General features: G+C 72.0%; 53 protein-coding genes (2 of these 53 only partly in view). 27 read left to right on the top strand and 26 right to left on the bottom strand.

All coding sequences use genetic code 11. The annotated features are described in order from the left end of the window. Together hemG and hemQ are read left to right on the top strand one after the other, a co-directional pair. Positions 1–131 carry the final stretch of a protoporphyrinogen oxidase gene (gene hemG, locus ACIPK3_RS13675; RefSeq protein WP_402569235.1) on the top strand. It extends 1366 nt beyond the left edge of the window, so the window shows 131 of its 1497 coding nt (coding positions 1367–1497); the start codon falls outside the window, past its left edge; its stop codon occupies positions 129–131. A gap of 4 nt (positions 132–135) precedes the next feature. Further along, the gene (hemQ, locus tag ACIPK3_RS13670) at positions 136–867 is read left to right on the top strand and encodes a hydrogen peroxide-dependent heme synthase (RefSeq protein ID WP_402569232.1); all 732 of its coding nucleotides are present in this window, start codon (positions 136–138) and stop codon (positions 865–867) included. Here the strand turns inward: hemQ and ACIPK3_RS13665 are convergent. The 8 genes from ACIPK3_RS13665 to zapE all read right to left on the bottom strand — a co-directional run bounded on the left by ACIPK3_RS13665 (position 864) and on the right by zapE (position 8051). Then, entirely contained in the window at positions 864–1715 is an 852-nt protein-coding gene (locus tag ACIPK3_RS13665) for a TIGR04222 domain-containing membrane protein (protein ID WP_402569230.1), read from the bottom strand. The genes hemQ and ACIPK3_RS13665 overlap by 4 nt on opposite strands. A gap of 96 nt (positions 1716–1811) precedes the next feature. After that, complete coding sequence (locus ACIPK3_RS13660) at positions 1812–2582, bottom strand: DUF4142 domain-containing protein (protein WP_402569228.1); 771 nt, start codon at positions 2580–2582, stop codon at positions 1812–1814. 107 nt (positions 2583–2689) lie between these two features. After that, a complete protein-coding gene (locus ACIPK3_RS13655) occupies positions 2690–3994 on the bottom strand; it encodes a DUF692 domain-containing protein (protein WP_402569227.1) in 1305 nt (434 codons plus the stop codon). A gap of 106 nt (positions 3995–4100) precedes the next feature. Further along, positions 4101–4823, bottom strand: coding sequence for an aminoacyl-tRNA hydrolase (locus tag ACIPK3_RS13650; RefSeq protein ID WP_402569225.1), 723 nt, complete (start codon positions 4821–4823; stop codon positions 4101–4103). A 40-nt stretch (positions 4824–4863) separates the two neighbouring features. Continuing rightward, the gene (locus ACIPK3_RS13645; protein WP_402569223.1) at positions 4864–5046 is read right to left on the bottom strand and encodes a hypothetical protein; all 183 of its coding nucleotides are present in this window, start codon (positions 5044–5046) and stop codon (positions 4864–4866) included. A gap of 18 nt (positions 5047–5064) precedes the next feature. Next, positions 5065–5919: a polysaccharide deacetylase family protein gene (locus ACIPK3_RS13640; protein ID WP_402569221.1), complete on the bottom strand. Its 855-nt coding sequence runs from the start codon at positions 5917–5919 to the stop codon at positions 5065–5067. A 63-nt stretch (positions 5920–5982) separates the two neighbouring features. Continuing rightward, positions 5983–6816, bottom strand: coding sequence for a slipin family protein (locus tag ACIPK3_RS13635; protein WP_402569219.1), 834 nt, complete (start codon positions 6814–6816; stop codon positions 5983–5985). Between the two features lie 86 nt (positions 6817–6902). Beyond that, a complete protein-coding gene (gene zapE / locus ACIPK3_RS13630) occupies positions 6903–8051 on the bottom strand; it encodes a cell division protein ZapE (protein WP_402569217.1) in 1149 nt (382 codons plus the stop codon). Between the two features lie 50 nt (positions 8052–8101). Between zapE and ACIPK3_RS13625 the strand changes: the two genes are divergently transcribed. The 5 genes from ACIPK3_RS13625 (at position 8102) to ACIPK3_RS13605 (ending at position 12818) form a co-directional block, all read left to right on the top strand. After that, positions 8102–8935, top strand: a complete 834-nt coding sequence (locus tag ACIPK3_RS13625) for a pyrimidine reductase family protein (protein WP_402569213.1) — start codon at positions 8102–8104, stop codon at positions 8933–8935. A 164-nt stretch (positions 8936–9099) separates the two neighbouring features. Then, positions 9100–9573 (top strand): indole-3-glycerol phosphate synthase, encoded by a 474-nt coding sequence (locus ACIPK3_RS13620; protein ID WP_402569211.1) that lies wholly within the window; start codon positions 9100–9102, stop codon positions 9571–9573. A gap of 115 nt (positions 9574–9688) precedes the next feature. Next, complete coding sequence (murC, locus tag ACIPK3_RS13615; protein WP_402569209.1) at positions 9689–11080, top strand: UDP-N-acetylmuramate--L-alanine ligase; 1392 nt, start codon at positions 9689–9691, stop codon at positions 11078–11080. A 14-nt stretch (positions 11081–11094) separates the two neighbouring features. Next, the gene (gene msrB, locus ACIPK3_RS13610) at positions 11095–11502 is read left to right on the top strand and encodes a peptide-methionine (R)-S-oxide reductase MsrB (protein ID WP_402569208.1); all 408 of its coding nucleotides are present in this window, start codon (positions 11095–11097) and stop codon (positions 11500–11502) included. Positions 11503–11645: 143 nt separating this feature from the next. Then, positions 11646–12818, top strand: a complete 1173-nt coding sequence (locus ACIPK3_RS13605; protein WP_402569207.1) for a PP2C family protein-serine/threonine phosphatase — start codon at positions 11646–11648, stop codon at positions 12816–12818. 16 nt (positions 12819–12834) lie between these two features. Here the strand turns inward: ACIPK3_RS13605 and ACIPK3_RS13600 are convergent, their stop codons facing one another. Together ACIPK3_RS13600 and ACIPK3_RS13595 are read right to left on the bottom strand one after the other, a co-directional pair. After that, entirely contained in the window at positions 12835–14268 is a 1434-nt protein-coding gene (locus ACIPK3_RS13600; RefSeq protein ID WP_402569205.1) for a sensor histidine kinase, read from the bottom strand. Continuing rightward, positions 14265–14969, bottom strand: a complete 705-nt coding sequence (locus tag ACIPK3_RS13595) for a response regulator transcription factor (protein ID WP_402569203.1) — start codon at positions 14967–14969, stop codon at positions 14265–14267. Before ACIPK3_RS13595 ends, ACIPK3_RS13600 begins: the two co-directional genes overlap by 4 nt. A 151-nt stretch (positions 14970–15120) precedes the next feature. On the opposite strand from ACIPK3_RS13595, the gene ACIPK3_RS13590 reads away from it, so the two are divergent. The 7 genes from ACIPK3_RS13590 to ACIPK3_RS13560 all read left to right on the top strand — a co-directional run bounded on the left by ACIPK3_RS13590 (position 15121) and on the right by ACIPK3_RS13560 (position 21398). Beyond that, complete coding sequence (locus ACIPK3_RS13590) at positions 15121–16464, top strand: ferric reductase-like transmembrane domain-containing protein (RefSeq protein WP_402569201.1); 1344 nt, start codon at positions 15121–15123, stop codon at positions 16462–16464. Positions 16465–16477: 13 nt separating this feature from the next. Next, the gene (locus ACIPK3_RS13585; RefSeq protein ID WP_402569199.1) at positions 16478–16888 is read left to right on the top strand and encodes an FMN-binding protein; all 411 of its coding nucleotides are present in this window, start codon (positions 16478–16480) and stop codon (positions 16886–16888) included. Between the two features lie 2 nt (positions 16889–16890). Beyond that, entirely contained in the window at positions 16891–17619 is a 729-nt protein-coding gene (locus tag ACIPK3_RS13580) for an FAD:protein FMN transferase (protein ID WP_402569441.1), read from the top strand. Between the two features lie 139 nt (positions 17620–17758). After that, positions 17759–18952: an ABC transporter ATP-binding protein gene (locus tag ACIPK3_RS13575; RefSeq protein WP_402569197.1), complete on the top strand. Its 1194-nt coding sequence runs from the start codon at positions 17759–17761 to the stop codon at positions 18950–18952. Further along, positions 18949–19599 (top strand): ABC transporter permease, encoded by a 651-nt coding sequence (locus ACIPK3_RS13570; protein WP_402569195.1) that lies wholly within the window; start codon positions 18949–18951, stop codon positions 19597–19599. The genes ACIPK3_RS13575 and ACIPK3_RS13570 overlap by 4 nt, the downstream gene beginning before the upstream one ends. Beyond that, positions 19596–20264, top strand: coding sequence for an ABC transporter permease (locus tag ACIPK3_RS13565; RefSeq protein WP_402569193.1), 669 nt, complete (start codon positions 19596–19598; stop codon positions 20262–20264). Before ACIPK3_RS13570 ends, ACIPK3_RS13565 begins: the two co-directional genes overlap by 4 nt. Positions 20265–20444: 180 nt before the next feature. Beyond that, positions 20445–21398, top strand: coding sequence for an ABC transporter substrate-binding protein (locus tag ACIPK3_RS13560; protein WP_402569191.1), 954 nt, complete (start codon positions 20445–20447; stop codon positions 21396–21398). Between the two features lie 50 nt (positions 21399–21448). Here the strand turns inward: ACIPK3_RS13560 and ACIPK3_RS13555 are convergent, their stop codons facing one another. Continuing rightward, complete coding sequence (locus ACIPK3_RS13555) at positions 21449–21883, bottom strand: DUF6114 domain-containing protein (protein WP_402569189.1); 435 nt, start codon at positions 21881–21883, stop codon at positions 21449–21451. Beyond that, complete coding sequence (locus ACIPK3_RS13550; RefSeq protein WP_402569187.1) at positions 21883–22512, bottom strand: DUF6230 family protein; 630 nt, start codon at positions 22510–22512, stop codon at positions 21883–21885. Before ACIPK3_RS13550 ends, ACIPK3_RS13555 begins: the two co-directional genes overlap by 1 nt. Before the next feature lie 328 nt (positions 22513–22840). Here ACIPK3_RS13550 and ACIPK3_RS13545 point away from each other — a divergent pair, with 328 nt between their 5' ends. Then, the gene (locus ACIPK3_RS13545) at positions 22841–23491 is read left to right on the top strand and encodes a Tat pathway signal sequence domain protein (protein ID WP_402569185.1); all 651 of its coding nucleotides are present in this window, start codon (positions 22841–22843) and stop codon (positions 23489–23491) included. Positions 23492–23509: 18 nt separating this feature from the next. Here the strand turns inward: ACIPK3_RS13545 and ACIPK3_RS13540 are convergent, their stop codons facing one another. Continuing rightward, complete coding sequence (locus tag ACIPK3_RS13540) at positions 23510–24472, bottom strand: lytic polysaccharide monooxygenase (RefSeq protein ID WP_402569183.1); 963 nt, start codon at positions 24470–24472, stop codon at positions 23510–23512. Between the two features lie 437 nt (positions 24473–24909). Between ACIPK3_RS13540 and ACIPK3_RS13535 the strand changes: the two genes are divergently transcribed. Together ACIPK3_RS13535 and ACIPK3_RS13530 are read left to right on the top strand one after the other, a co-directional pair. Next, positions 24910–25557 (top strand): ScbR family autoregulator-binding transcription factor, encoded by a 648-nt coding sequence (locus ACIPK3_RS13535; protein ID WP_402569181.1) that lies wholly within the window; start codon positions 24910–24912, stop codon positions 25555–25557. Between the two features lie 22 nt (positions 25558–25579). Continuing rightward, a complete protein-coding gene (locus ACIPK3_RS13530) occupies positions 25580–26776 on the top strand; it encodes a damage-control phosphatase ARMT1 family protein (RefSeq protein WP_402569179.1) in 1197 nt (398 codons plus the stop codon). Here the strand turns inward: ACIPK3_RS13530 and ACIPK3_RS13525 are convergent. Together ACIPK3_RS13525 and ACIPK3_RS13520 are read right to left on the bottom strand one after the other, a co-directional pair. Further along, positions 26748–28010, bottom strand: coding sequence for a cytochrome P450 (locus tag ACIPK3_RS13525; protein ID WP_402569177.1), 1263 nt, complete (start codon positions 28008–28010; stop codon positions 26748–26750). The genes ACIPK3_RS13530 and ACIPK3_RS13525 overlap by 29 nt on opposite strands. Next, positions 28007–28789 carry an alpha/beta fold hydrolase gene (locus tag ACIPK3_RS13520; RefSeq protein ID WP_402569175.1) on the bottom strand — a complete coding sequence of 261 codons (783 nt, stop codon included), beginning with the start codon at positions 28787–28789 and terminating at the stop codon, positions 28007–28009. The genes ACIPK3_RS13525 and ACIPK3_RS13520 overlap by 4 nt, the downstream gene beginning before the upstream one ends. A 168-nt stretch (positions 28790–28957) precedes the next feature. Between ACIPK3_RS13520 and cyc2 the strand changes: the two genes are divergently transcribed. From cyc2 to ACIPK3_RS13505, 3 genes are all read left to right on the top strand, one after another. Beyond that, a complete protein-coding gene (gene cyc2, locus ACIPK3_RS13515; RefSeq protein WP_402569173.1) occupies positions 28958–31114 on the top strand; it encodes a germacradienol/geosmin synthase Cyc2 in 2157 nt (718 codons plus the stop codon). Positions 31115–31367: 253 nt separating this feature from the next. Beyond that, positions 31368–32495 carry a M24 family metallopeptidase gene (locus ACIPK3_RS13510; RefSeq protein ID WP_402569171.1) on the top strand — a complete coding sequence of 376 codons (1128 nt, stop codon included), beginning with the start codon at positions 31368–31370 and terminating at the stop codon, positions 32493–32495. A gap of 52 nt (positions 32496–32547) precedes the next feature. Next, a complete protein-coding gene (locus tag ACIPK3_RS13505) occupies positions 32548–33474 on the top strand; it encodes a phosphotransferase family protein (RefSeq protein ID WP_402569169.1) in 927 nt (308 codons plus the stop codon). A 31-nt stretch (positions 33475–33505) separates the two neighbouring features. On the opposite strand, the gene treZ is transcribed toward ACIPK3_RS13505, so the two are convergent. Further along, positions 33506–35251 carry a malto-oligosyltrehalose trehalohydrolase gene (gene treZ, locus ACIPK3_RS13500; protein ID WP_402569167.1) on the bottom strand — a complete coding sequence of 582 codons (1746 nt, stop codon included), beginning with the start codon at positions 35249–35251 and terminating at the stop codon, positions 33506–33508. 175 nt (positions 35252–35426) lie between these two features. Here treZ and ACIPK3_RS13495 point away from each other — a divergent pair, with 175 nt between their 5' ends. Further along, on the top strand, positions 35427–35981 hold the full coding sequence (locus tag ACIPK3_RS13495) for an FHA domain-containing protein (protein ID WP_402569165.1): 555 nt from the start codon (positions 35427–35429) through the stop codon (positions 35979–35981). Between the two features lie 87 nt (positions 35982–36068). Beyond that, on the top strand, positions 36069–36518 hold the full coding sequence (locus ACIPK3_RS13490) for an SSI family serine proteinase inhibitor (RefSeq protein WP_402569163.1): 450 nt from the start codon (positions 36069–36071) through the stop codon (positions 36516–36518). A 48-nt stretch (positions 36519–36566) separates the two neighbouring features. Here ACIPK3_RS13490 and ACIPK3_RS13485 read toward each other — a convergent pair whose 3' ends face one another. From ACIPK3_RS13485 to glgX, 3 genes are all read right to left on the bottom strand, one after another. Further along, complete coding sequence (locus tag ACIPK3_RS13485; protein WP_402569162.1) at positions 36567–37817, bottom strand: M14 family zinc carboxypeptidase; 1251 nt, start codon at positions 37815–37817, stop codon at positions 36567–36569. A 143-nt stretch (positions 37818–37960) separates the two neighbouring features. Beyond that, complete coding sequence (gene treY, locus ACIPK3_RS13480; RefSeq protein ID WP_402569160.1) at positions 37961–40309, bottom strand: malto-oligosyltrehalose synthase; 2349 nt, start codon at positions 40307–40309, stop codon at positions 37961–37963. A 253-nt stretch (positions 40310–40562) separates the two neighbouring features. Continuing rightward, positions 40563–42680 carry a glycogen debranching protein GlgX gene (glgX, locus tag ACIPK3_RS13475; protein ID WP_402569158.1) on the bottom strand — a complete coding sequence of 706 codons (2118 nt, stop codon included), beginning with the start codon at positions 42678–42680 and terminating at the stop codon, positions 40563–40565. Between the two features lie 210 nt (positions 42681–42890). On the opposite strand from glgX, the gene ACIPK3_RS13470 reads away from it, so the two are divergent. From ACIPK3_RS13470 to ACIPK3_RS13455, 4 genes are all read left to right on the top strand, one after another. Next, a complete protein-coding gene (locus ACIPK3_RS13470) occupies positions 42891–43697 on the top strand; it encodes a Tat pathway signal sequence domain protein (protein ID WP_402569156.1) in 807 nt (268 codons plus the stop codon). A gap of 62 nt (positions 43698–43759) precedes the next feature. Next, positions 43760–45079, top strand: a complete 1320-nt coding sequence (locus ACIPK3_RS13465) for a copper amine oxidase (protein WP_402569154.1) — start codon at positions 43760–43762, stop codon at positions 45077–45079. 112 nt (positions 45080–45191) lie between these two features. Then, on the top strand, positions 45192–46439 hold the full coding sequence (locus tag ACIPK3_RS13460; protein WP_402569152.1) for an SAV2148 family HEPN domain-containing protein: 1248 nt from the start codon (positions 45192–45194) through the stop codon (positions 46437–46439). 101 nt (positions 46440–46540) lie between these two features. Then, on the top strand, positions 46541–47266 hold the full coding sequence (locus tag ACIPK3_RS13455) for a 3'-5' exonuclease (RefSeq protein WP_402569150.1): 726 nt from the start codon (positions 46541–46543) through the stop codon (positions 47264–47266). Positions 47267–47342: 76 nt separating this feature from the next. On the opposite strand, the gene ACIPK3_RS13450 is transcribed toward ACIPK3_RS13455, so the two are convergent. Then, entirely contained in the window at positions 47343–48206 is an 864-nt protein-coding gene (locus ACIPK3_RS13450; protein ID WP_402569148.1) for a phosphotransferase, read from the bottom strand. Between the two features lie 145 nt (positions 48207–48351). Continuing rightward, the gene (locus ACIPK3_RS13445) at positions 48352–50607 is read right to left on the bottom strand and encodes an MMPL family transporter (RefSeq protein WP_402569146.1); all 2256 of its coding nucleotides are present in this window, start codon (positions 50605–50607) and stop codon (positions 48352–48354) included. A gap of 364 nt (positions 50608–50971) precedes the next feature. On the opposite strand from ACIPK3_RS13445, the gene ACIPK3_RS13440 reads away from it, so the two are divergent. Further along, the gene (locus ACIPK3_RS13440; RefSeq protein ID WP_402569144.1) at positions 50972–51523 is read left to right on the top strand and encodes a DUF1697 domain-containing protein; all 552 of its coding nucleotides are present in this window, start codon (positions 50972–50974) and stop codon (positions 51521–51523) included. 323 nt (positions 51524–51846) lie between these two features. Here the strand turns inward: ACIPK3_RS13440 and ACIPK3_RS13435 are convergent, their stop codons facing one another. The 5 genes from ACIPK3_RS13435 to ACIPK3_RS13415 form a co-directional block, all read right to left on the bottom strand. Further along, positions 51847–52584 (bottom strand): sirohydrochlorin chelatase, encoded by a 738-nt coding sequence (locus ACIPK3_RS13435; protein ID WP_402569142.1) that lies wholly within the window; start codon positions 52582–52584, stop codon positions 51847–51849. Between the two features lie 5 nt (positions 52585–52589). Further along, positions 52590–53474, bottom strand: a complete 885-nt coding sequence (locus ACIPK3_RS13430; protein WP_402569140.1) for an ABC transporter permease — start codon at positions 53472–53474, stop codon at positions 52590–52592. Next, positions 53461–54246, bottom strand: a complete 786-nt coding sequence (locus ACIPK3_RS13425) for an ABC transporter ATP-binding protein (RefSeq protein ID WP_402569138.1) — start codon at positions 54244–54246, stop codon at positions 53461–53463. Before ACIPK3_RS13425 ends, ACIPK3_RS13430 begins: the two co-directional genes overlap by 14 nt. A gap of 34 nt (positions 54247–54280) precedes the next feature. Beyond that, positions 54281–55402, bottom strand: a complete 1122-nt coding sequence (locus tag ACIPK3_RS13420) for an aliphatic sulfonate ABC transporter substrate-binding protein (RefSeq protein WP_402569136.1) — start codon at positions 55400–55402, stop codon at positions 54281–54283. 241 nt (positions 55403–55643) lie between these two features. Then, on the bottom strand, positions 55644–56485 hold the 3' portion of the coding sequence (locus ACIPK3_RS13415; protein ID WP_402569134.1) for a sulfate adenylyltransferase subunit 1. The gene runs 490 nt beyond the window's last position; the window shows 842 of its 1332 coding nt (coding positions 491–1332); its start codon lies beyond the right edge, outside the window — the gene reads right to left on this strand; the stop codon is at positions 55644–55646.

Raw genomic sequence — 56485 nt, 5'->3', positions numbered from 1 at the left:
ACGGCGTCGGCATCCCGGCCTGTGTCGCGAGCGCGCACGCCGCCGTGGATCAGCTGGACGGTGATTCGCGCGCGGTGCGGGAGCTGTCCGCGAACCCGGTGCAGAGCCTGCACGGCGGAGCGGGAGAATAGCGTCATGAACGACGAAGCCTCCACCACCGAGCCCGGCAGGACCCCCAACCGGGGCAAGCTGGCCAAGGACCTCAACGACGTCATCCGGTACACCCTGTGGTCGGTCTTCCGCCTGAAGGACGTGCTGCCGGAGGACCGCGCCGGTTACGCCGACGAGGTCGAGGAGCTGTTCGACCAGCTCGCCGCCAAGGGCGTGACCGTCCGCGGCACGTACGACGTGTCCGGTCTGCGCGCCGACGCCGACGTCATGATCTGGTGGCACGCCGAGACCAGTGACCAGCTCCAGGAGGCGTACAACCTCTTCCGCCGCACCCGGCTGGGCCGCGCGCTGGAGCCGGTCTGGTCGAACATGGCACTGCATCGCCCGGCCGAGTTCAACCGCTCGCACATCCCGGCCTTCCTCGCCGACGAGACTCCTCGCAACTACGTCAGCGTCTACCCGTTCGTGCGCTCGTACGACTGGTATCTGCTGCCCGAGGAGGACCGCCGCCGCATGCTCGCCGACCACGGCAAGATGGCTCGCGGCTACCCCGACGTGCGCGCCAACACGGTCGCCTCGTTCTCCCTCGGCGACTACGAGTGGCTCCTCGCCTTCGAGGCGGACGAGCTGTACCGCATCGTGGACCTGATGCGTCATCTGCGTGCCTCCGAGGCCCGTATGCACGTCCGCGAGGAAGTCCCGTTCTACACGGGCCGCCGCAAGAGCGTGTCCGAACTGGTGTCGGGGCTCGCCTAAGGCTGCTGCTGCCAGGGCTGGTCACGGTGGGCGAACGCCGCGCGGAGTTCCGGTTCGCCGATCGCGCGGATCCCGCGTACGGCGACGGAGGTGAGGTAGGTGCGGTCGTCCCCGGCGCCGTTCCCGGCGCCACCGCCCGCGCCGCCCACGGCAGCACCGCCCGCGCCGTCCACGGCGCCGTTCGCGCGCCGGGGCAGCGCGCCGAGCAGCCGCTGCCCGGCGGGGGAGGCCCACGGCGAGTAGGGGTGCGCCTCGACGCGTGCGAGGGCGAGGCAGCCCAGGGTCAGGGCGAGCGGCAGCGCGAACCAGCAGGCGACCAGGTCGCGCGGCATCCCGGTCTCGGCGGGCAGCAGCAGCGCCAGGGCGGCGAGCGCGACGACACCGAGCGCGGCGGCCCTGACCTGGCGCACTCCGGCCGCGACGGGGCTACGGGCCCCGTCGGGCACCGCGAGCCCCGCCCGCACCAGGCCGTCCGCCAGAGTGCGCACGGCGTCGGCGCTCGCGGCCGCGGACCGCACCGGCTCGATCCGGGACTGGCCCTGTGGGCCTATCGCCCCTATGACGGACCGTTCGATGTCGTCCCGGCCTCTCGGGTCCACGACGGTCGCCCAGCCGGTGTGCGCGAGCAGCAGCCGGCGCTGGCGTGCCATCGAGACCAGGGTGAGATCCGCGACCCGCGAGGGGCCGCCCGACAGGAAGGCCGCCTCGTACAGCGTCAGGTCGCGCCCCCGGACGGAGGTCGCGTCCTGAGTGGCGACAGCCGCCGCGTGTACGGCGGCCAGGCACAGCCGGGTGCACGCGGTACCGGCAACGGCCCAGGCCAGAAGCAGGAGTAGGACCCAGAACATGACGTGTTTCTATGCCAGTGGCCTGGTGAGCGCCATGTCATTTTCGCCATCCGGACAGAGTGTGGCCGGTATGTGACGTTCCGGATGGTTCGCGGATCAGGGAGTACCCGTCGGCTCCGGGCTGGAGGCGGCCGGTGGGAGCGTCCAGGTGGCCGTCGGCGCGGGGGTCACCGGGACCGCCTGGGCGGGGTCGACGGACGGCGGGACGGGGACGGCGGGACTGCTCGTGGCGGCGAGGTCCCGCGCCAGGGAGGCGAAGTCCACATAGCCGGTGGCCTCCAGCACCCTGATGTGGTCCAGGACGGTGGTGTTGGCGTCGTCGGCGAGGCCACGCACCAGGGAGTTCTGGGTACCCGCCCTGACCTGGGCGACCACGGAGAACACCCGTCCGTGGGCCAGCCGCACGATGTTGGCGAACTCGCGGTCGAAGTCCGGCCCGCTCGCCGCGCGCAGGGTGGCGAGCCACTCCTGCTGCTGCTCGTTGGGCTCGTTGGGCACGGGCAGCCCGAGCCGGCTGGCCACGGTGCGGTCGTGCGCGTCCAGGGCGGTGTGCCCGTCCACCAGATGCCGGCCGGCGGTCCGTACGGCCTCGGTGGTGCCCTTCTGCTCGGCCAGCTCACCGGCGGGCAGTTCCCACAGCCCGGCCAGCCGGACCTTGGTGACGAAGTCCCGGTCCAGCGTGGACAGCGGGCCGTACGGCGTGGCCACGGTCTGCGCGCTCAAGGTGTCGGCGGCGGCCGTCCCTGGCCGCTGCGCGTACGACCAGACCGGGACGAGCAGCGCGACGGCGGTCGCGGCCAGGCCTGTGATGATGAGTCCGGTGCCGGTGAAGACGCCCCGGCGCCCGGCCGGTGGTCGTGGTCCCATGGTGCTGCCTCCTGCTCGCGGCACCGCACGCCAGGCTGGAGCGGGCGGGCGCGGGAATCGGCATATTACTGCGGGGTTCCGCTGAAAAGGGGCGGGTGTTACCGCTCTCACGTCCTGCGCAGCAGCACCCTGCGTGCCGCGCGGGCGGCCCGCGCCGCGGGGCGAGGGGACCGGGGCGCGGGCCCCGACCGGTCCAGCCACCACTCCCGCAGCTCCCGCCGCACCCCCGCGTTCTCGATCCGGTCCGCGGACAGCAGGCTCCCGGCGAAGTCCAGCGCGTCGCGCCGGTAGCCGCCGCTCATCGGATGCGTGTGGGCGTAGGCGAGGAACGCCGGCCGATAGCCGTCCCCGAGGATCCGGGGCAGTTCGGGAGCGACCTTCGCCACCACCCCCGCCCGCTTCGCGGCGAGTGCCCGCGCCTGGACGCCCATCCGCGTCCGGTCGAACCCCTCGGGCACGGGGGTCCCGGCGACCAGCGAGGAGAGGACCGCGGTCTGCGCGAGCGCGAGCCGCTCCCTGGCTTCGTCGGCGGCGGGGGAGATGGTACCGGGGGCCTCCCGCACGGTGCCGGACTCCCGTACGGCGGCGCCCCCCTTGCGCACCGCCTCCTTGATCGCCTCCAGTTCCCTCTCCAGCTCACCGGGGGCGGGGAAGTCCTCGTCCCGCTCCAGCAGCACCCCGGGCGGCGAGACCCGGGAGGCCAGGTCGGTCAGGATGTCGAGGACCGCCTCGGGGACGGGGTGGGCGTGGCTGTCGTGCCAGACGCCGTCGCGCTCGAAGCCGCCCGCGACATGGACGTAGGCGATGGCCTCCAGGGGCAGTTCGGCGAGCGCCTCGGCCGGGTCCTCGCCCCGGTTGACGAGGTTGGTGTACAGGTTGGCGACATCGATGAGCAGCCGTACTCCGGTCCGGTCCGCCAGCTCGTACAGGAACTGGCCCTCGGTCAGTTCCTCGCCGGGCCAGGAGATCAGCGCGGCGATGTTCTCCACGGCGAGCGGCACCGGCAGCGCCTGCCGGGCGATCCGCACGTTCTCGCACAGTACGTCGAGCGCGTCCCGGGTCCGCGGCACGGGCAGCAGATGGCCCGCCTCCAGCCGTGGGGACGCGGTCAGCGGCCCGCCCGCCCGCACGAACGCGATGTGCTCCGTGACCAGCGGCGCCCCCAGCAGCTCGGCCCGCGCGGCGAGATCGGCCAGCCGCGCCGCGTCGGGCCGCTCCGCGCCGCCAAGTCCGAGGGAGACACCGTGCGGCACCACCGTGACGCCGCGCTCGCGCAGCCGCAGCAGCGACTCCGGCGGATGCCCGGGGCACACGTTCTCCGCCACGGCCTCCACCCAGTCGATCCCGGTCATCCCCTCGACGGCGTCGGCGATCTCCGGCCGCCAGCCGATTCCGGTGCCCAGTCGGCGCATGTCCGTCCCCCTCGTTCGCGTGACGGGGGTTATCGCCCAGGCGCCCGGCGGTGAACCCCGGCGGCCACGTCTTCAGAGCAACATTTGAGGTTCTCGTCGACCGGTGTCAGGACCGGCGCAGCGCCGGATGGTCGGCCACCACGGTCGGACTGCCGGGCGCGATCTCGGTGAACCCGGCGTCGCGTACGAGCGGGAGCCCGCCGCCGGTGAGGCGGGCCCAGTCCGCGGGGTCGGCGACGCGTACGGCGAGGGGGAAGCCCGCGTCGCGCCAGGCCGTGCGCTGTTCGTCGGACAGTTCCCACCAGGCGAGCTGGGCACCGTGTCCTGCCTGGGCCATGGCCTTGCCGGCCGTCATGTCGAGGTGGGGGTTCGTCCACAGGGTGGGCACGTCCGGGTCGGGCGCGGCCGGCGGTCGCGGGTCGTCGAGGTCGGTGCCGGACACCTGGAGCTTGGCGAGTTCCTTGGGCCAGCCGTCCAGGGGGACGGGCGGGAAGACCCGTACCTCCGCGGTGCTGCCGGTCACCGTGATTCCGGGCAGGGCTTCGGCCCGCCGCCACTCGGCGCCGCGGGCCCGTCGTACGACCTTGCGGATGCGGGCGTCCTGCCAGTCACGGACCGCGTCGGCCCACTCGCCCTCCCCGCGCGCCCGCTCGTCGGCGAGCAGTACGAGCACGGCACGCGCCGCGGTCTCCAGCGCGTCCGTGCGCGCGGGTGGAGCGGCGCGTTCGATCCGTGCCACCAGGGGCAGCACGAACTGCGGTGCCTCGTCCCGCGCGCTGCGCTCCGCGCGGAAGGGGCTGTCGCCGGGGGCTGTCACGATGTCGTTCACAGCGGACAACCCTACGACCGGGCGGCGACGGCCCAACCGGTCACCCCGGACAGGCGCCGCGCTCGGCCTCCTGCCAGTCGCAGACCGGGCACAGCGTGACCCCCCGGTACGCCGCGGGGTACTCGGTCGGCTTCCGGCACCGCACGCACTCCGCGTACGGCGGGCCGTCGGCCGGGGTCGCCGGGGTGGAGTCGATGATGGAGTCGTAGTCCTCGTCGCTCATCTCTTCAGCGTAGGCCGGTCAGTCGTGGCGGGCGGCCTGGCCGATGAGCTCGGACACCTTCACGAGCCGGTAGCCCCGCTCGCGCAGCTTCGGCACGACCGCGCGTACCACGCGCTCCGTCGTCGGGGCGGCGCTGCGGGTGCAGTGCATGACGACGACGGAACCGGACTTCACTCCGTCCAGTACCTGCCGGGCGACGGCGTCGGCGTCCGTGGCGAACGCGTCGCCGCTCACCACGTCCCACTGCACCGCGGTGACGCCCAGACCGCTCAGTGCGCGCAGTGCCGGCTGGTCGTAGCAGCCGCCGGGGAAGCGGAAGTACGGCATCGGGCGCGGCACCCCCGCCCGGCGGATGGACGTGTACGCCTGCTCGACGTCCGCGCGCATCCGGTCGGCGTCGACCGTCGGCAGGCCGTAGCAGTCACCGGTGAAGGCGTAGTGGCTGTAGGAGTGGTTGCCGACCTCGAAGAGTGGGTCCTGGCCGATGTCACGGGCCTCGGCCGGGTACTCGTCGGCCCATCTGCCGGTCATGAACACGGTGGCCGGGACCTTCAGCGCGCGCAGTGTGGCGATGAGCGCGGGGTTGTCGAAGTGCTCGCCGGCGGCCGCGCGCGGTCCCTGGTCGGCGGTCATGTCGGCGTCGAAGGTGAGGGCGACGGTCTTGTCCGGGGTGCGCGGACCGTTCATGAAGACCGGGGTGAGACCGGCCGGCCCCGGGGCGAGCCGGGGCGGCGCGGAGGCGGCGGGTGCGGGGCGCGCCGGGGCCGGGTGCGGGGCGGCCGGGGTTCCGGCGCCGCCGCCGCAGGCGGTCAGGGCGGCGCCCAGGGCACAGAGTGCGGCTACGCGTCGAACACGTCGTACAAGAGTGAACACAGCATGACGGTATGAGTGGAAATATGCCTATCGGTCCGACGCGCCCTGCGGGGCCCGCCGGAGTCACCCGGCCGGATGCTGCGTGTTCACCGCCGGGGCGTGTGTGTTCTCCGTCGGGGGGTGTGCGATCTCCGCCGGTGGGTGTGCGTTCTCCAGGAACCGCAGCAGTTCCACCGGGATCGGCAGCACCAGCGTGGAGTTCTTCTCCGCAGCCACCGCCATGACCGTCTGAAGCAGCCGCAGCTGGAGGGCGGACGGGGTGTCGGCCATCTGTTGTGCCGCCTCGGCCAGCTTCTTGGAGGCCTGGAGTTCGGCGTCGGCGTTGATGATCCGCGCCCGGCGCTCGCGGTCGGCCTCGGCCTGGCGGGCCATGGAGCGCTTCATGGTGTCCGGCAGCGAGACGTCCTTGATCTCCACGCGGTCGATCTGCACGCCCCAGCCCACCGCCGGGCTGTCGATCATCAGCTCCAGCCCCTCGTTGAGCTTCTCGCGGCTGGACAGCAGATCGTCCAGGTCGCTCTTGCCGATGATCGAGCGCAGGGAGGTCTGCGCCATCTGGGAGACGGCGAACCGGTAGTCCTCGACGTTCACCGTCGCGGCGGCCGCGTCCATCACCCTGAAGTACACGACCGCGTCCACCCGCACGGTCACGTTGTCCCGTGTGATGCCCTCCTGGGCGGGCACGGGCATCGTCACGATCTGCATGTTGACCTTGTACAGCCGGTCCACCGCCGGGATGATCAGGGCCAGCCCCGGCCGGCGCACCTCACCGCGCAGCCGGCCGAGCCGGAAGACCACTCCGCGCTCGTACTGTTTGACGACCCGCAGGCCCGCGGCCAGGTACACCACACCCGCGGCACCGGCGGCGGCCAGTGCTCCCAGCAGTTCCTGGAGCATGACGACCTCCTTCTTAAGAGGTCCTTCGTGTCCGCTCCTGCAACGATATGCCCGTCGCCCGGCCCGGGGCCATCGCCGTCGCCGCTCTACACAAGCCCCTTCGCGTCGCGGGCCAGCGCGGTGAGGCGGGATATCGCGCGGAAGTACTTCTTGCGGTACCCGCCGTTCAGCATCTCCTCGCTGAACAACCGGTCGAAGGGCAGCCCCGCGGCGAGCACCGGGACCTCACGGTCGTAGAGCCGGTCCGCGAGGACCACGAGCCGCAGCGCCGTCGACTGGTCCGGCACCGCGCGCACATCGGTGAGGCACACCGCGCGCAGTCCGTCGGTGAGCGCGCCGTACCGGCTGGGGTGCACCTTCGCCAGGTGGTCCAGCAGGCGCGGGAAGTCGTCCAGCGAGGCACCCGGGGTCGCGTACGCGGTCTTGGTCACCTGTTCGTCCGAGAACGGCGCCGGAGCCTCGGGCAGCCCCCGGTGGCGGTAGTCCTCGCCGTCGATGCGCAGGGCGCGGAAGTGGGCGGACAGACCCTGGATCTCGCGCAGGAAGTCCGCGGCCGCGAACCGGCCCTCGCCGAGCTTGCCCGGCAGCGTGTTGGAGGTGGCGGCCAGCGCCACTCCGGCGTCGACCAGCTTGCCGAGCAGGGTCGACACCAGGACGGTGTCGCCGGGGTCGTCCAGCTCGAACTCGTCGATGCACAGCAGCCGGTGCCCGGACAGCGTCCGCACGGTCTGCTGGAACCCGAGGGCGCCGACCAGGTTGGTCAGCTCCACGAAGGTGCCGAACGCCTTGAGCGCGGGTTCGGCGGGCGTGGCGTGCCACAGGGAGGCGAGCAGATGGGTCTTGCCCACGCCGTAGCCGCCGTCGAGGTAGACACCGCGGGGGCCCGCGGCCGCCTTGGGGGCCCTGGGCCTTCCGAACCCGAGGAAGCCGCGCCGGCCGGAGCCGGTGGAGTGCGCCCCGCCGAGACCGGCCGCGAAGCCTTCGAGCACCCGCACCGCCTCGGTCTGGCTCGGCTGGTTCGGGTCCGGGATGTACGTGGCGAAGCGGACCGAGTCGAAGCGTGGCGGCGGCACCATCTCGGCGACCAGCCGGTCCGCGGGGACGTGCGGCTCGCGCTCGCACAGGGAGATCGGGGACACGTCGGCTATCGGGCTCGGCCCGGACGCGGAGGGGGAGGAGGACGACACGGTTACCCATGCTAAGGGGTGCCTGCCCTCTGCCCGCCCTGGTCGCATCGGGCGCTCATGGGGCAGGCACCCCTGAGCGCCGTGCCACACTGCACCACATGCGACGCCTGTTCCCCGTGACCGACGAGACATCGACCGACGAGAGGGTTACGGCCCGCACGGCGACCGGCGAGCGGGCGGTGGCCCCGGACCACGGCGGGGACCGGGAGTGGAGCCTCGCCGAACTCGCCACCGCCTACGCCTATCCCGAGGCGGCGGCAAGCGGGCGATCGGCCTGGCTGCGGGCCAACATGGTGTCCACGCTCGACGGGGCCGCCCAGCACGAGGGCCGCTCGCAGCCCATCTCAAGCGCGACGGACATGCGGATCTTCGGCACGCTCAGGGCACTGGCGGACGTCGTCGTCGTGGGCGCGGAAACGGTACGGCAGGAGGAGTACCGGCCGGCCCGCGCGCGGGCGGAGTTCGCCGGGGCCAGGAAGGCGGCCGGACAGGCACCGGCCGCGGCGATCGCGGTCGTCACCGCGAGCCTGGACCTCGACTACTCGCTCCCGCTGTTCACCTCCCCCCTGGTGCCCACCCTCGTCCTGACCGGCGCCGCGGCGGCCCCGGACCGGATCGCCACCGCCGAGAAGGCGGGTGCGCGGGTGGTGATCGCGGGTGACGGCGTCGGGGTGGACCCGGCGCGTGCCGTACAGGCCCTCGCCGCCCTGGGTCACACCAGGCTGCTCACCGAGGGCGGGCCCCGGTTGCTGGGCCAGATGGTCGCCGCCGGGGTGCTGGACGAGCTGTGCCTGAGCCTCTCGCCGATGCTCACCGCCGGGGACGCGCAGCGCATCGCCGGCGGTCCGTCGATCGCCGTGCCCCGGCGCTTCGAACTCGTGTCCCTGCTGGAAGAGGCCGGGTTCCTGTTCAGCCGCTACCGTCGGTCCTGAATTAGGCGGAATATGCCGTTCCGCTTACTTTCCGACCGCTTTTCAGCGGGAACACTGAATCCGGCAGTACCCGTGCGATCACGGGGCAGGATGGTTTCCTCAGGGGTCGATCGCGGCCCCACGCAGGACAGGGGCCGTACGGGCCCGAAGAGAATGGGGCGCCGGTGTTCAAAAGCGTACTGATGATCGAGAAGGCTCTGACGTCCGCCGACGTGGAGTTCGTCACCACCCTGCACGGTGACGATCAGGTCGCCTTCCACGTCCTGCTTCAGCCCCGCGGCGACCAGGCCGACCGCCTGCTGCGGGCCATCGACGACATCGCGCTGGGCGAGCTGGACGAGGCGGCACGCGAGGGCGGCACCCCCGAGGGCGACGCCGCCAGGGAACCCGCCCGCCAGGCCCTGGACGTGTCCATCAGGGCGCTGCGCGCGGTGGGCAGCGAGGCCGACGGCCGACTGGTCGAGGACCACCCGCTGGACGCCCTGAAGGCGCTGGTCGAGGAGACCGGCGCCGACGAGGTGATCGTCCTGACCGACCCCCACTACGTGGAGGAGTTCTTCCACCGCGACTGGGCGTCCAGAGCCCGGCACAAGGTCGGCGTACCGGTGCTCAAGCTGTTCTCGCACAGCAAGGCGTGACCGCACCCCGACCCGACCACGCCCTCGCCCGACCCCGCCCTGATGGGTACCGGATCGGCCTGGGCCATAAGGTGGTGCGCTGAACGCTCGCCGCACCACCCCTAGGGAGACACACATGGCTCCGGGCCTTCCCACCGCGATGGACCGACCGCACTTCATCGGCATCGGCGGCGCCGGAATGTCGGGCATCGCGAAGATCCTCGCGCAGCGTGGGGCGAAGGTGGCGGGCAGCGACGCCAGGGACTCCGAGACCGCCCAGGCCCTGCGCACGCTGGGCGCGACCGTGCACATCGGGCACGCGGCCGGGCACCTCGCGGACGACGCCAGCTGTGTCGTCGTCTCGTCCGCGATCCGCCAGGACAACCCCGAGCTGGCCCGCGCGGCCGAACTGGGCATCCCCGTGGTGCACCGCTCCGACGCGCTGGCGGCCCTGATGACCGGCCTGCGCCCGATCGCCGTCGCCGGCACCCACGGCAAGACCACCACCACCTCGATGCTGGCGGTCTCCCTCACCGAGCTGGGCCTGTCCCCGTCGTACGCAATCGGCGGCGACCTGGACGCACCCGGCTCCAACGCGCTGCACGGCGAGGGCGACATCTTCGTCGCCGAGGCCGACGAATCGGACCGCAGCTTCCACAAGTACGCGCCCGAGGTCGCGATCGTCCTCAACGTGGAGCTGGACCACCACGCGAACTACGCCTCCATCGAGGAGATCCACGAGTCCTTCGAGACCTTCGCCGACCGGATCGTCCCCGACGGCACGCTGGTGATCGCCGCCGACCAGGAGGGCGCCCGGGAGCTGACCCGGCGCCTGGCCGGCCGGGTGCGGACGGTGACGTACGGAGAGTCGGCGGACGCCGACGTGCGCGTCCTGTCCGTGGTACCGCAGGGCCTCAAGAGCGAGGTCACCGTCCTCATGGACGGCGCCGAGCTGACCTTCACCGTATCCGTGCCCGGCCGCCACTACGCCCACAACGCGGTGGCCGCCCTGGCGGCGGGCGCGGCGCTCGGTATCCCGGCCGAGGAACTGGCGCCCGCGCTGGCCGCCTACACCGGGGTGAAGCGGCGCCTCCAGCTCAAGGGCGAGGCGGCCGGCGTCCAGGTCATCGACTCGTACGCCCACCACCCCACCGAGATGACCGCCGACCTGGAGGCCATGCGCGCGGCCGCGGGTGACTCCCGCATCCTGGTGGTCTTCCAGCCGCACCTGTTCTCCCGCACCCAGGAGCTGGGCAAGGAGATGGGCGAGTCGCTGACCCTCGCGGACGAGTCCGTGGTGCTCGACATCTACCCGGCCCGCGAGGACCCGGTCCCCGGTGTGACCAGCGACATCATCATCGACGCGGCACGCTCGGCGGGCGCGGCGGTGCGGGCCGTGCACGACAAGGCCGAGATCCCCGCAGTGATCGCGGGAATGGCGAGGCAGGGTGATCTCGTTCTCACCATGGGCGCGGGCGACGTGACAGACCTGGGCCCACGCATTCTGGATCACCTGTCGCACCAGTGAGGGGCTGAAAAGTCATGGCGTACGACGTCGAGAAGCCGGACGAGCAGTGGCGCGCGGAGCTGACCCCGGCGGAGTACGCCGTGCTGCGCCAGGCCGGCACCGAGCCGGCCTTCGTCGGCGAGTACACGGACAGCAAGACCAAGGGCGTCTACTCCTGTCGCGCCTGCGGCGCCGACCTCTTCACCTCGGAGACGAAGTTCGACTCCCACTGCGGCTGGCCGTCCTTCTTCGACCCGAAGGACACCGACGCGGTGGAGCTCCTGGAGGACCGCTCCCACGGGATGGTCCGCACGGAGGTCCGCTGCGCCCGCTGCGGCTCCCACCTGGGACACGTCTTCGAGGGGGAGGGCTACGGCACCCCCACCGACCAGCGGTACTGCATCAACAGCCTCTCGCTGCGGCTGGCACCGGACGAGGAGTGACGGACCGCACGCTGGGTGCCGGGACCGCTCCGGTTTGAGATTCTGTGTAGGTGTGGGGCGTCGCCCGATGGATCCAGTCCCGTCGAAGGCCCGGAGCGGCCGGAGACGGCCGTGAGGACGGGCTGAGGACCCTGCGGGCGGCGGTGCGCGGGATCGGAACGACGCTCGACGAGACCAAGACCTGCGCGGAACTGGCCTTCGCGGCCGCACGGCTGACAGGCGGTGCGGCCGCGATCGTCCGCAGGATCGGCGACACCGTCTCCGGCTACGACGCCGTCCACGGCGACCCCGGCATGCTGCCCGACGCCCGCTGGGCCATCGCCGTGGCCCGGGACCTGGGGGCCCCGGCGGCGGACGGCCGCCAGGAGCCCTGGATCGAGTACCCGCTCGGCATCCGCGCCCAGCCCGCCATCGGTGTGCCGCTGAGCAGCAGAGAAATCCACTACGGCGTGTTGGTCTGTGCCCGGGACGGGCCGCCGTTCGTCCGCTTCGAGGCGGAGCTGCTCGCCGTCCTCGCCGAACGGGCCGCCTCGCACGTCCGGCACGCCCGCGAGTACGAGCGGGTGAACCGCACCGCCGGCGATCTCCAGCGCGCCCTGATCGCGGAGCCCGGCCGTCCGCACCCCAACCTGGAGGTCGGCGTCCGCTATCTACCCGTGGGCGGCCGGGCCCTGGTCGGCGGCGACTGGTGCGAGACCGTCCGGCTGCACTTCGGCCGCACCCTGCTCGTGGTCGGCGACGTCATGGGCCACGGCCTGGAAGCCGCCGTCGACATGAACGCCTACCGCTCCTCCCTGCGCTACATCGCCTCCGCCGACCTCCCCCCGCACCGGGTGCTGCGCCAGATGGACCACATCGCCTCCGGCGAGGCGGACCGCAGACCCGCCACCTGCCTGATCGCGCGCGTCGACCCGGCCCGCAGCCAGCTCACCCTGGCCAGCGCGGGCCATCTCCCACCCGCCCTGGTCACCCGTGACGGCGACACCTCCCTGGTGTCCGCCCCGGTCGGCCCGCCGCTCGGCACCGGCTTCGGCGGCTACCAGTGCGCCACCCACACACTCGGTGCCGACGAGACCCTGGTGCTGTTCACCGACGGCCTGGTCGAGCACCGCGGCGAGGACATCGACAGGTCCCTCGGCCGCCTCGCCGGGCTCGGCTTCGCGCCCGGCGCGACCGTCAGCGAGATCCTGGAGACCATCGTCACCCGCCTGGACGCACGCAACGCCGAGGACGACGTGGCCGTGCTGGCGGCCCGCTCCCGGCTGAGGCACGGCCCGGTCCCACCCGAGGGCACTCCCGAGGGGCCCGGCTGGTGAGCACGGGCACGCCGGGTCAGCGGTCGCCCACGGCCCGGGGCAGCGTGATCGTGAACGACGTTCTCCCCGGCTCCCCGGCCAGCGCGACGGTTCCGCCGTGGGCCGCCACGAGAGCCCGGGCCACCGCCAGACCCAGCCCGCTGCCGCCCCGGTCCCGACTGCGGGCCTTGTCCACGCGGTAGAAGCGGTCGAAGATCCGGCTCCGCTCGGCGGCCGGGATGCCCGGGCCCGCGTCCGTGATCCGGACCGTCGCCGTGTCGGCCGTGGCCGAGAGCGACACGGACACCGCGGTCCCCTCCGGGGTGTGCACGGCCGCGTTGGTCAGGAGGTTGTCCAGCACCTGACGGATCCGTACCGGGTCCACACGCAGCCGCACCGGGACGTCGCCCGCGCTCGCCGTCAGCGGATGGCCCGGGTGGCCCGCGCGGAAGGCGTCCGCCGCCTCCTCCACGAGGCCCCCGAGATCGGTATCGGCCGGCCGCAGCGGCACCTCCGCCTCGTCCAGCCGGGCGAGCAGCAGCAGGTCGTCCAGGAGCACCCCCATACGGGCCGCCTCGGCGCGCAGCCGGGCCAGGTGCCGCTCGCGTTCCTCCGGCTCGTTGGCGGCCGCGTAGCCGAACAGGTCCGCGTAGCCCCGTACCGACATCAGCGGAGTGCGCAGTTCGTGCGAGGCGTCCGCCACGAAGCGCCGCAACCGCTGCTCGGCCTCCGCGCGCACCGCGAGGGAGGAGTCGATGTGCTCCAGCATCGTGTTGAACGCGGTGCGCAGTTCCTCGATCTCCGGGCCGCCTCCGGGACGGTCGGCGCGCAACGGCAGCCGGGCCGCGGAGTCGCTGAGGTCGTGGGAGGCGATGCCGTGGGCGGTGTGGGCCATGTCGCTCAGCGGCTGGAGGCCGCGCCGCAGCATCGTGCGGCCGAAGCCGACCAGGGCCAGCAGTGCCAGCGCGAACACCACCGCCTGCACCGCGACCAGCCGCCGTACCGTCTCCTCGATCCCGGTCATCGGGGCCGCGCTGACCAGCACCACCCCGGGCTCCACCTCGCAGGCGCGCAGCCGGTAGGCGCCCTCACCGTCGATGTGCACGGTGCGCAGCAGTTCCACGTCCGTGCGGGCCCGTGCCTCGGCGAGCGTCGTCAGCGCCCGTGTGTCGGCCGGCGCGTCGGATGGCCTGCGCAGCCGGGCCGAACCGCCCGTGACGTCGAACACCGCGGTGTACCAGCCGTAGTACGGCTGGCGCCGCACCGTGCCGTGCGTGGACGCGTCCTTGGTCTGTACGACCTGGACGACCTTCAGCTGTTCCCCGAGCTGCCGTTCGAGGTAGTTCTGCATGTACGTCGTCAACGCCGTACCGACGACGGCGAACACGACCAGCGACAGCGCGCCCAGGCTCAGCGCGAGCCGGGTGCCGAGCCGCAGTCCGCCGTACGCCCGCCGGAGCCGTCCGCTCACCGGGCCGCCCGACGTACCGCGTAACCGAAGCCCCGCGCGGTGTGGATCAGCGGTTCCCCGCCGGCCTCGTCGAGCTTGCGGCGCAGCCGGCTGATGACCAGTTCGACCACGTTGGAGCGACCGCCGAAGCCGTACTCCCACACGTGGTCGAGGATCTGCGCCTTGGTGAGCACCGCGGGTGACCTGCGCATCAGATAGCGCAGCACATCGAACTCGGTCGGAGTGAGCGACAGCAGACGGGTGCCCCGGCGCACCTCCCTGGTGTCCTCGTCCACGGTCAGATCGGCCACGCGCAGCACCGGCCGCTCGGAGCCGTTCCCCGGGCCGCGCCCGGAGCTGCGCCGCAGCACCGTGCGCAGCCGGGCCATCAGCTCCTCCACCGCGAAGGGCTTCACCAGGTAGTCGTCGCCGCCCCGGGTCAGTCCGGCCACCCGGTCGGCCACCGTGTCCCGCGCGGTGAGGAACACCACGGGCACCATCGTCCCCGAGCGGCGCAGCCGGTCGAGCACACCGAATCCGTCCACGTCGGGCAGCATCAGGTCGAGGACGACGATGTCCGGACGGAAGCCGGCGGCCAGGCTCAGCGCCTCCTCACCGGAGTAGGCGGTGACCGCCGTCCAGCCCTCGTACCTGGCGACCGTGGCCACCAGGTCGGCTATCGGCGGGTCGTCGTCCACAACGAGGAGTCGCACAGTTTCCACCCCCTCATACTGCGCCACGCCGGGCCCGGTGCCCGAGGCCGTCCGGCCCGGCCGGGCACATCGATACGTACTTGAAAGTGGGACGACAGGAAACCGACAGGTGGCCGTGGGCAAGCTCGTCATCCGGACCCACTCAAGGGAGCTGCCGCCCATGACGACCCTCAAAGCGCCCCCCGCGAACCCGCCCTCCACGGCGATGCGCCCCAGGGTGCTGGCGCGCACCGGCCTCGGCGTGCTGCTGGGCGTGAACGCCGTCCTGGTCGCCGTCCTCTTCGCCCAGGCGGGCCCCGGCCCGGACGTCCTCATGGCGCTCGGCCGCCTCACCGGCCTCTACGGCGCGCTCCTCATGGCCTTCCAGCTGCTGCTGGTGGCCCGGCTGCCCTGGTTCGACCGGCGTATCGGCATGGACCGGCTCACCTCCTGGCACCGCTGGACCGGCTTCGGTCTGCTGTGGACGCTGCTCGGGCACGCGGTGTTCATCAGCCTCGCCTACGCCCAGCTGTCGGGCAGGAACCCGGTCAGCGAGCTGTTCGACCTGGCCCGGACCACCGAGGGCGTGCTCCGCGCCGTCGTCGCCATGCTGCTGATCCTGGTGGTCGGCGCGGTCTCGGCCCGCTGGGCGCGGCGCCGACTGGCCTACGAGACCTGGCACTTCGTCCACCTCTACACCTATGTGGCGGTGGTCCTCGCCTTCACCCACCAGGTCGCGATCGGCCCGACGTTCACGTCGTCGGCCTTCGCGCGGACCTACTGGTACGCGCTGTGGGGCGCGGCTCTCGGTGCGGTGCTGGTGGGCCGGGTCCTGCTTCCGCTGCGGCGGAACCTGCGCCACCGGCTGCGGGTGTCGGCCGTGGTGCCCGAGTCCGACAGCGTGGTCTCGGTGTACGTCACCGGCCGTGACCTCGACCGGCTGCCGGCCGCGGCGGGACAGTTCTTCCTGTGGCGGTTCCTGACCAGGGACCGCTGGTGGCAGGCCAACCCCTTCTCGCTGTCCGCCGCGCCCGACGGCCGCCAACTGCGGCTGACCGTCAAGACCGCCGGTGACGGCACGGCGGCCCTGCGCCGTCTCAAGCCCGGCACCCGGGTGTTCGCCGAGGGGCCCTACGGCGCCTTCACCACCTTGCACCGCACCCGTCCCGACAGCGTGCTGATCGCGGGCGGAGTGGGCATCACCCCGATCCGTGCCCTGCTTGAGGACCTGCCGGGCCACACCGTCGTGCTCTACCGGGTGGCCGCCGAACGGGACGCGGTCCTCTACGCGGAACTGGCCGAACTGGCCGCCGCCAAGGGCGCGGAACTGCACGTGATCGCCGGACCGGCGGCCCCGGACCTGCTCGCACCCCGCGAACTGGCCCGGCTGGTGCCCGACATCGCCGACCGCGACACCTTCGTGTGCGGGCCGCCCGGGATGACGGCCGCGGTGCGCCGCAACCTCGGCGACCTGGGCGTGCCCCGGCAGCAGATCCACTTCGAACGCTTCAGCCTGGCGGGATGAGAGAGGCACGAACATGAAGCGAGCAATCCCCGTTCTGGCGCTGACTGTCGCGGGCCTGATCCCGCTGTGGCGCTACACGCCGTCCCACGACACGGTGACGGCCGGGCCGAGCACGTCCAATTCCGGTTCCTCGTCGTCCTCGTCGAAGACGTCGTCCTCCTCGTCCAAGGTGGTGACGGGCTCCACCGTCACCACGGAGAAGGGAGACGTGCAGGTCGAAATCACCTACGAGGGCGGCAGGATCAGCTCCGTACGGATGGTCAAACAGCCGGCGGGCCCGACGACCGCCGGCGCGGTGCCGACGCTGATCCAGGAGACCCTCACGGCCCAGAGCGCCGACATCGACTCGGTGTCCGGGGCCACCATCACCAGCGAGGGGTACAAGAAGTCACTGCAGGCCGCGATCGACGAGGCGGCCGGGTGACCGTGCACCGGATCGAGCACGTCATGGGGTTCCCCGTGTCCCTGCGGGTGGACGACGAGGGCGTGGGCGAGGACGTCGTGGAGGCGGTGTTCGCCTGGCTGCGCGAGGCCGACGCCCGGTTCAGCCCGTTCAAGGCGGACAGCGAGGTGTCCCGCCTGGACCGGGGCGAGTTGTCCGCCGACGCGGTCAGCGCGGACCTCGCCGAGATCCTGGCCCTGTGCGAGGAGTACCGGGTGGCGACGGGCGGGGCGTTCGACGTCCGGCTCCCCGGCCGTGGCCTCGACCCCTGCGCGGTGGTGAAGGGCTGGGCCGTCCAGCGCGCGGCCGACTCGCTGACGGCGGCGGGGGTCCGGCGGTTCTGCCTGAACGCGGGCGGCGACGTGGTCGCGGCCGGCGGGCCCTGGCGGGTGGGGATACGGCACCCCGAACACGCCGACCGGTTGTGCGCGGTCCTGGACATCACCGACGGCGCGGTGGCCACCTCCGGCCGCTACGAACGCGGCGACCACATCATGGACGCCCGCACCGGCCGCCCCGCGACCGGGTTGCTCAGCCTGACCGTCGTGGCGTCGACCCTGACCGAGGCGGACACCGCCGCGACGGCCGCCTTCGCGCTGGGCGTGGGGGGTGTCGCCTGGGCGGCCGCCCGGCCCGGTTGCGAGGTCCTCGCGGTGGACGCCGGCCGGCAGGTGCTGCGCACGGCGGGAGTTCCGCTGTCCGGAACCGGCTGACCCGACGTCCGTCTCAAGGCCCGGTCGCCCGCCGAACTGCTGAAACACTCGCCGTCTAGACTCGTCCCGCAGCGGCCTGCGTGACGACCGTGGCCGGAAACGGGCAGGGATCTGCCACATCCGAGAGGTGTTCGGCGTTTTGATACGGATAGATTCAGTCACCAAGCGGTATCCGGACGGCACGGTGGCCGTCGACGGGCTGTCGCTGGAGATACCGGACCGCTCGATCACCGTCCTCGTCGGACCCTCGGGCTGCGGCAAGACGACGACCCTGCGCATGATCAACCGGATGGTCGAGCCGAGCGAGGGCAGCATCCTGCTCGACGGTGCCGACATCCGGCAGCAGCCGGTGAACACGCTGCGGCGGTCCATGGGGTACGTCATCCAGAACGCCGGACTCTTCCAGCACCGCACGATAGTCGACAACATCGCCACCGTGCCCCGCCTGCTGGGCTGGAGCAAGCAGCGGGCCAGGGCGCGCGCGGCGGAGCTGATGGAACGGGTGGGACTCGACTCCGCCCTCGCCAAGCGGTACCCGTACCAGCTCTCCGGCGGCCAGCAGCAGCGCGTGGGCGTGGCCCGGGCGCTGGCCGCCGACCCGCCGGTACTGCTGATGGACGAGCCGTTCTCCGCCGTCGACCCGGTGGTGCGCAAGGGACTCCAGGACGAACTCCTGCGCATCCAGGACGAGTTGGGCAAGACCATCGTCTTCGTCACACACGACATAGACGAGGCGGTCAAGCTCGGCACCATGGTCGCCGTACTGCGCACCGGCGGCCGGCTCGCCCAGTACGCCCCTCCCGCCGAACTGCTCAGCGCCCCGGCCGACCCGTTCGTGGAGGACTTCCTCGGCGCCGACCGTGGCATCCGGCGGCTGTCCTTCTTCCCTTCCGCCGCACTGGAGTTGGAGACCGCTCCGGTCGTCCCGGTGGACGCCGACGCCACGCGGATCGCCGCGAGCGCCTCGGCGGACGTGCCCCTCCTGCTCGTGACCGACCCGGACGGCAGACCACTCGGCTGGGGCGAGCCGAAGGACCTCACGGCGGGGAGGATCGCGACCGAGCGGCTGCTGCCGTACGGCCGCCCCTTCGTGCACGGCACGGACTCGCTGCGCGCCGCGCTCGACTGCGCGGTGCTGTCGCCGACCGGGTGGGCCGTCGGCGTGGACGGCGACGGCAGGGTCGTAGGCGTCGTCTCCCAGCAGAGCATCGGCGAGGCCATCCGGGCGGCCCACACCGCCGCCCACACCGACGAGAGCGGCGCCGCCCACACCGACAAGCGCGTCGACAAGAGGGTCGACAAGCGCGACGACGATGTGCGGGCCGCCGGATGAGCGGCTTCTTCGACATCCCGAGCGACCTCCAGCACAGCTACCTCGGCCTGATCGGCCTGCACCTGCGCGAGGCCCTGCTCCCGGTACTCGCCGGTCTGCTGCTCTCGCTGCCCGTCGCCCAGCTCTGCGCGCGCTTCCGCTGGCTGTACCCGCCGGTGCTGGGCGTGACCACCGTGCTCTACGCCATCCCCTCCCTGGCCCTCTTCGTCGTCCTCATCGACTACACCGGCCAGAGCGAGACCACCGTGATGATCCCGCTGGCCGTCTACAGCCTCGTGGTGCTGGTGCCCTCGATCGTGGACGGTGTCCGCTCGGTGCCCGAGGAGACCCTCGCCGCCGCCACCGCCATGGGCCTCGGACCCGTACGCCGCTATGTCCAGGTGCAGTTGCCGATCGCCGTGCCCGCGATCATCGCGGGTCTGCGCGTGGCCACCGTGTCGAGCATCTCCCTGGTCAGCGTCGGCATGCTGATCGGCAACCAGGGTGCGCTGGGCAACCTGCTGAACGACGCGAACATCTACCACCGGCCCGAACTCGCCGTGAACGCCACGGTGACCATGGCGGTCCTGGCGACCCTGGTCGACGCGCTGCTGGTCGTCGTGCGCACCCTGCTGACCCCTTGGATGCCGAAGGGCGGCGCCCGGTGAACATACTGAACTTCGTCCACGCCTTCTTCAGCGACAGCGCGCACTGGCACGGCTACGACGGCATCCCCACCCGGCTGACCGAGCACATCCGGTACTCGCTTCAGGCCCTCGTGCTCGCCGCCCTCATCGGGCTGCCCGTGGGCCTGGTCACCGGTCACTACGGGCGCGGCGGCAACGCGCTCGCGCTGATCGCCACCGCGAGCCGGGCGCTGCCCACCTTCGGCCTGCTGGTCCTCGCGGTCACCTGGCTGGGCTTCGGCCTCACACCCGTGATGATCCCGCTGGTCGTGCTCGCCGTCCCGCCGATCCTGGTCACCACCTACGAGGCGGTGCGCTCCGTCGACCCGGCTCCGGTGGACGCGGCCCGGGGGATGGGCATGTCGGAGCCGCGGATCCTGTTCCAGGTCGAACTCCCGGTCGCGCTCAGGCTGATATTCGGCGGCCTGCGCTCGGCGGCCGTCCAGATCGTGTCGACCGCCACCATCGCCGCGTACGTCGGTCTCGGCGGCCTCGGCCGGTACATCATCGACGGCCTCTACCAGCGGGACTACGAGAAGGTCGTCGGCGGGGCAAGTCTGGTGGTGGCCATGGCCCTGACGACCCTCGCGCTGTTCTGGGCCGTGGCCCGGTTCGCGGTGTCACCCGGAGTGCGCCGCGGCGGGTGACTGCCCACGTCCGCTGCCTCATACCCGGCATCGAAGCGGATTTTTGAGGCCAATCGGTGATCCGGAGGCACTTGACTGACGGAGATCCGGCTGGCTTGGATCGATGGAGTGCTTCGCGGCGCCGCATCGCTCGCCGTGCCGCCACCTTCCCCCCAACCCTCTCAGCCCGGAACGGAAATCGTGACTTTCACCCCGCACACCAGCAGTTCCGCCCGTAGATTCCGAGGCGCGGCCGCCGTCGCGCTCGCGGCGGCCACGGCCCTGCTGGCGGGCTGTTCCTCCGGCGGCGGCTCCGACCCGCTCAAGGACGACAAGGCGAGCGGCGGCAAGGTCGTCGTCGGCTCCAACAACTTCGCCGAGAGCATCCTCCTCGCCGACATCTACGGCGAGGCCCTGAAGGCCAAGGGCGTCGAGGTCACCTACAAGCCGAACATCGGCAGCCGTGAGACGACGTACGGTCTGCTCAAGAACGGTGCCGTGTCGGTGCTGCCGGAGTACAACGGCGCCCTGCTCGCCTACCTCGACCCGAAGGCCGCCCCGAAGACCGTCGAGGCGACCACGTCGGCCATCGAGGCCAAGCTCGACTCCAAGCTGACGCTGCTGAAGCCGGCGGCCGCGGAAGACAAGGACTCCATCTCGGTCAACTCGGCCACGGCGGAGAAGTACCACCTCACCGGCAAGTCCTCCATCGCCGACCTCAAGGACGCGGCGAAGGACCTGGTCATCGGCGCCTCGCCGGAGTTCCAGACCCGGCACCAGGGCCTGGACGGCCTGAAGTCGGTCTACGGCCTGGAGTTCAAGTCCTTCAAGGCGCTCGACGCGGGCGGTCCGCTCACCGCGGCGGCGCTGAAGCAGGACACCGTGCAGGCGGCGGACATCTTCACCACGGACCCGACCATCGCCAAGGAGAAGTTCGTCGTCCTCCAGGACACGCAGAACCTCTTCGGTTTCCAGAACGTCCAGCCGCTCGCCCGCAAGAACGCCCTGCCGCAGAAGGGGGTCGACGCGCTGAACGCCGTGTCCGCCAAGCTCGACACGGCGACTCTGCTGGACCTGGACACGCAGGTGCAGTCGCAGCACAAGGACCCGCTGGACGTCGCCAAGGCCTGGCTGAAGTCGGTCGGGCTCGGCTGAGCGACCCGCACGACCGCGGCGGCCGCTCGGACGTGAGCGCCGCCGCGGGCTCAGGCGGGCCCGCCCGCACCCTCCGCGAGCCGGGCCGCCCTGCGTCGTTTGCGGCGGCCGGCCCGGGGCTCCTGGTCGGGCAGCCAGCCGAAGGTGAGGCAGCTGCCGACGAGGCCGAGCAGGAGACCGAGGAAGAACCCGCCGAGGTTCGAGGTGATCCAGGTGCCCAGGGACACCAGGACTCCGACGAGGGAGTAGAAGAGGCGCTGGCCGGGGCTGAAGAGGGTCAGCAGGCCGCACAGCAGCATCACGGTGGGCAGGAGATAGCCCGCGAGGCCCTGCATGCCGATGTGCAGGACGACCTTCACCGACGCCTTCATGGTGAGCAGGACCTCCGCCCCGCCCAGGGCGAGCAGCAGTCCGCCCCAGAACGGACGGCGGGCCCGCCAGCGCCGGAAGGCGAGCCGCATCCCCCGAAATGACCGGTCGGCCATCAGCAACCCGACTCGCCGAAGTGCAGGTTCAGCCCCGGCAGCTTGAACACACCTGCCGTGGTGGCGTAGTTGGTCTGCCGCAGACTGCCGATGTGCACCGTGTCGGCCTGCTGGCTGAAGACGCCGATCGGGCCCTGCACCCCGGCCTTGTCGAGCGTGCTGGCGTCGTTGCCGATCTCGATGTTCCGGAACGCCGCGTTGCCCGACAACTCGGTGGAGTCGGTGGTCAGATCGGTCGCCGTCACCTTCTCGGAGCCCCCGCCCGCGGTGATGATCAGGTTGGTGCCGCCGAGGTCCACGCTCTGGCACAGTTTGGTGAGCGTCGCGTTCTTGATGGCGGAGGTGACGACCAGCACCTGTCCGCCCGTGTCGCCGGCGTTGGGGCTGCCGTCGGCCATGTTGTCGAGGTTGCCGAACTGCTCGAACCCGGTGCCGTCGAGGCTGGTGGCCGTGACGGTGAAGGGCATTCCGGAGATGGCGAACTGGACGCCCAGCGCTCCCTGCGCGGTGAGGACCGCGAGGCCCGCCGCGACCAGGGTGGCCGGCACCGCCATCACGGCGGCCCGGCGCAGCCGTACCCGGCCGCGTCTTTCTGGGTTCTCGGGGATGGTGCCGGCGGACGAGGCCATGTCTGCTCCCACGGGGACAGCGGCTGTTACACGACGGTTACCTCCCAGGAAGTTACCGGTGGTTACTTTTCGCGGTCAATAGGTGTGTGAAGAAGCGGTGATGACGGTGGGCCGGTTGTGGCCCGAGTGTCGTGCCGAGCCCAACTCGGCTTTTCAGCCTTGACTCTGACAGATAGTCAGGTCTACAACTTCACTGGTTCTTACTCGGATCCGCGGCACAGGATCCGCCTCCCGCGGCCCCGGCCCGAGCCCCCACTTCACCGCAACGCACCGCCTCGGCGCGGCCTCGCCATGGCCGCTCGCCCACCCCCAGAAGAGAGGCACCCCCATGCGTACGCGATCCCTGCTCGCCCTCGCCGGAACCGTCGTGGTCCTCACCGTCGCGGCCACCGCCCCCGCCTCCGCGGCCGGCAACGTGCTCACCAACGGCAGTGCCGGTGGCACCGCCGTCGCGGTCGGCGACACGCTCACCGCCCCGCTGGCCACCGGCACCAGCGCCACCCTCTACTCCAGCGCCACCGGCACCAGTGGCATCAAGTGCACCTCCTCGACCTTCACGGCCAAGGTCACCAGCAATCCCGCCGCCCCGGGCGCCGCCACCGAGTCGGTCACCGCGCAGACCTTCGGCAGCAGCAGCTGCACCAGCAACGTCCTCGGAGTCACCGGCGTCACCAGCATCACTGTCGACAACCTGCCGTACACCGCCTCGGTCACCTCCGGCGGTACCGTCACCATCACCCCGGCCAGCGGCTCCACCATCCAGACCACGGTCAAGCTGAGCACCCTGCTGGGCAGCATCAACTGTGTCTACCGGGCCAACAGCCTCACCGGAACGTCCAGCAACACCGACAACAGCATCACCTTCACCAACCAGCAGTTCACCAAGAGCAGCGGCTCCGGACTCTGCTTCGCCAGCGGCTACTTCACCGCCAAGTACGCGCCCGTCACCGACGCGGGCGCGAAGGTGTTCGTGAACTGAGTTCCATGACGCCGGAGTTCAGCGCCGGCGCAGTCTGATCGCCAGAGCGGCGCCCCCGGTGAGCAGCAGCACCGCGGCGGCGCCGCCCGCCATCATCGGTGCGGAGGGGCCGGATCCGGACGCGGTGTCCGAGGCGACCGGAGCGGCGTCGGCGACGGTCTCCCGCGCGCCGGTCCCCGTGCTCACCGACGGCGAGGCCGACGGGCTCGACGGCTTCGCCGATGCCGCCGGAGCGCTCGGCCGGGCCGACGCCGAGGCGCCGCCGCCCGCCCGCTTCTTCGCCGTACCGCTCGTCGAGCCGCTCGCCGCACCGCTCCCCGCCGACCCGCCCGACTCCTTGGCGGCCTTGGGGAACACCACGTCGGAACACGAGTAGTAGGTGTCCGGCGTACTGCTGTTCTGCCAGACCGTGTACAGGACATGACGCCCCGTCCGGTCCGCCGGCAGCTTCGCGGTGATGCGGTAGGCGCCGCCCGACAGCGCCGGGTCCGTGACCTGGGCGAAGGGTCGTGTCGGCAGATCCGACCAGGCAAGCGGTTTCGCGGGGTCGTAACCCGGCTTGGTCAGATACAGCCGGAACGTTCCGGCGTGCGCGATCGTCGAGGTGTACGTCATCGTCAGCCGCCCGCCCGGCGCCAGCCGTGTCGACGGCCAGTCCACGCGAGCCAGGTCGAGGCCCTTGTAGGCGGACAGGCCCGCGCTGCACAGTTTCCCGTCCGGGATCACCTGCCGGTCGCGGCCGTTCACCCCCGCCACCCGCAGGTTGTCCCACTCCACGAACGACGAGCCGCCGGCCGCGATCGCCGCCCGGCAGGCCGCCGTACCGGAACCGCCCCCGCTGGGGGAGCAGGCGTACGCCCGGCTGAGCGGATCCGTCGGCGCGCCGTGGGCCAGGGCCGGGCCCGCCGCCCACAGCGAGACCAGGGCCGAGGCCGCCAGGGCGGCCGCCGGGACCCTCAGGTGTGCGGTCATCCGAGTCATCCGGGACATCTCCTCGGCCGGCGGGGGGAACGGTGTGCCCCGTGCGATACGGCTCCCGGACCGGTCCCGTTCATCCGGCAGATCCGTGGTGCCCGAACGCACCGACCGGGACGTCTGTTTCCCCGTATGGCGCTGTGGCCGCCAAGGGACCATTGAGAACGGGCTGTTCGCCTCGTATCGTGGCGATCATCGGCAACACGGCCGCCCGCCCGCCGGTGGCTCCGGAAAGACGGAAGGTTCGAGGGAGGAACCCACTTTGACTTCGTCCGCTTACCGGAACTCGACGGCGGCGGCGGCCGTCCGCGCGCCGGTGACACGTGTCGCCCCGAGGGCCGGACCGTCAGGCGCCCGTTCTCGCACGGTGAGTTATCGTGTGCATGGGGTAAAAAACAAACGGCACGTCCCGTTCGTTTCCGTCCGCAAGGAGTGTCCAGTCGATGGCGAGGCAGTTACGCGCCGAGCAGACCCGAGCAACGATCATCACCGCCGCGGCCGACCTGTTCGACCGCCACGGCTACGAATCGACCAGTCTCAGCGACATCGTCGAGCACGCTCAGGTCACCAAGGGAGCGCTGTACTTCCACTTCGCCGCCAAGGAGGACCTGGCGCACGCCATCATGGAGATCCAGTCCAGGATCTCCCGGCAGGTCCTCCGGGACGTCGAAAGCCGCGGCTGCACCTCGCTGGAGTCCCTCATGCGCACCACGTTCGGCATCGCCCGGCTCGCAGTCGACGGCCCGATCCCGCGCGCCGGACTGCGTCTGGCCACGGCGGAAGTCGCCGTCCGCCCGCCCCTGAGCCATCCCTTCGCCGAGTGGCTGGAACTCGCCACCCGCAAACTGGTCGGTGCCGTCAAGGAGTCCGACCTGCACCCGGACACCGACGTGGACGCCGTCGCCCACTCCCTCGTCTTCTTCTTCGTCGGCACCCGTGTCGCGGGCCGCTCCCTCGACCCGGTCGCACGACTGCCCCGCAGAGTCGCGGAGATGTGGCACCTCATGGTGCGCGGCCTGGTGCCGGTGCCCCGCCGCGCCCGCTATCTGACACTCGCCTCCCAGCTGGAGCGGGAGACCAGAACGGCCTGACCCGCGCGATACGGTGACGCACATGCCCGACACCCCCGCCGCGCCCGTGCTCCTCGGCGACGAGCCCGGATCGTTCCCGCACAGCGTGCTGGCCGAACGGCACCCGGCCCTCATCCGGCGGGTGCGGGACGCCTTCCCCTACGGCCCCGGGCAGCACCGCGCGCTCGACGCACTGCTGGAGAACTGCGCCAAGGGCCTGATCGAACCGCTCCCCGCCGACGCGCCCGACCGGGACCTGTGGCGGGCGTGGGGTGCGGACGCCCACGCCGGACAGTCCTGGTTCCACGTCCCCTGGCTGTGGTCCGAGAGCTACTTCTACCGCAGGCTCCTCGAAGCCGTCGGCTACTTCACCCCCGGCGCCTGGCAGGGCATCGACCCCTTCCGCCCGTTCAAACGCGCCGAACTCGACGCCGAGGAGACGGACCAGGAGCTCGCCGCGCTCGACAGCTCGACGGACACACCCGCCGACGAGCGGGCCCGCGCCCTGCTGCACGGCTCGCTCTGGGGCAACCGCGCCGACCTCGGATTCCGGCTGTCCGACGCCGACGCCGAGGCCAGGGAGGCCGCGCCCGCCCTTGTCGCCGACGACAGCGAGACCCTCTGGTCCCTGCTCCCGCCCTCCGGCACCGGCACCCTCATCCTGGTCGCGGACAACGCGGGCCGTGAACTCGTCCCCGATCTGCTGCTGATCGACCACCTCCTCGCCGAGGGCCGGGTGGGACGGGCCGTGCTGCACGTCAAGCCGTACCCGTACTACGTCTCCGACGCCACCACCGCCGACGTGGTCGACGCGCTGCACCGGCTGGTCTCGGCACCGGGCCGGGCCGCCGGATGCGGTCGGCGGCTCTGGTCCGCCATGGCCGACGGCCGCCTCACCGTGCGCGCCCACCCCTTCTCCTGCGCCCCGCTGCCCTACGCCGACATGCCCGGCGACCTGCGCGCCGAGTTCGCCTCCGGCACGCTCACCGTCTTCAAGGGCGACCTCAACTACCGGCGCCTGGTGGGCGACCGGCAGTGGCCGCCGACGACTCCCTTCCGGGACGTCACGGCCTGGTTCCCGGGGGCGGTCGCCGCGCTGCGCACCCTCAAGTCCGACGTGATCACGGGACTGGACGCCCGCACCGAGGCCGCGCTGACCGCCGCCGAGGGGCAACGCTGGCGCACCAGCGGCACCCACGCGCTCATTCAGGTCAACCCAGGTGCAAAGGCAGCGCCTTGATGCCGTTGATGAAGTTCGACACGAGCCGCACGGCCGGACCAGCCGGACGCGGCTCGGGCAGCACCCGCAGCGCCTCCTCGTACAGCACCCGCAGCTGAAGCCGGGCGAAGTGGGCGCCCAGACACACATGCGGACCGTCCCCGAAGGACACGTGCGGGTTCGGCGTGCGGGTGAGGTCGAGGCGGTCCGGGTCGGCGAACACCCGCTCGTCCCGGTTGGCCGAGGCGTGGAAGACCACCACCTTGTCCCCGGCCCGGATACGCTGCTCGGCAAGCTCGGTGTCCCGTACGGCGGTCCGACGGAAGGACAGCACGGGCGGATGCCAGCGCAGCAGTTCGTCCACCGCCGTGCCCAGTTCCACCCTCCCCTCGCGCAACTCCGCGTATGCCCGGGGATGTTCGGCCAGCGTCAGCAGCCCGCCGGGGGCCGCGCCGCGCACGGTGTCATTGCCCGCGACCGTCAGCAGGAAGAAGAACATCTCCAGCTCTGCATCCGCGAGCCCGGGATCCTGCGCGAGGGTGGTCAGCACGTCGTCGGCCGGGTGGCGCCGCTTGTGCGCGGCCAGTTCGCGGGCGTAGTCGAACATGTCCCGCAGCATGGCCGGTGACCGGGGGTTCACCGGCCTGCCCCCGCCGTCCAGGACCTGCCCGCCCGCCTCGTCCGGGTCCTGATAGCCGATCACCCGCTGGGTCCAGCGCAGCAGCGACTGCCGGTCGCCCGCCGGAACGCCCAGCAGGTCCGCGAGGTTGAGCAGCGCGTACTCGTCGGTGACGGCGGCCACCAGATCCACCGTGCCGTCTCCCGCGCGGGCCTGTGCCACGGCCCCGGCCAGCAGGGTGCGGGCCCGCTCCCGCACCGCCCCGGCGAACCGTTCGACACGCCCCGGGGTGAACGCACGGCTCACCAGCCGGCGCAGCCGCCCGTGCGACGGCGGGTCCTGATTGAGCATCATGCGCCGGATGAACGGCAGGTCCGCCGGATCCGGGTCCCGGATCTGGGTGGCCCCGGCACACGACGAGTACACCGAGGCGTCCCTCAGCACCCGCACCACGTCCGCGTGCCGGGTCACCGCCCAGAACCCCGGCCCGGCCGGCCAGCCGAGCACCTCCGGCTCGTCCTGCCGGGCCACCGGGTGATGGTCGCGCAGGACGCGGTAGTCGGCGTACGGCACCCCGGAGCCGTAGCGGCGCGGATCGAACACGTCGGGCACGGGTGGCGCCTCGCGCACGCTCACGCCGCCCCGGACCCGTCCTCGCGCAGGAAGTCCTCCACCAGCTGGATCAGGTCCAGCGGCGTCTCGTCCATGGGATAGTGACCGGCGCCGGACAGCGCCTGCAGCTCCGCACGCGGATACCAGGACATCCAGGTCTCCTGGACCAGACCGGGCGACAGTGCCGGGTCGAGTTCCCCGGCGACGGCCAGGGCGGGCACCAGGGAGTCCTCGACATCGGCGCGGAAGTCCTCCCCCGCCCACGAGTCGAGCCAGGCACGGAACGCCTTCGGGTCGCTGCGCTCCAGCGAGGTGGCCACCATCCGGTCGAGCCAGGCGGCGGGGCGGCGGCCCCCGGTGGTGAAGTCGATGATCGCCCGCCGGTTCTCCGGCCGGTGCGCGGCGTCCGCGAACAGCTCCCACTGCTCGCCGGGCAGCGGCAGCCCCGAGGCGGGTACGGGGGAGACGCCGACGATCCGGCGCAGCCGGTGCGGCGCCATGGCCAGCAGCCGCTGCGCCACCGCGCCGCCCATCGAGTGCCCGACCACCGAGAACCGCTCCCAGCCGAGCCGGTCGGCCAGTTCCACCAGGTCCCGCGCCGCCTCGGCGGTGGTGAACTCGCCCGTGGCGTCCCTGGCCTGCCCGTATCCGCGCAGGTCGACCAGCGCGTAGGTGAACGTCTCGCGGTCGAGGTCCGGGAGCACGGTCGCGTAGGCGGACCGGTCGGCGAACCAGCCGTGCACGGCGAAAACCTTGTGGGCGCCGTCGCCGTGCACCTCATGAGGCAGAACGAAGGAGGTCATGGCACCACCGTGGCCCGTGGGCGGGGGCTCGGCAAGACCGCGCCCCCTGCGACACGCTGAACGCCACACGGACCGGCGGAAGTTGCCGGATTCCCCCTGATTCACGCGATGGTGTGATCATGTTCCGCCCGGCGGATGGCCCGCGCGGAGCCCGGGTAGGGCCCGGCCATGACGCAGCCGTTCGAACTCCCGCACTTCTACATGCCGTACCCCGCGCGGCTGAACCCGCATCTGGACGAGGCGCGCGCCCACTCGACCGGGTGGGCGCGCGAGATGGGCATGCTGGAGGGTTCCGGAGTCTGGGAGCAGGCCGACCTCGACGCGCACGACTACGGGCTCCTGTGCGCCTACACCCACCCCGACTGCGACGGCCCCGCCCTCTCCCTCATCACCGACTGGTACGTGTGGGTGTTCTTCTTCGACGACCACTTCCTGGAGATGTACAAGCGCACCCAGGACCGCGCGGCCGGCAAGGCCCACCTGGACCGGCTGCCGCTGTTCATGCCACTCGACCTCGCGACCCCCGTGCCCGAGCCGAGGAACCCGGTCGAGGCGGGCCTCGCCGACCTGTGGGCGCGCACCGTGCCGGCCATGTCCGCAGGCTGGCGCCGCCGGTTCGCGGTGGCCACCGAGCACCTGCTCAACGAGTCCATGTGGGAACTGGCCAACATCAACGAGGGACGCATCGCCAACCCCGTCGAGTACATCGAGATGCGCCGCAAGGTGGGCGGCGCCCCCTGGTCGGCGGGCCTGGTCGAGTACGCGAGCGCCGAGGTGCCCACGACCGTCGCCGAAACCCGGCCGCTCCGGGTGCTGATGGAGACCTTCTCCGACGCCGTGCACCTGCGCAACGACCTGTTCTCCTACCAGCGCGAGGTGGAGGAGGAGGGGGAGAACAGCAACGGCGTGCTCGTCCTGGAGACCTTCTTCGGCTGCACCACCCAGCAGGCCGCCGACACCGTCAACGACGTACTCACCTCCCGCCTCCACCAGTTCGAGCACACCGCGCTCACCGAGGTACCCGCCCTCGCCCTGGACAAGGGCCTCACCCCCGGCGAGGTGACGGCGGTCGCCGCCTACACCAAGGGGCTCCAGGACTGGCAGGCGGGCGGCCACGAATGGCACCTGCGCTCCAGCCGGTACATGAACCAGGGCGCCGTGTCGGGGTCCCCGTGGCACGGCCCGGCCGGCCCCGGCTCCGCCGCGGACGTCAGCGCCCTGCTCTCCTCGGCCACCGCCGAAAGGGCGCGTGCCTACACGCACCTGCCCTTCCAGAAGGTCGGCCCGTCCGTGCTGCCCGACTTCGGGCTGCCCTGGCAGGTCCAGCTCGCCCCCGGCCTGGACGGCGCCCGCGAGCGCCTCTCCGGCTGGGTGCACCGGATGGGCATGCTCCAGGAGGGCGTCTGGGACGAGGACAAACTCAGGGCGTACGACCTCGCCCTGTGCTCGGCCGGCATCGACCCGGACGCCACGCCCGAGGCCCTCGACCTCAGCGCGCGATGGCTCGCCTGGGGGACGTACGCCGACGACTACTACCCCCTCGTCTTCGGGCACCGCCGCGACCTGGCCGCCGCCCGGCTGGCCACGGCCCGGCTGTCCGGGTGCATGCCCGTCGACGGCGAGGACGCGACCGTCCCGGCGGCCCCCATGGAACGCGCGCTGGCCGATCTCTGGGCCGGTACGGCGGCGGACATGACCCGCGACGAACGCCTCGCCCTGAAGCAGGCGGTCGACAGCATGACCGAGAGCTGGGTGTGGGAGCTCTCCAACCAGACGCAGAACCGCATCCCCGACCCGGTCGACTATCTGGAGATGCGCCGCGCCACCTTCGGCTCCGACCTCACCCTGAGCCTGTGCCGCAGGGGCCGGGGCCCCGCCATCCCGCCCGAGGTGTACCGCAGCGGGCCGGTGCGCTCACTGGAGAACGCCGCCATGGACTACGGCTGCCTCGTCAACGACGTGTTCTCCTACCAGAAGGAGATCGAATACGAGGGCGAGATCCACAACGCCGTCCTCGTCGTCCAGAACTTCTTCGGCGTCGACTACCCGGCCGCCCTGCGCGTCGTACACGACCTGATGACCCAGCGGCTCCAGCAGTTCGAGCACGTGGCCGCGAACGAACTGCCCCTCGTGTGCGACGACTTCGATCTCTCCGCGGAGGCGCGCGAGGCCGTGCGGGGCTATGTGGACGATCTGCGCAACTGGCTGGCCGGAGTGCTCAACTGGCATCAGCGCGTCGATCGCTACCGGGCCGACTGGCTCGCCCGCCGCGCCCACGGCTTCCTCCCGTCCCGGCCACCGGCGCCCGCGCTGCCCGTCGGCTGACCGGGGGCGGTCCACTCCCGCGAGGGCGGAGTGATCCCTCCCTCGCGGGCCGACTCCCGGGCCGACTCGCGGCCCCGCTCCGGAGCGGGAGGTCACCCACCCGGAGCCGAGCGCGCGCTCGCGACGCGGTACCGGGTGGGACGCGCTACCGGGTGGGTGGCACGCCGAAACCGGCTCGCGCGGGTCTCCGGGTGCGGGCAGGATGCTGGCATGGTCCCTCGCCCCGCCCCAAGACGCCCCCTCGGAGGCCCGGATGACCGGTAGTCCGCCCGCGCCCTTCACCGCCGACGACTACCGGGCCCGAATGGAGCGCGCCGCGCGCGCCGCCGCCGAGGCCGGGCTCGCGGGACTGCTCGTGGCCCCGGGACCGGACCTGGTCTGGCTCACCGGCTACGCGCCCACCGCGCCCACCGAGCGGCTCACCATGCTGGTCCTGGCCGCCGGGCGGGACCCCGTACTGGTCGTGCCCACCCTGGAGGCACCGGACGCGGAGCAGGCCGTCGGCGCGCCCCCGCTGACCCTGCGTGACTGGACCGACGGCACGGACTCCTACGCCGTCACCGCCGCCCTCCTGGACAAGGACGGCCGCTACGGCATCAGCGACAACGCCTGGGCGATGCACGTCCTCGGTCTCCAGCGGACGCTGCCCGGATCCGCCTACGCCTCCCTCACCGACGCGCTGCCGATGCTGCGCGCCGTGAAGGACGCCGCGGAACTGGAGCTGCTGGCGGCGGCGGGGGCCGCCGCCGACGCCACCTTCGAGGAGATTCGCACGGTGCCCTTCGCCGGCCGCCGCGAGTCCGACGTCGGCCGCGACCTCGCCGACCTGCTGCGCCGCTTCGGACACGCCCAGGTCGACTTCACCATCGTCGCCTCGGGACCGAACGGCGCCAACCCGCACCACGAGGTCGGCGACCGCGTCATCCGCCCCGGTGACATGGTCGTCCTCGACTTCGGCGGGCTCAAGGACGGCTACGGCTCCGACACCTCCCGCACGGTGCACGTGGGGGAGCCCACGCGGGAGGAGCAGAAGGTCCACGACACCGTCCGCGCCGCCCAGGAGGAGGGCTTTCGCGCGGTACGCCCGGGCGTCGCCTGCCAGGAGGTCGACCGGGCCGCCCGCGCGGTGATCACCGACGCCGGATACGGCGAGTACTTCATCCACCGCACCGGCCACGGCATCGGCGTCACCACGCACGAGCCGCCGTACATGATCGAGGGAGAGGAGCAGCCCATGGTGCCCGGCATGTGCTTCTCCGTTGAGCCGGGCATCTACCTGCCCGGCCGCTTCGGCGTGCGCATCGAGGACATCGTCACCGTAACCGGCGAAGGCGGCCGCCGCCTGAACAACACCACCCGTGACATGGTCATAGTGGACTGACACACCTTCGGCACACCCTCGACCGACACCACCGAACGGCGACGGCACGACCATGACCCAGGCACCCGCACCCACCGCGGACACCGTCCGCCGACTGGTCCGCTCGCTGCTCAAGGAGAGCGCGGGCGGCGCCCCGGGCCCCGACGTCCGGCCCGTGGACGAGGGCGGCCCGCGCTCCGCCTGGTGGGTCGGCACCCGCCATGTGCTGCGGCTCGCCCCCGACCGCGAGGCCTCCGCCCGCCTGCGCCGCGAGCTGCGGCTGCGCGACCTGCTGCGCCCGCACCTGCCCGTCGCCGTCCCCGCCAGCGTGGCGCACACCGACTGGGCCCCCGGGCTGGCCTGCACGCTCGACACCAGGCTGCCCGGCGGTACGGCGGAACGGCACGAGGTGTCCGCCGTCGGCGAGGCCGACCTGGCCGGGCTGCTCACCGGACTGCGCGAGGTACCCGTTCGGCAGGCGGAGACGCTCGGCGTGCCGCGCGCCGCGGCACGTTCCCTGGAGGCGCTGCGCCGGATGGCCGTACGCGCCGGGGAACGGCTCGGCGCCGCCGACGAATTCGACCCGGCGCTGCTCCAGTCGCTCACCCCGCCCGGCGCCGCCCAGCTCGCCGCCCAGCACGGCACGGCCGTCCTGGTGCACCACGCCCTCACCAGCGAGCACCTGGTGGTGAGCGCCGACGGCCGGGTGCGCGGTGTCCTCGACTGGACCTCCGCGGCCGTCGGCGACCCCGCCGAGGACATCGCCGGGCTGGCCCTCGCCGTGGGCGCCGGCCCGGCCGTACGCGCGGCCACCCTCGCGGGCTACGGCGCCCGTCCCTGCCTGCGCGGGCTGTGGCTGGCCCGCTGCGACACCGTCATCCGCCTCATGGACCACCTGGACGGCCGGGACACCGGCCCGCTTCCGCTGCTGCGCGTCCAGCTGGGCCGGGCCTGGGAGACGATCCTGCTGGAGCGGACGACGGAGTTCAGGGACCCCTGAGGGCCCTGGGGCGGAACAGGGGCGCAGCGGCTCAGTCCTGCGTCAGCACCACGCACGACTCCCCGGGCACCAGCAGCTGCCCGTCGGCCCCCGGCGCCTCGACCGGGTCCCACGCGGCGAGCACCCGCAGCCCACCCGTGCCCAGCGGGATCGCCGCCGCCTCCTTGCCGAGGTTCACGGCCACCCGGACGTCCCCGCGCCGGAAGGCGAGCCAGCGTGCCTCCTCGTCGTAGGCCACCTTGATGTCGGCGAGGTCCGGATCGGTGAGGTCGGGCTGAGCGGCGCGCAGCGCGACGAGCCGCCGGTACCAGGCCAGCACGCGCGCGTGCGGCTCGCGCTCCGGCTCCGACCAGTCCAGGCAGGAGCGGTCGCGGGTCGCCGGGTCCTGCGGGTCGGGCACGTCCTCCTCGGCCCAGCCGTGCGCCGCGAACTCCCGTCGCCTGCCCCGCCGTACGGCCTCGGCGAGCTCCGGGTCGGTGTGGTCGGTGAAGAACTGCCACGGGGTGCCCGCGGCCCACTCCTCGCCCATGAACAGCATCGGTGTGAACGGCGCGGTCAGCGTGAGCGTGGCCGCGCAGGCCAGCAGCCCGGGGGTGAGGGAGTGCGAGAGCCGGTCGCCCCGGGCCCGGTTGCCGACCTGGTCGTGGGTCTGGCCGTAGCCGAGCAGACGGTGCCCGGGCACCCGGGCACGGTCCAGCGGGCGGCCGTGCCGGCGGCCCCGGAAGCTGGAGTACGTACCGTCGTGGAAGAAGCCGCCGCTCAGTGTCTTGGCGAGGGAGGCGAACGGCGCGCGGGCGAAGTCGGCGTAGTAGCCCTGGGACTCGCCGGTCAGCGCGGTGTGCAGGGCGTGGTGGAAGTCGTCGTTCCACTGCGCCCGCAGCCCGAGGCCGTGCTCCGCGCGCGGGGTGATGAGCCGCGGGTCGTTGAGGTCGGACTCACCGACCAGGAACAGCGGCCGGCCCGCCTCGTCGGCGAGGGCGTCCACCGCCGCGGACAGTTCCTCGAGGAAGTGGCACGCGCGGGTGTCCCGCAGCGCGTGCACCGCGTCCAGCCGCAGCCCGTCGAGCCGGTAGTCGCGCAGCCAGGCCAGCGCGCTGTCCACCAGAAAGGCGCGCACCTCGTCCGAACCGGGGGCGTCCAGGTTCACCGCCGCGCCCCAGGGAGTGTGGTGCGTCTCGGTGAAGTACGGCCCGAACGCGGGCAGATGGTTCCCGGACGGCCCCAGATGGTTGTGCACCACGTCCAGCACCACGCCCAGGCCCAGCTCATGGGCCCGGTCCACGAACCGCTTCAGCGCCTCCGGGCCGCCGTACGGCTCGTGCACCGCCCACAGCGAGACTCCGTCGTAACCCCAGCCGTGCCGCCCGGGGAAGGCGCACAGTGGCATCAACTCCACGTGCGTGACGCCCAGTTCCACAAGGTGCCCGAGCCGCTCGGCCGCCGCGTCCAGGGTGCCCTCACGGGTGTAGGTGCCCACATGCAGCTCGTACAGCACCGCGCCCGGCAGCGGGCGCCCGTCCCAGTCGGCCCGCCAGGTGTACCGGCCGTGGTCCACTACCGCGCTCAGTCCGTCCGGGCCGTCCGGCTGACGGCGCGAGCGGGGGTCGGGCAGTACGGGACCGTCGTCCAGCGCGAACCCGTACCGCGAGCCGTCACGCGCCTCCGCCTCGCCCGACCACCATCCGGGACGGCTCGGATCGCGCGCCAGCGCACGCGTGGCGTCGTCGCACCGGAGCGTGACGCGGTCTGCCTGTGGTGCCCACACCTCGAACTGCACGGACGGTTCCCCTTCGTCTGCCCACGGTGACACAGCCCGTCCATCGTGCCTTCAGCGGCATCGACGCGCTTTTGATTTCTCCCATTCCCCATGGGTGTCGTCCGAAGTACCCGGGCGGGGTGATGGTTTACCCGTTTTCTGGACACCCGGGGTTCACTGGCCGACAATCGCCTGCGTGACGTCGTCTTTCGAGTTCCCCGCGTACCGCCCCGCGCGGCTGTCCGACGCGGAGCGCGACAAGGCGCTTCAGGTGCTGCGGGACGGCGCCGCCATGGGCCGGATCTCGCACGACACGTTCCTGCGCCGGATGGAACTGGCGCTCGCCGCCCACCGGGCCGACGAACTCGCCGCGCTCACCGCCGACCTGCCCCGGGAGAAACGGGTCTCGCGGGTGCTCCTGGCGGGCGTGGAGGCGGTCTCGGGCTTCACCGTACGGCTGCGTGACGCCTGGCAGGCCGAACGGCTGCCCAAGCTGCTGCTGCCGCACCCCGGCACCGGCCACCCGCTGCGCATAGGCCGTGATCCGGCCAGCGGACTGCGGCTGAACCACGAGACGGTGTCCCGCGTGCACGCCGAACTCCGTCACCAGGGCGGCATCTGGGTGCTCCGGGACCTCGGCTCGACCAACGGTACGACGGTGAACGGCCGCCGGGTCATGGGTGCCGTGGCGGTTCACGAGGGGGACCAGGTGGCCTTCGGGCGGATGGCTTTCCGGCTGTCCTCGAACTGACGACGCGGGCGCGTCCGTACGGTCTCGTTCGGGTGAACCGGGGTGGAGCGCGGCGGCCGGCGTGCCGATGCACCGGGAGTGACGTACATGATCAAGGCGTACTCCACCGTGCTGCTGGCCGCCACCGCCCTCGCGGCCGCCGGTCCCGCCGTGGCCGCCGGGCCGGCGCCCAGCGGCGCGGACTCCGGCACCTGGCTCCAGCTGACCGTCACCCGGGGCGACACCCTCTCCCTGCCCCTGGACCCGGCCCGGACGCCGACCGTGCCGAGCGGCGGCACGCGCGGCAGACTGCTGCTGTGCGACCCGCCGAAGGGTCACCCGCGCGCGGCCGGAGCCTGCGCCGACCTGGCGGCGGCGGACGGCGACATCGGGCGGATTCCGCCCAAGGAGGACGCCGTGTGCACGATGATCTACGCACCGGTCACCGCACGCGCGTACGGGCAGTGGCACGGCCGGATCGTCACCTACGAGAAGACGTTCTCGAACGCGTGCACGATGGCGGCGCGCACGGGTGCGCTGTTCGCCCTGGACGACTGAGTACCGCCCCCGCCCAGTGGCGTACCCGCGCCCGCTCAGGCCTCCTCCTCACACCTTCCGCTCGCGCGTGTACCGGGCGGCCGCGAGGACCGTGCGCAACTGGTGCTCCACCTGGTCCTCCAACGGCACCCAGCGGGCGCGGAAGCGACTCGCGAAGGCGTCGCACCAGGAGGCGACGAGCCGTTCGAGTCCGGGGGCGGCGCGGTCGTCGGCCTCCCGCAGGACCCGCAACAGCATCGCCGCCGCCCGCAGCGGCAGCCGCCGTCCGAAGGCGTCCACGCTGCCCACGTGGGCCATCGTGGGATGGGCGGGCGGGCTGCGGACCCAGTCGTCGGCCAGGCCCGGGACGAGACCGAGCCCCCACCGGGCGGCCCGCAGCAGCGGCCCCTCGGCCCCGTCCAGCCGGGGCAGCACCTCCGTCAGGACCCGCTCCACCTCCCGGGCGTCCCGCCGCAGCCGCCCGGCCAGCCGCCGCAGCGCCGCCTCCGGAGCGGGGTGCGGCGCCGGGTCGTCCACCAGGTCGCTGGCCCACATCGGCACCTCCACCACCGCCGTCAGACCGCCGTACCGATGGGTGTGGTACCAGGTGCTGCGCCGGGCGTCGTCCGGCATGCTCGGGTAGGGCAGCCCCGACTCCGGACCGGGCATCACATGCACACCGGGTCCCGAGGCGGGCCAGCCCGCCGCGTCCGAGGCACCCGTCTCCACCGGGATGTTCAGCTCCGCCGCCGACTTGCCGAACGGCTCGGCGAGCCCCGGCAGGTCCTTGGTGAGCTGCACCCAGCTGCCCCCCAGCTCGGTGCCGTGCAGGGTCACCTGGAGACGGGGCCGCAGTTCGTCGATGACCCCCGTCAGGGCCCGGGTCTCGGGCGGCAACCGGTCCGCCGGCAGCACCGACGGAGACCACTCGGGCTGCTCCGGACCGGCCGGCCGGTAGAAGCCCAAGTGGTAGTCGAGCAGGCTGCGCGGTGCCGGGGTGACATGCAGGCTGGCGCCGTCGGGGTCCGCGCACAGCAGCAGGTGCCAGGAGGTTCCGTCGCGCAACTCCGGCTCGCGCAAAACCCGTTCGGCGAGCGTGAGGAGTGTACGGCCGCCGGTCGGCTCGTTGGCGTGAGCGCCCGCCACCACCAGCACGGCGGGTCCGGCGCGCCCAAGCGACAGCAGGTGCAGTGGCCGTCCCGCGCGTGAGACGCCCACCTGCCGCAGCCTGCACAGGCCCGGCCGGTGAGCGGCCAACGCGCGGGCGGTGGAAACCAGTTCGGGAACACTGGGGTAGCGCAGCTCCGGCAGGAGACTCACCCCCGACTCGTCCGCCCGTCTTCGCCATCCCCAGTGCCGCACGCGGTAGGTGAACTGTCAAGGATTTGGCCGGGGAGGTTCCGGCGAGCGCCGGGACGCGACCGCTCTCACTGCCGGTGCCGCCCCTGCCCGGTGGCCGGCCTTCAGCCCGCGTCGCCGACCCGCTCCAGCAGTGCCACCGGCATCCGCCCGAAGAGCTCCGCCGCGCGCGCGTGGCCCGTGAACTCCCTTTCCGGCGCCAGTACGTCGGTCCAGCTGCCCGGGGGCAGGGGCAGTTCCGTGTCGGCCCAGCCGCCCGTCTCCGCCAGCCGCAGGGACAGGCGCGTCACGGCCGTGATCACCCGGTCGGACCGGGAGTACGCCAGGCAGTGTGCCGCGGCGGGACCCCGTGCGGGGAGCGGGGTGTAGGTCGCCGTGGTGCCGAAGGCGTCCGGGCGGCGGCCGCGCAGCCGCAGGGCCGCCGTCGTCAGCGCGGCCTTCTCGCCGGGCGGCCGGGTGGGCGGGAAGTCCACCGGGCGGCGGTTGTCCGGGTCCACCAGGGCCCGGTACTCGTCCTCCGTCCCCTGGTAGACGTCCGGCACCCCGGGCATCGTCAGATGGACCAGGGCCGTGCCGAGGACGTTGGCCCGGACGTGCGCCTCCAGGGACTTGCGGAGACCGGCCACGCGGTCGCCGGCGGCACCGCAGGGACCGTCGGCCACGAACGCCGCCACCGCCTCCTCGTACGACGGGTCCTGCTCCGTCCAGCTCGTGTGCAGCCCGGCCTCGCGCACGTGCTTCAGCAGGGCCTCCTGGACCCGCTCACCGGCCGCGGGGCCCAGGCCGAACACCGTCTGCCAGGCCGCCCAGGCCAACTGCCCGTCCGGCGCGCCCGCACCGTCGCCGATCGCGTCGGCCCACCGCTGCGGACACTCGGTCAGCACGGCCAGCGCCGCCCGTACGTCGGCACTGCGCTTGGTGTCGTGCGTCGTCACCACCGTCCCGGTCGCCGGCCAGTCGCGCTGCACGCGCGCGCAGTACGCGTGGAACTCCTCGGGGGACACCCCTGGGCGGCCCGGGTCGCCGCCCACCTCGGTCGCCGACAGCAGCGGCACATAGCGGTAGAACGCGGTGTCCTCCAGGGACTTGGCGCGCAGCGCCGACGACACCTGCGCGAACCGCGCGCGGAACTCGGCGAGCTCGGGACCGGCCGCGGGGGACCCGGTCAGCAGCCCGCGCACCACGTCCACCGCCCCGCCCTCCTCGGGCACCCCGAAGGCACGGCGGGCCTCCTCGGCGGCCTCCTCGGTGATCACGGCAGCCGCGTCACCGCAGGCGTACGGCCGGTACACCCGCATCCGCACCAGCAGTTCCAGCAGCGCGGTACGCAGTGCCCACGGGGCGCGGTCGCGCAGCGCAGGGTCCGGCGAGCCCTCGCACAGGCGGCTCGCCACCCGGGTCAGCCGGTCCGTCTCGGTGGCCAGCTCGTGTGTGAGAACCTGGTACGCCGCCCGCCGGGCCGTCGCCTCCCAGTCGCCGCCCGAGTCGGGCCGCGGGGCCGCGAACCGACGGTACTGGTCGAGCAGTTCACCTGCCCCCGCCGGGTCGGTGAACAGGCCGTCCACCTGCCGGAGGGCGTCGTATCCGGTGGTGCCCGCGACGGGCCACGAGGCCGGGAGCCGTTCCCCGTCGGAGAGGATCTTCTCCACGACCGTCCAGCAGCCGCCGGTCGCCGTGTGCAGTCGTGCCAGATAGCCGTCGGGGTCGGCGAGCCCGTCCGGATGGTCGACGCGCAGCCCGTCCACCACGCCCTCGCGCAGCAGCCGCAGGATCGTGCCGTGGGTCGCCTCGAAGACCTCCGGATCCTCCACCCGCACCCCGATCAGCTCGGAGATGCTGAAGAACCGCCGGTAGTTCAGCTCCGTGCGGGCCAGCCGCCACCACACCGGCCGGTACCACTGAGCGTCGAGGAGCCGGGGCAGCGGAAGCTCCGCGGTGCCCTCGCGGAGCGGGAACACCTGGTCGTGGTAGCGCAGCACGTCACCGTCGACGGTCAGCCGGTCCAGCTCGCCGCCGACCGGTCCGCCGAGCACCGGCAGCAGCAACTGCCCGTTCCCCGCGTCCCAGTCGATGTCGAACCAGCGCGCGTACGGCGAGCCGGGGCCCTCGCGCAGCACCTCCCACAGGGCCCGGTTGTGGCGCGGAGCCATGGCCATGTGGTTCGGCACGATGTCCACCACCAGGCCCAGCCCGTGCTCCCGCGCGGCGCGCGACAGCGCGCGCAGCCCCTGCTCCCCGCCGAGTTCCCCGCGCACGCGCGCGTGGTCCACCACGTCGTAGCCGTGCGTGGAGCCCGGGACGGACTCCAGGACGGGGGACAGGTGCAGATGGGAGACGCCGAGCGACGCCAGGTGGGGGACGGCGGCCGCCGCGGCCGCGAACGGGAACTCGGGCTGCACCTGCAACCGGTAGGTGGCCGTCGGCACGACGGTGCCGGGTCGCTCTGCTGTCATGCAGACCTACGTACCCACCCGGCCGCGTTTCGTGTCATCCGCACGCCAGGTGGCCTAGGGTCTGTCGTTTGGATCACGCCGCAGACGCGGGATCCGGCACGCACGTCCGGTGCGTTGTCGTCCGTCGCCGACGCGCCGCGTCGACTCCCTCCTCCGCCTTGCAGCCGCACGCACCGGACTACCCCGCTCACCCCCGCCGACAGCGCACCGCCGACATCCTGCGACCTGATCCAAACGACAGACCCTGGATGGCTCACGTGGGCCGCTGGAGCACCGTCAGGCTCCGGCCCGTCAGGGTCAGGCACTCCCCGGCCCGCACCTTCGGCCCCGTGCCCGGCGGTACCCCCTCTGGACGCGCGGTGTCGACCACGACCTGCCACTGCCTCCCGTGGTCGGCCGGGACCAGGAATTCCAGGGCCTTGGGCGACGCGTTGAACATCAGCAGGAAGGAGTCGTCCCCGATGCGCTCCCCGCGCGGGCCGGGCTCGGAGATCGCGTTGCCGTTGAGGAACACCGTGAGCGCCGACGCCTGCGCCGAGTCCCAGTCCCGCTGCACCATCTCCTTGCCCTCCGGGGTGAACCAGGCGATGTCGGACAGCTCGTCGTGCGTGCCCTCCACCGGCCGCCCGTGGAAGAAGCGGCGCCTGCGGAAGACCGGGTGGTCGCGGCGCAGCCGGACCATCGCCCGGGTGAAGTCGAGGAGTTCGCCGGCCGCCTCCCCGCGCTGCGGCCAAGGAAGCCAGGAGATCTCGTTGTCCTGGCAGTACGCGTTGTTGTTGCCCCGCTGTGTGCGCGCGAACTCGTCCCCGTGGCTGATCATGGGGACGCCCTGGGAGAGCATCAGCGTCGCGACGAAGTTCCGCATCTGCCGGGCCCGCAGCGCCAGCACGTCCGGGTCGTCGCTCTCGCCCTCCGCGCCGCAGTTCCACGACCGGTTGTGCCCCTCGCCGTCCCGCCCGTCCTCGCCGTTGGCGTCGTTGTGCTTGCCGTTGTACGACACCAGGTCGTGCAGGGTGAACCCGTCGTGGCAGGTCACGAAGTTGATCGAGGCCAGCGGGCGGCGCCCGTCGTCCTGGTACAGGTCGGAGGAGCCGGTCAGCCGGGACGCGAACTCCGCGAGCGCGCGCGGCTCACCCCGCCACAGGTCCCGTACCGTGTCGCGGTACTTGCCGTTCCACTCGGTCCACAGCGGCGGGAAGTTGCCCACCTGGTAGCCGCCCTCGCCCACGTCCCACGGCTCGGCGATCAGCTTCACCTGGGAGACCACCGGGTCCTGCTGCACCAGGTCGAAGAACGACGACAGCCGGTCCACCTCGTGGAACTGTCGGGCCAGGGTGGCCGCGAGGTCGAACCGGAAGCCGTCTACGTGCATTTCGGTGACCCAGTAGCGCAACGAGTCCATGATCAGCTGAAGGACGTGCGGGGACCGCATCAGCAGCGAGTTGCCGGTGCCCGTGGTGTCCATGTAGTAGCGCGGGTCGTCGGTGAGCCGGTAGTACGACGGATTGTCCAGCCCGCGGAACGACAGGGTCGGGCCCAGGTGGTTGCCCTCGGCGGTGTGGTTGTAGACCACGTCCAGGATCACCTCGATCCCGGCCTCGTGCAGCGCCCGCACCGCCGACTTGAACTCCAGCACCTGCTGTCCGCGGTCGCCCCAGGAGGCGTAGGCGTTGTGCGGGGCGAAGAAGCCGATGGTGTTGTAACCCCAGTAGTTGTTCAGGCCCATGTCGACCAGCCGGTGGTCGTTGACGAACTGGTGAACCGGCATCAGTTCCAGCGCGGTGACGCCCAGTTCGGTCAGATGCTCGATCACCGCCGGATGCGCGAGCGCCGCGTAGCTGCCGCGCAGTTCCTCGGGCAGCGCCGGGTGGCGCATGGTGAGGCCCTTCACATGGGCCTCGTAGATCACGGTGTGGTGGTAGTCGGTGCGCGGCCGCCGGTCGTCGCCCCAGTCGAAGTACGGGTTCACCACGACCGACGTCATGGTGTGCGGCGCCGAGTCCAGGTCGTTGCGCCGTTCGGGTGCGCCGAAGTGGTAGCCGTAGACCTCCTCGCCCCACCGGACCGCCCCGCCGACCGCCTTCGCGTACGGGTCGAGCAGCAGCTTCGCCGAGTTGCAGCGTGCTCCGCGCCCGGGGTCGTACGGTCCGTGCACCCGGAACCCGTACCGCTGCCCCGGCATGACGCCCGGTAGGTACGCGTGCCGCACGAACGCGTCGCTCTCCCGCAGTTCCACCGCCGTCTCCGAGCCGTCGTCGTGCAGCAGACACAGCTCTACTCGGTCCGCGGCCTCCGTGAAGACCGCGAAGTTGGTCCCGGCGCCGTCGTACGTCGCGCCGAGCGGATACGCCTCTCCAGGCCAGACCTGCATGGCAATGACCCTTCCAGGTGTCCCGGGTTCCTGGGGAAGACTGCCCAGGATCTCCCCGAAAGTAAGGGAACCGCCTGTGACTTACGTCCCTCTTACCCGGTGACCAGTGCATCCAGCGCCCCGCGTGGACGCTGATGCCGAACCAGTGGGGAAGACACGTACTCCAGAGGGCCGCAGGACCGAGCGGTGCCAGGGGGGTAGGGGGAAGATGTGCGCAAGATAGTGCACCGCCACCTCGGGAAGGTGGTGGCCGGTGCGGCCGTCGCGGTGGCAGGGACCGCCGTGATGGTCGGAGTCACCCTGCCGGGAACGGCGGGGGCCGACGACTCGGGAAGCGGCGGCCGGTCCGCACAGCAGGCGGCACCGGGGCAGGGCACGGTGGCCGCGCCCGGTGTGGTCGAGCGGGCACCCGCGGAAGGACAGAAGGGCAAGGGCCGCGACCCGTTGACCGACGACGAGGTCAAGCGGGTCGAACGGATCGCGGCGGGCGGACAGCCGCTGCGCTCCGCCGAGAACGTCGCGGGCAGCCGCGGTCCGCAGCGGCTCAGCGTCGACCTCGCCGAACCGGAGGCGGACGAACTCGACGACCCGGCCGCGCCCCGCCGCGCGGACGTGACGTTCTACGACTACAACAGCGACGCTCTTGTCACCAGGACCGTCGACCTCGACTCGGGCAAGGTCGTGCAGACCGGAACCCAGCACGGGGTGCAGCCGCCGCTCAGCCGTGCCGAGAACGCCGAGGCGGCCCGGCTGCTGATCGCCGACCCGCTCGGCGCGGGCCTCAAGGCCGACTACAAGGACGCCACCGGCCGGCAGCTGACCTCGCCGGACCAACTGCTCTTCAACGGCGCTGTGTACCGGGCCACTCCGGGCGCCCAGCCCGCCGTGCTCGACAAGTGCGGCGAACACCGTTGCGTGCGGCTTTTCCCGAAGGTCAAGAACGGGCCCTGGATCGACGCCAGGTCGCTGATCATCGACCTGAGCGCCCGCAAGGTCGCGCAGCTCAAACGCGGTTGAGCCAGGCTTTGTTATCCGTTCGTCCTTCCAACACGTACCTCCTTCAAAGGAGTCACTTCGTCATGCGCGTGATCAGATACAGCCATGCCCGCAAGCGGGCGGCCGTCGGCCTCACGGTTGCCGCGCTGGCCGCCGGCGCGACGACCGGCGCGGGCCCGGCCGTCGCACAGCCGCGGACCGCGGCGGCGGCCGCCGCCGACTGCAGCGCCGCCTACCGGATCGAGCAGAAGCTCTCCACCGGCACCACCTGGCGGATGTGCTGGCGCTACGACAGCAAGGCCGGCCTGGTGCTGGAGAACATCTCCTACCAGCCCAAGGGCGAGAGCGCCCCGATCAAGGTCCTCAACAGCGGCCGGCTCGCCCAGATCGACGTCCCCTACGACGACGGAAGCGTCGAGTACGACGACCTGACCGGCTTCGGCTTCGCGCAGGGCCTGGTCAACCTGGATCCGGGCGAGTGCCCCGGCGGCACCATCAAGACCGTCAAGGTCCCGGACGCCTGGGATTCGGAGCACCCGAACGTCAACGGCCTGTGCACCACGACCCGTTCGCGCGGACACGCCTACCGCATGCAGGGCGACACCGCGAACAAGGTCTTCCAGACCCAGGGCAAGGACCTCCTTGTCTACACGGTCAACAAGGTCGGCTGGTACGAGTACATGACCGAGTGGCGCTTCCAGGACGACGGCACCGTCAACATGAACGTCGGCGCCACCGGCAGCCTCTCCTACGGGGACTACGACGCCGGTGACGGCCGCGGCTGGCCCATCGGCAAGGGTGCCAAGGCCTTCGCCACCAGCCACAGCCACAACGTCTTCTGGCGGCTGGACTTCGGCCTCGACGGTTCCTCCAAGACCAAGGTCGAGCAGTACGACTCGAAGGTCACCGCACCGGCCCGCGGCCAGGCGGCACCGACCAACAAGACCACCCGCACCAAGATCACCAAGGAGCTCTCGGGCGACTACCAGACCTACCGCTGGTGGCGGATGGTCAGCGAGAAGGGCAAGAACAAGGACGGCCACGCCCGTTCCTACGAGGTCGTCCCCGGCCCCACCACCAGGTACCCGGGCCGCAGCTTCACCAAGCACGACGTGTACTTCACCGAGTACAACAAGTGCGAGCAGTTCGCCAGCAACAACCCCGGCAACTGCGGGGCGCGCGCGGGCAAGTCCGTCGACACCTGGGTCAACGGCCAGACGCTCACGCACCCGGTGGTGTGGGTGAACGTCGGCTTCCACCACATCGCCCGGGACGAGGACCAGCAGCCCATGCCGGTCCACTGGCAGGGATTCTCCATAGCCCCGCGCGACGTCACGGCCATGAACCCGCTCACTCCGGACCCGCTCGCCGCGCAGAACGGCCACTGGCAGCCGACCAGTTGAGGTAGTTGAGCAACGACCCTGTCCATCCGGCTGCACCGCCGACCGCTCCCGGAGTACCCTTCCTTGATCGTTGGCATGGGGAGAGCTCGGGGGAGCGGAAGGCGGTGCACGGGTGGGCTCGGGAGGGCTGGAGCTGTCCCCCGGTGACGAGGGTCACGAGGGGAACTCCGCAGAGGTCCCGCCCGGCGCGGTGTCCCTGGCGCGCCCGATGGACGCCGGTGCCATCGGGCCGGAGCTGGACTGGGACGCCGACGCCTGGCTGGAGGTGCGCACCCGCGCCCAGCGGGCCGGCCGGGCCTACATCTGGCTGAACCTCGTCGAACAGCGGCTGCGCGCGGTCGTGGCCGCCGTACTTCGCCCGGTCTACGAACCCGTGCACGGCGGCGACTGGGTGGTCGCCGCGGCCGGACCCGCCGGGCAGGAATGGGTGCAGCGCGCCGTCGCCGTACGCGAGGTCAGCCGCCGCAAGGGCTACCTGCTGGACCCGGCCGACGACAACGTGCTGAGCTTCCTCACGCTGCCCCAGCTGCGCGAGCTGATGGTGCAGCACTGGCCCTGCTTCGAACCGTACTTCGACGAGCGCAGGGACCTCGAACTCGCCCTGGACGAGCTGGAAGTCACCCGTAACGTCGTGTCCCGCAACCGGGCCCTGTCCGAGGCGGTCCTCAACCAGGCCGAACGTGCCTCCGCCCGGCTCCTCGAGATGCTGGGCACGGGCCGGGACGTGCCGTCCGCGCGCCGGATGCCCGTCGACGCCGTGGAGAACCTGGTCGGCGACCGGTACGCGGACGTGGTCGCCGTGCACCCCGACCGGGTGCGGCTGCTGCGCCAGTTCCCCGCCGAGGACATCTTCGGTGGCGCCCGCCGCCTCGACGCCATCGGCATCGGCCTCAACCTGCTCGTGCAGAACTTCTCCGGACGGCGCCTGGTGCGCCTGGCCGAGTCCGGCTGCCGGGTGCGGCTGCTGTTCCTCAACCCCGCCTCCAGCGCGATCAAGCGCCGCGAGCGCGAACTCGGCATGAAACGGGGCGAGCTGGCCCGGTCCGTCGAGATGAACATCCTGCACATGCGCCGGGTGCGGTCCCGGCTGCGCGATCCGGGCGCCTTCGAGATCCAGGTGTACGACGAGACACCGCGCTTCACCGCCTACCTCGTGGACGGTGACGGCGCGGACGGCGTCGCCGTGGTGCAGTCGTATCTGCGCGGCTCGCGGGGGATGGAGGTTCCGGTGCTGGTGCTGCGCAACGGAAGCCACGTGGTCAAGCCGGGTGATGTACGCGAAGGGGTGGAAGGCGGCCTCTTCGCGACATACCGCGAGGAATTCGAGCTGAACTGGTCCGATTCGCGACCCGTGTCCTGAACCGTCCCGCCCCGCAGGCGCAACGCGGTCCCCGGATTGTCAGTGGCCCGTGCGAGGGTGAAGACCACAGGGGGAACGCACCACCGAGAAGGGGGGCCGCCATGGGCTGGCACCAGGAGCTGCTGATCGGCTTCGACCTGGAGACGACCGGGACCGATCCGCGCGAGGCGCGCATCGTGACGGGCGCCGTGATCGAGGTCAGGGCCGGAGTGCCCATGGGGCGCCGGGAGTGGCTGGCGGACCCGGGCGTGCCGATCCCGGCCGACGCGGTCGCGGTGCACGGCATCAGCAACGAACGGGCGACCGCCGAGGGCCACCCGGCCGACCAGGTCGCCGACGCCATCGCCGAGGTCCTCACGTCCTACTGGAAGGCGGGCGTCCCCGTTGTCGCGTACAACGCGGCCTTCGACCTCACCCTGCTCTCCGCCGAACTGCGGCGGTACGGACTGCCGTCGCTGGCCGACCGTCTGGGCGGCGCCGACCCGGCCCCGGTCCTCGACCCCTACACCATCGACCGATGGGTGGACCGCTACCGCAGGGGCAAGCGCAACCTCGAAGCGGTCTGCGCGGAGTACGGCACAGTCCTCGACTCCGCCCACGACGCCTCGGCCGACGCCCTGGCCGCGGCTCGTCTGGCCTGTGCGATAGCCGACCGCCACCCCAAGATCGCGGCCCTCGGCCCGGCGGAACTCCACCTCCGCCAGATCGACTGGTACGCGGGATGGGCGGCGGACTTCCAGGACTTCCTGCGGCGCAAGGGCGACACGGACGCGGTGGTCGACGGCACATGGCCGCTGCGCGAGCCGACGGGGATCAGCCCGGCGTAACCGCTTTCAGAGTTTCTGAGAGCCGTGCAGGGCCTCTCAGAAACTCGCGGAGCCGCTCAGCGCCGCTCAGTGCCGCTCAGAAGGCATGCCACCGCACCGTCTCGTCCCCGTCCCGCAGGGACTTCACCCGGCGCCGGAACTCGGCCAGCGCCCGGGGGTTGGCCGGAGCGTGCTGTGCGACCCATGCGCAGCTCGCCGTCTCGCGGGCGCCGCGCAGGACCGGGCAGCCCTCCCACTCGCGCACGTCCCAGCCGTATGCCTGGGTGAAGGCGTCGTAGTCCCCGGCGGGCAGGCCGTAGCGGTCGCGGGTCAGGGCCATCACCACCAGGTCGTGCTCGCGCAGGTCCGCGGAGACGGTCTCCAGGTCGACCAGGACCGGCCCCTCGGGGCCGACGTGCACATTGCGGGGCAGCGCGTCACCGTGGATCGGCCCCCGCGGCAGATGCGGCGTCAGGGCGGCCGCGGCCGCCGCGAAACCGTCCCGGCGCTCGCGCAGATACGCCGCGTCGGCCGGGTCGACGGCGTCGCCCGCGAGCCGCAGCCAGCGCTCCACACCGCCCAGCAGATCGCGGGGCGGCAGGGGGAAGGAGGGCGGGAGGAGCGCGTGCAGGAGGCGGAGCAGCCCGGCCAGGTCTTGTGGCTCGGCGGGCCGTACCGGATCGGGCAGCCGGTGCCACACGGTCACCGGATGCCCCTCCACGAGCAGCGCCTCCGGCCCGGCCGCCCGCACCGCGGGCACACCGGCGTCCGCGAGCCACCCGGCGATCTCCAGCTCGCGCCGGGCCCGGTCCAGGAGCTCGGCGTCCCGGCCCACCTTGACGACCAGGTCACCGGCGGCGAACACGGCGTTCTCCCCGAGAGCGAGGAGCCGTGCGCCCCGCGCCGGACCCGGCAGCACCCCCGCCCGGTGCAGCACGTCCCGTGCCCCTGCCTCGTCCATCCCATGCCTCCGTCCCGATCTGCGGCGGCCAGTCTCGCACTGACGCGCGCGGGCAACGGGCGAGGGCCCGCCGGCCCCCTCGGGAGGAGACCGACGAGCCCTCGTGTCAGGCAAGTTCAGACGGGTTCGGCGGAACCGGGCAGGTCTAGACCCGCACCGGCTCGTTCTCGTCCAGTGCCGAGGGGGCCACCGGCTCCGGCGACTCGTCGTGGGTCAGGTCGGGCATCCGGTTCAGCCACTTCGGCAGGTACCAGTTGCGCTCGCCGAGCAGCGCCATCACGGCGGGCAGCAGCACACCGCGGATGATCGTCGCGTCGATGAGGACCGCGGCCGCGAGGCCCACGCCCATCTGCTTCATGGACTGCATAGACAGCGTTCCGAAGATCGCGAACACGGCGACCATGATGACCGCGGCGCTGGTGACGACACCCGCCGTGGTGACCACACCGTGCTGGATCGCGTCCTTCGTCGAGCGGCCGCGCTGCCGCGCCTCCCGGATCCGGGAGACCACGAACACGTGGTAGTCCATGGAGAGACCGAACAGGATCACGAAGAGGAACAGCGGCAGCCAGGTCACGATGGCGCCGACGCCCTCCGCGCCCACCAGCGAGGCACCCCAGCCGTGCTGGAACACGGCCACGAGGATGCCGTAGGCCGCGCCCACCGACAGCAGGTTGAGCACGATCGAGGTGATCGCGATGGTCAGCGAGCGGAAGGACAGCAGCATCAGCAGGAAGGCGAAGACGACCACGAACGCGAAGACCGGGACGACCGAGCCGACGATCTGGTCGTTGAAGTCGTGGTTGCCCGCGACCTGACCGGTGACCGGCGCCTCCACGCCCTCGACCTTGCCGAGCGTGGCGGGCCGCACCTCGTCGCGCAGCTTCTCCAGGCTCTTGGTGGCCTTGCCCAGGTCCGAGCCGCCGACCAGCGGCACGGACACCAGCGCGACGTTCTGCGCCTGGCGCACCTTGATGTCGACCGGCCCCTGCGAGGCGCCCGAGGAGATCGCCTGCTTCTTGAAGTCGGCCAGCGCCTGCCGCACCTCGGGCGCGTTGATGTCCTTCGCCCTGACGACCACCGAGGCGGGCTCGGAACCGCCCGGGAAGGCGTCGTTGACCCGGTCGTAGGTCTGCACGATCGGCAGCGAGCCGCCGAACTCCTGGTCCAGCGTGAGCTGTGAGGTCTTCATGCCCAGCGCGGGTGCGGTGACGGCGAGCAGCGCGCCCGCCGCGACGAGGACCGAGACCAGGGGCTTGGCGAGCACACCGCGCAGGACAGCGGTCCAGAACCGGCTCTCCGTGCCACCGGTGCCACCCGTACTGCGCCGACGGCGGCCCAGGAACGGGAGGCGGCCCTTCTCGACGCGCTCGCCCAGCAGGGACAGCATCGCGGGCAGCACGGTCACGGAGCCGATCATGGCGACCGCCACGACCATCAGCGAGGACAGGCCCATCGCCTCGAACATGGGGAGCCCGGTGAACATCATGCCCGCCATCGCCACGCACACGGTGATACCGGAGACGATGATCGCGCGCCCGCTGGTGGCGGCGGCGATCCGCAGCGCGGTCCCGGCGTCCCGCCCGGCCTCACGCTCCTCGCGCTCCCGGCGCAGGTAGAACAGGCAGTAGTCGACGCCGACCGCCATGCCGACCAGCAGCATCACGGAGTTCGCGGTGTCGCTCATCGGCTGGAGGTGGCTGACGATGCCCATCAGGCCCATCGTCGCCATGATCGCGGTGATCGCCAGCGCCACCGGCAGCAGCGCGGCCACCAGCGCGCCGAAGGCGATGAGCAGAATGCCGAGCGCCACCGGCACGGCGGAGTACTCGGCCTGCTGGAAGTCGTCGCCGAACGCGTCCTTGTACTGCTTCTGCATGCTGGCGGCGCCGATCTCCTCGACGCGCAGCGACTCGTGGGCCTTCTGCACGCCCGCGACGGCCTTCAGCACCGGCTCGACCCGCTCTGAGGCGGTCTTCGCCTCACCGCGCATGTCGAAGCGGACCAGCGCGCTGCGGCCGTCCCGTGAGATGGTCTGGGCCGCGTACGGCGACACGACGCCGGTGACCTTCCCGGTGCCCTCGACCGCCTTGACCACGTCGGCGACGGCGGCCCGGAACACGGCGTCCGTGGCCCTGACGGAACCGTCCTTCGACTGGATCAGGACCGTCTCACCGGCCGGTTCCTTGATGCCGGCGTCGTCGATGATCTGCGCGGCGGTGTGCGTCTCGCCCTTGAGCTGGTCCGACTCGTCGACGTCGACCCGGCCGGCCGCGCCGCCGAGGCCCATGGACAGGACGACGAACAGCACCCAGATGCCGACGGCCGCCCAGCGGTGCCGGGCACTCCAGCCGCCGGCGCGGGCCGCCAGGCCCCTCACCCGCGTATCTCCGTTCCCCATGACGGGAATTCCCCCTTGTGTGCTGTGACGGCCCCCGCCGCAACGTCGTGGCCGTATGCGATTCGTTCGATTCGAAGGTATGGGGCGGATAAGGGCGTCTCGTCGTGCTGCCCGGTGAACCTCGGCGGCCGGTTCTCATAGCTGAGGAGGATGCCTGGCCCTTACATGTGTCGGTCCTTCTCGGGGGCGATGATCAGGGCTGTCCGTTCCGTCTTATTGCGAAACCCTGTTGAACAAGTCACAGGCGCGTGTAGTGGTTGATCCGCACCGCTGTCATCGGCGAGAGTTTCGACCGGGCCGGTCATCGGCCGGCGGCCGTCGTGCCCGCCCCCACGGGGCACGACGGCCGCCCTATGGTGGCTGGATGACGATGTATGCGGCACTGCTGCGCGGGATCAACGTGGGCGGCAGGAAGAAAGTCCCGATGGCCGAACTGCGCGGGCTGATCGAGGGCCTCGGACACGACCGCGTCCGCACCCATCTCCAGAGCGGCCAGGCCGTGTTCACCGCCCGCGACGGCGACGAGGAGTCGCTGGCCGCGGAGCTGGCGGCAGCCGTCGAGGAGCACTTCGGGTTCCCGGTCGACGTGATCGTGCGCGACCACGCCTACCTCAGGGCGGTGGCCGACTCCTGCCCCTTCCCGGCCGCCACGCTCGAGGCCCGGCAACTGCACGTCACGTACTTCTCCGCCCCCGTCGACGCCGACCGCTTCGCCTCGGTCGACCGGGCCGCCCACCTCCCCGAGGAGTTCCGCCTCGGCGACCGCGCCCTGTACCTGTACGCCCCCGACGGCCTCGGCCGCTCCAAGCTCGCGGAACTCCTCGCGCGGCCACGCTTCACCAAAGGTGTGATCGCCACGACCCGGAACTGGAACACGGTGGTCAGGCTGGTGGAGCTCACCGCCGGGGACGAGTGACGCGAGCGGCCGTCACGTCCGCCCAGGCGACCCGGGTGAGACCCGACCGGCCGACTGGTCGGGCCGACTGGTCGGCGTGGAACGGCACTTGGCGCACACCGGATCGGGCGGGGTGTGACACAAACACGGCCGCCGACGCTGTATCAAGAGGCCGGGTGGGTGCGCGATCCGACGTCACAGGGGAGCGCCGGAACGCGGGGCTGCCCGCCCGGCCCTCAGCCGGACTCGCCCCGCCGGCTCCCTCACGTCCTGGACCGCCCCGTCCCACCCAGCCCGGCGCACGGCGGCCGGCACCTGGCCGGCCTCCGCGAGCCGGTCGGCGGTCAGGCGCCCATGGCGGACAGCACCGGCACCCGTGCGGCGTCGTACCGCTCCAGCAGGAGCCGCGCGACCTCCGGTGCCGGGCCCAGCACCTCGGCCAGCACATCCGCCTGGGCGGCGCCCCGCGCGATGCGGTCCGGCAGGAAGCCGGGGGCCAGGACGTATGGCGCGACCGCCACCCGCCGGCAGCCCTGGGCCCGCAGTTCCCCTACCGCGTCCTCGGTGCGGGGCAGTGCGGCGGAGGCGAACGCGGGCCGCACGGCGCACCAACCGGTGCGCCGCCACTCCCGCGCGATTTCTGCGATCACCGCGATCGCCTCCGGGTCGGTGGACCCCGCCGAGGCCAGCACGACCCCGGTCGAGGACTTGTCGGCGGGCGTCAGCCCCGCCTCGTACAGCCGCCGTTCCAGCGCCGACAGCAGCAGCGGCGACGGACCGAGCACCTCCGCCTGCCGGATCCGCAGCCGGGACGGCGCGTCGTGCAGGACCGCCGGGATGTCCGCCTTCGCATGGAAGGCGCGGGTCAGCAGGAGGGGCAGGGCGACGACGTCACGTATGCCCTCCGCCGCCAGGGACTCCAGCACCCCCTGCACGGACGGGATGTTGAAGTCCAGGAAGCCGGTCTCCACGCGCAGCCCCGGCCGCAGAGTACGTACCCGCTCCACGAGGGCGTGCACGGTCGCGGCGTGCCGCGCGTCGCGGCTGCCGTGGGCGATGACGAGAAGGACCGGACGACGCATGGAACTCAGCCCTTCACCAGCAGGCCTCGGCTGCGCAGCACCCACCGCTCCAGCGGACTGAAGATCAGCAGGTCGATCGCGATGCCGACGAACAGGATCAGGAAGATGGCCTCGAACACCATGGACATGGAGCTGGCGTTGCGGCCGTTCTCCAGCAGCGCGCCCAGGCCGATGCCGAGGTCGGGGGAGGAGGCGATGATCTCGGCCGCCATCAGTGACCGCCAGGAGAACGCCCAGCCCTGCTTCAGGCCCGCGAGATAGCCCGGCAGTGAGGCGGGCAGCACGATGTGCCAGGCGCCCCGCAGCCCCGTCGCGCCCATCGTGCGGCCCGCCCGCAGGAACAGCGGCGGCACCTGGTCGATGCCGGAGACCAGGCCGTTGGCGATGGAGGGCACCGCGCCCAGCAGGATCACCGCGTACATCATCGAGTTGTCCAGGCCGAGCCAGATCACCGCGGGCGGCACCCAGGCCACGGACGGCAGCGACTGGAGGCCGGACAGGACCGGCCCGATGGCCGCGCGCAGGAACTTCACCCGGGCCACCAGCAGACCCAGCGGGGTGCCGATGGCCAGCGCGAACAGGAACCCCAGCAGACCGCGCGAGACGCTCGTCCAGATGTAGTCGAGCAGCTTGCCTTCCAGCCAGGCGTCCTTGAACTCCCCGCCCACGTCGGCGGGCGAGGGCAGCTTCGTCGGGTCGTCGACGATCCGGAACGAGATCAGCCCCTGCCACACGAGCAGTACCACCACGGTGGCCACGACCGGCGGCAGGACCTTGTCCACCAGCGTCCGCCGCAGCGGCGTCCGGCCGGTGACCCCGGTCTCCAGGGCGTCCAGGCCCGCCTCGACGCTGCCGGCGTCCGTGGCCGTCCTTGTGTCAGTGCTGGCCATGTCGGCGGATCTCCCCACGCAGGACTTCGGTGATCTCCAGGGACAGTTCGGCGACCGGCGCGTCCTCGATGCGCCGGGGCTGCGGGATGTCCACCCGCCACTCGCGGGCCACCCGCCCCGGCCGCGACGACAGCAGCACGACCCGCTGCGCGAGCCGCACCGCCTCGCGCACGTTGTGCGTGACGAACAGGACGGACAGTCCCGTTTCCCCCCAGATCCGGGTCAGTTCGTCGTGCAGCAGATCACGGGTGATCGCGTCGAGCGCCGCGAACGGCTCGTCCATCAGCAGCAGTTGGCTGTCCTGGGCGAGGGCGCGGGCCAGCGCCACGCGCTGGCGCATTCCGCCGGACAGTTCGTGCACCCGCTTGCCGTACGAGCCGGTCAGGCGGACGAGTTCGAGCAGTTCCTCGGCCCGGCCGCGCCGCTCGTTCTTCGGAACTCCCCGCAGCTTGAGGGCGAGTTCGATGTTCTTGCCCGCGGTCAGCCACGGGAACAGGGCGTGCTCCTGGAACATCAGGGCGGGCCGCCCGTGGGTCGTGATGCTGCCGGCGGAGGGCTCGTCGAGCCCCGCCACCAGGTTCAGCAGGGTCGATTTGCCGCAGCCCGAGGCCCCCAGGAGGGTGACGAACTCGCCGGGCGCGACATCGAGCGTGATGTCGTCCAGGACGAGCTGCTGTCCGGCCGGTCCGGCGAAGGACTTCGAGACGTGCTCCATGCGGGCGGCGTGCTCGACTGCCTCGGCGCTGTCGGCCTTGGCGAGGGCGGTTGCCATGGTCGTCACCTCCTGGGAACTCGGGATCCGGGACTTACTTCGCGCCGAGACCGGCGTCGTCGACCTTGGCTCCGCCCTCGGCCGCGAGGACCTTGTTCAGCAGCGTGAGGTCGTAGATGCCGTCCAGCTTCGGGTTCTCCAGCAGGCCCGCCTTGACCGCGTGCTGCGCCTCGGTGTTGAGCGTGGCGGCCAGCGGGTCGTCGGTGACCTGGATGGACTTCCACGCCGGGTCCAGGACCTCGGCGGGCAGCTCCTTGCCGGAGTCGACGCCCAGCTGCTTGTTCGCCGCGGCCTTCGCCTGGTCCGGGTTGGCGTTGATCCACTTGTTGGTCTCGAACGACGCCCGCAGCACCGCCTCGACGGCCTTCGGGTGTTCCTTGAGGAACTTCTGCGACACGATGATGTTCGTGATCACGAACTTCTTGTCCGGCCACAGCGTCGACTCGTCGAGCAGCACCTTGCCGCCCTCGGCGACCAGCTTGGACGCGGTCGGCTCCGGCACCCAGGCACCGTCGATGGAACCGGACTTGTAGGCGTCGGGGGTCACCTTGTTGTCGGTGCGGACCACCGACACATCGCCCTTGCCGCTCTCCGCGTCGACCTTCCAGCCCTGTTCGGCCGCCCAGTTGAGGAACGCCACGTCCTGGGTGTTGCCGAGCTGCGGGGTCGCGATCTTCTTGCCCTTGACGTCCTTCAGGGACTTGATCTTCTTCGGGTTGACGACCAGCTTCACCCCGCCCGACGCCGAACCGCCGATGATGCGCAGGCTCTTGCCGTCCGACTTGGTGTAGCCGTTGACGGCGGGGGAGGGGCCGATCCAGCCGATGTCGATGGAGCCCGAGTTGAGGGCCTCGATCTCGGACGGCCCCGCGTTGAAGATCTGGTACTTGGCCCGGGTGGCGCCGAGCTCCTTCTGGAAGAAGCCCTTCTGGTTGCCGACCAGCGCGGTGGCGTGGGTGAGGTTGCCGAAGTAGCCGATCTTGACGGAGTCGAGGCCGTCGATCTTCTTGGCCCCGGCGGCGACCTTCTGGTCGGCCGGGTCGTCCTTGGCCTCGGAGCCGTAGCTGCACGCGGCGAGAGCGAGCAGGGGCAGAGCGACGACGGCGGCGATGCCGCGGCGCGTGAAGGTGCTACGGGTGGGTCGGTTGGCAGGCACGGGAGGCTTTCCTCTCGTTGGCCCGGCGGTCACGGTCTTTCAGGTCGTGGCCGGGAGGTCGGCAGGTCTTCGTCGTCGCTTCCGGGACGTCGTCACCGGGTGGGGGGACAGGGCGCGCAGGCAGTGCGCGTACGTCAGCGCACACATCGGGCCACCCCGCCCTGCCCGCTGCCGAGGGCGCCGCTGCCGACGCGGCCGCCCTCCTTCGCGAACATCGAGTAGAAGTCGTTCATCGTCATGGTCAGAAGTCCCAACCGTCTTCGTCCGCCTGGTTCTTGACCGGTTCCGGAGCCGCGAACGACTCGCCGACCATGCCCGCGGTGAGTGTGGTGCCGTCGCTCGGGTCGATCAGGATGAACGAGCCGGTGCGGCGCGAGTCGGCGTAGGCGTCGACCGGCAGCGGCTCGGCGGTGCGGATCTTCACCCGGCCGATGTCGTTGGCGGCGAGCAGCCCCGGGTGCGGATGCAGGGACAGCTCGTCCAGCGTCAGCCGGGAGGGGATGTCCTTGACGATGGCCTTGACCGTGCGGGTGCCGTGCTTGAGCAGCACCCGGTGCCCGACGGTCAGCGGCTGGTCGGCGACATGGCAGACGGTGGCCTCGATGTCCTGGGTGGTCGCCGGGGCGTCCGCGGTGGGCACGATCAGGTCACCGCGGGAGACGTCGATGTCGTCGGCCAGCAGCACGGTCACCGACTGGGTGGTCCAGGCCACGTCGACCGGCTTGCCGAGCAGGTCGATGCCGGAGATGGTGGTCGTGCGGCCGGACGGCAGCACCGTCACCGGATCGCCCACCCGGAAGGAGCCGGCGGCGATCTGGCCCGCGTAGCCCCGGTAGTCCGGGTGTTCGGCGGACTGCGGCCGGATCACGTACTGCACGGGCAGCCGGGTGTGGCAGTGCGCGAGGTCGTGGCTGACCGGCACGGTCTCCAGGTGCTCCAGCACCGTCGGGCCGCCGTACCAGTCCATGTTGGCGGACGCCTCCACCACGTTGTCGCCGCCCAGCGCCGAGATGGGGATCGCGGTGACCTGGGGGATGCCCAGGTTGGTCGCGTAGGCCGTGAACTCCTTGGCGATCGCCGCGA

Source organism: Streptomyces sp. NPDC086787 (assembly GCF_044745865.1).
Classification (GTDB): Bacteria; Actinomycetota; Actinomycetes; order Streptomycetales; family Streptomycetaceae; genus Streptomyces.
The sequence above is the reverse complement of the archived record's forward strand: the minus strand, read 5'-3'. Positions and strand labels throughout refer to the sequence as shown.

Coding starts and splice junctions, on each gene's coding strand:
- ACIPK3_RS13450 (WP_402569148.1), bottom strand. CDS start 48,206: ATGGACGAGGCAGGGGCACGGGACGTGCTGCACCGGGCGGGGGTGCTG.
- cyc2 (WP_402569173.1), top strand. CDS start 28,958: ATGACGCAGCCGTTCGAACTCCCGCACTTCTACATGCCGTACCCCGCG.
- zapE (WP_402569217.1), bottom strand. CDS start 8,051: ATGCGACCAGGGCGGGCAGAGGGCAGGCACCCCTTAGCATGGGTAACC.
- ACIPK3_RS13570 (WP_402569195.1), top strand. CDS start 18,949: ATGAGCGGCTTCTTCGACATCCCGAGCGACCTCCAGCACAGCTACCTC.
- hemQ (WP_402569232.1), top strand. CDS start 136: ATGAACGACGAAGCCTCCACCACCGAGCCCGGCAGGACCCCCAACCGG.
- ACIPK3_RS13505 (WP_402569169.1), top strand. CDS start 32,548: ATGACCCAGGCACCCGCACCCACCGCGGACACCGTCCGCCGACTGGTC.
- ACIPK3_RS13585 (WP_402569199.1), top strand. CDS start 16,478: ATGAAGCGAGCAATCCCCGTTCTGGCGCTGACTGTCGCGGGCCTGATC.
- ACIPK3_RS13430 (WP_402569140.1), bottom strand. CDS start 53,474: ATGGCCAGCACTGACACAAGGACGGCCACGGACGCCGGCAGCGTCGAG.
- ACIPK3_RS13445 (WP_402569146.1), bottom strand. CDS start 50,607: ATGGGGAACGGAGATACGCGGGTGAGGGGCCTGGCGGCCCGCGCCGGC.
- glgX (WP_402569158.1), bottom strand. CDS start 42,680: ATGCAGGTCTGGCCTGGAGAGGCGTATCCGCTCGGCGCGACGTACGAC.
- ACIPK3_RS13435 (WP_402569142.1), bottom strand. CDS start 52,584: ATGCGTCGTCCGGTCCTTCTCGTCATCGCCCACGGCAGCCGCGACGCG.
- ACIPK3_RS13625 (WP_402569213.1), top strand. CDS start 8,102: ATGCGACGCCTGTTCCCCGTGACCGACGAGACATCGACCGACGAGAGG.
- treY (WP_402569160.1), bottom strand. CDS start 40,309: ATGACAGCAGAGCGACCCGGCACCGTCGTGCCGACGGCCACCTACCGG.
- ACIPK3_RS13455 (WP_402569150.1), top strand. CDS start 46,541: ATGGGCTGGCACCAGGAGCTGCTGATCGGCTTCGACCTGGAGACGACC.
- ACIPK3_RS13530 (WP_402569179.1), top strand. CDS start 25,580: ATGCCCGACACCCCCGCCGCGCCCGTGCTCCTCGGCGACGAGCCCGGA.
- ACIPK3_RS13535 (WP_402569181.1), top strand. CDS start 24,910: ATGGCGAGGCAGTTACGCGCCGAGCAGACCCGAGCAACGATCATCACC.
- murC (WP_402569209.1), top strand. CDS start 9,689: ATGGCTCCGGGCCTTCCCACCGCGATGGACCGACCGCACTTCATCGGC.
- ACIPK3_RS13510 (WP_402569171.1), top strand. CDS start 31,368: ATGACCGGTAGTCCGCCCGCGCCCTTCACCGCCGACGACTACCGGGCC.
- ACIPK3_RS13660 (WP_402569228.1), bottom strand. CDS start 2,582: ATGGGACCACGACCACCGGCCGGGCGCCGGGGCGTCTTCACCGGCACC.
- ACIPK3_RS13665 (WP_402569230.1), bottom strand. CDS start 1,715: ATGTTCTGGGTCCTACTCCTGCTTCTGGCCTGGGCCGTTGCCGGTACC.
- msrB (WP_402569208.1), top strand. CDS start 11,095: ATGGCGTACGACGTCGAGAAGCCGGACGAGCAGTGGCGCGCGGAGCTG.
- ACIPK3_RS13635 (WP_402569219.1), bottom strand. CDS start 6,816: ATGCTCCAGGAACTGCTGGGAGCACTGGCCGCCGCCGGTGCCGCGGGT.
- ACIPK3_RS13540 (WP_402569183.1), bottom strand. CDS start 24,472: ATGACTCGGATGACCGCACACCTGAGGGTCCCGGCGGCCGCCCTGGCG.
- ACIPK3_RS13490 (WP_402569163.1), top strand. CDS start 36,069: ATGATCAAGGCGTACTCCACCGTGCTGCTGGCCGCCACCGCCCTCGCG.
- ACIPK3_RS13425 (WP_402569138.1), bottom strand. CDS start 54,246: ATGGCAACCGCCCTCGCCAAGGCCGACAGCGCCGAGGCAGTCGAGCAC.
- ACIPK3_RS13555 (WP_402569189.1), bottom strand. CDS start 21,883: ATGGCCGACCGGTCATTTCGGGGGATGCGGCTCGCCTTCCGGCGCTGG.
- ACIPK3_RS13545 (WP_402569185.1), top strand. CDS start 22,841: ATGCGTACGCGATCCCTGCTCGCCCTCGCCGGAACCGTCGTGGTCCTC.
- ACIPK3_RS13520 (WP_402569175.1), bottom strand. CDS start 28,789: ATGACCTCCTTCGTTCTGCCTCATGAGGTGCACGGCGACGGCGCCCAC.
- ACIPK3_RS13590 (WP_402569201.1), top strand. CDS start 15,121: ATGACGACCCTCAAAGCGCCCCCCGCGAACCCGCCCTCCACGGCGATG.
- ACIPK3_RS13465 (WP_402569154.1), top strand. CDS start 43,760: ATGCGCGTGATCAGATACAGCCATGCCCGCAAGCGGGCGGCCGTCGGC.
- ACIPK3_RS13655 (WP_402569227.1), bottom strand. CDS start 3,994: ATGCGCCGACTGGGCACCGGAATCGGCTGGCGGCCGGAGATCGCCGAC.
- ACIPK3_RS13440 (WP_402569144.1), top strand. CDS start 50,972: ATGACGATGTATGCGGCACTGCTGCGCGGGATCAACGTGGGCGGCAGG.
- ACIPK3_RS13645 (WP_402569223.1), bottom strand. CDS start 5,046: ATGAGCGACGAGGACTACGACTCCATCATCGACTCCACCCCGGCGACC.
- ACIPK3_RS13550 (WP_402569187.1), bottom strand. CDS start 22,512: ATGGCCTCGTCCGCCGGCACCATCCCCGAGAACCCAGAAAGACGCGGC.